Source organism: Enterobacter sp. RHBSTW-00175, assembly GCF_013927005.1.
Lineage (GTDB): Bacteria > Pseudomonadota > Gammaproteobacteria > Enterobacterales > Enterobacteriaceae > Enterobacter.
Window position 1 is genome coordinate 2,128,760 of sequence record NZ_CP055930.1, and the last position, 56,879, is coordinate 2,185,638.

Consider the following 56,879-nt stretch of genomic DNA (forward strand, 5'->3'; position numbering starts at 1 on the left):
GAAAAACAGCAGCGCAACGAAAACACGTTGCTGCCGGAAATGCTGGACTATCGTCAGGTGACAGGCCTTTCCAATGAAGTGATCGCCAAACTGAACGATCACAAGCCTGTGTCGATCGGCCAGGCATCACGTATCTCCGGCGTCACGCCTGCCGCGATTTCGATTCTGCTGGTGTGGTTGAAAAAACAAGGTATGTTGCGCCGCAGCGCGTAGTTCCTTGAACATTGCTTTTTGGCGGGTGGCGCTTCGCTTACCCGCCCTACTTATTCGTAGGCCCGGTAAGCGACAGCGCCACCGGGCGAAAAATCTCTAAACAGGTATTCACCGTGCTCAATAAACTCTCTCGTCTGCTGGATGAAGCAGGTATTTCGCTCACCGATCACCAGAAAAATCAGCTGGTGGCCTATGTCGATATGCTGAACAAATGGAACAAAGCGTACAACCTGACTTCCGTACGCGATCCCAACGAGATGCTCGTTCGCCATATCCTCGATAGCATCGTGGTTGCCCCGCATCTGCAAGGTGAGCGCTTTATCGACGTCGGGACGGGTCCGGGCCTGCCTGGCGTGCCGTTGTCGATTGTTCGTCCTGAGTGCCATTTCACGCTGCTGGACAGCCTGGGAAAACGCGTACGTTTCTTACGCCAGGTGCAGCATGAATTGCAGCTTGATAACATCACACCCGTACAGAGCAGGGTAGAGGAGTTCCCGGCGGAACCACCGTTTGACGGTGTTATCAGCCGTGCATTTGCATCACTCAACGACATGGTGAGCTGGTGCAAGCATTTGCCTGCACAAAATGGCCGTTTTTATGCGCTGAAAGGGCAGTTGCCTGGTGAGGAGATTGAACAACTTCCTGTTGGTTTTTCAGTCGAATCTATTGAGAAATTAAACATTCCTCAACTCGAAGGCGAACGCCATCTGGTGATAATTAAGCCAAACAATTTTTAAATAATTAATAAAAAATGTGGAATTTGTGCTGTTCTTATAGTGTTAAAAAACAGCACAACTAAAGAGATTTTGCTGAAGTTAATTTAACCTTGTTGTTACCATGGATTTTCTTTGGGTTAACGTTATTCGCATGGTTACCCTGGAGAATAGTCAACAACGAAAATATCAGCCTGCTAAAAGTGAAAAGTCGCAATAAGGTGGGAATGTTAAATATTTATTAAGAATGTCAATGAAAGGTTTTTGTTGTATACAGGGCTGTTTTGAAAATAGTTACGACAATTTATCTTTAATATCATAAAGATGAAATAAACCGATTTACGTCTTTGATAAATACAACCTTATCGTAAATGTGTATTTTGTGATCTCGTGCACGCTTTATCGTCAACGTTTTCGCGCGGTTTGCAGTTTTGTTGGAAGGCCTGCGGTTTCACGAAAAGTTAAAAAATAGCGGTGGGGAAAAATATTTAAACATTTATTCACCTTTTCGCTACTTAATGTTTGAAATCACGGGGGCGCACCGTATAATTTGTCCGCTTTTTGATGCTTGACTCTGAGCCTTAAAGGACGTTTTATACGACACGCGACATACCTCAAAGGGAGCAGGAGTAAAAACGTGATGTCTGTGTCGCTCTTGAGTAGAAACGTTGCTCGTAAGCTTCTGTTCATTCAGTTTCTGGCTGTGATAGCAAGTGGACTGCTGTTTAGCCTCAAAGACCCCTTCTGGGGCATCTCCGCCGTGTGCGGGGGTTTGGCGGTGGTTCTGCCAAACGTGTTGTTTATGATTTTTGCCTGGCGTCATCAGGCGCATACACCTGCCAAAGGCCGCGTGGCCTGGTCCTTCGCCCTCGGCGAAGTGTGTAAGGTGTTGCTAACCTTTGCTCTACTGGTGATGGCGCTGGCGGTTTTGAAAGTGGTATTCATGCCGCTGATAGCTACGTGGGTTTTGGTGCTGGTGGTACAAGTTCTGGCTCCAGCTGTAATCAACAACAAAGGGTAAAAGGCATCATGGCTTCAGAAAATATGACGCCGCAGGATTACATAGGTCACCATCTGAATAACCTTCAGTTGGACCTGCGTACATTCTCGCTGGTCGATCCGCATAACCCCCCGGCCACCTTCTGGACGATCAACATCGACTCCATGTTCTTCTCGGTGGTTTTGGGTCTTCTGTTCCTGGCCATGTTCCGCGGTGTTGCTAAAAAAGCGACCAGCGGTGTTCCAGGGAAATTCCAGACGTTCATCGAAATGATCATCGGCTTTGTCCATGGCAGCGTGAAAGACATGTACCATGGCAAGAGCAAGCTGATTGCTCCGCTGGCCCTGACTGTGTTCGTTTGGGTCTTCCTGATGAACCTGATGGACCTGCTGCCTATCGATTTTATTCCGTGGATCGGCGAGCACGTCCTCGGTCTGCCTGCACTGCGCGTGGTTCCGTCCGCAGACGTGAACATCACTCTGTCGATGGCGCTCGGTGTATTCATCCTGATTCTTTTCTACAGCATCAAAATGAAAGGCGTAAGCGGCTTTGTGAAAGAGCTTACCTTGCAGCCGTTCAACCACTGGGCGTTTATTCCGGTCAACCTGATCCTGGAAGGCGTTAGCCTGCTGTCCAAACCTGTTTCACTGGGTCTGCGACTGTTCGGCAACATGTATGCGGGTGAGCTGATTTTCATTCTGATCGCGGGTCTTCTGCCGTGGTGGTCACAGTGGATTCTTAATGTGCCATGGGCCATTTTCCACATCCTGATCATTACGCTGCAAGCCTTTATCTTCATGGTTCTGACGATTGTCTATCTGTCGATGGCATCTGAAGAGCACTGATTCTTTACCAACACTACTACGTTTTAATTGAAACAAACTGGAGACTGTCATGGAAAACCTGAATATGGATCTGCTGTACATGGCTGCCGCTGTGATGATGGGTCTGGCGGCTATCGGTGCTGCGATCGGTATCGGCATCCTCGGGGGCAAATTCCTGGAAGGCGCAGCGCGTCAACCGGATCTGATTCCTCTGCTGCGTACTCAGTTCTTTATCGTTATGGGTCTGGTGGATGCTATCCCAATGATCGCTGTAGGTCTGGGTCTGTACGTGATGTTTGCTGTCGCGTAGTAGTAGTTTTAAAACCCTAAGCCACAGAAATTAAAGAGGTATTGTGCTGTGAACATGAACGCAACAATCCTCGGCCAGGCCATCGCGTTTATTCTCTTTGTCTGGTTCTGCATGAAGTATGTATGGCCGCCATTAATGGCTGCCATCGAAAAACGTCAGAAAGAAATTGCTGACGGTCTGGCTTCCGCAGAACGCGCTAAGAAAGATTTGGACCTTGCACAGGCCAACGCGACAGACCAGCTGAAAAAAGCGAAAGCTGAAGCTCAGGTAATCATTGAACAGGCTAACAAACGCCGTTCTCAGATCCTGGACGAAGCAAAAGCTGAAGCAGAACAGGAACGTACTAAGATCGTGGCACAAGCTCAGGCTGAAATTGATGCTGAGCGTAAACGTGCTCGTGAAGAACTGCGTAAGCAGGTTGCGATTCTGGCTGTTGCTGGCGCCGAGAAGATCATCGAACGTTCCGTGGATGAAGCTGCTAACAGCGACATCGTGGACAAACTTGTCGCTGAACTGTAAGGAGGGAGGGGCTGATGTCTGAATTTGTTACGGTAGCTCGCCCCTACGCCAAAGCAGCTTTTGACTTTGCTGTCGAACACCAAAATGTCGATCGCTGGCAGAACATGCTGGCGTTTGCCGCTGAGGTGACGAAAAACGAACAAATGGCTGAGTTGCTTTCCGGTGCGTTAGCGCCAGAAACCCTCGCCGCGTCGTTTATCGCCGTGTGCGGGGAGCAACTGGATGCCAACGGCCAGAACCTGATTAAGGTTATGGCTGAGAACGGTCGTCTGCGTGTGCTCCCTGATGTTCTTGAGCAGTTCGAGCACTTACGTGCCCTTAGTGAAGCTACTGCTGAAGTCGAAGTGACTTCTGCAACTGAACTGAGTACCGAACAGCTTTCGAAGATCACTGCTGCGATGGAAAAACGTCTGTCACGCAAAGTTAAGCTGAATTGCAAAATCGATAAGTCTGTAATGGCAGGCGTAATCATCCGTTCGGGTGATATGGTCATTGATGGCAGCGTACGCGGCCGTCTTGAGCGCCTTGCAGACGTCTTGCAGTCTTAAGGGGACTGGAGCATGCAACTGAATTCCACCGAAATCAGCGAACTGATCAAGCAGCGCATTGCTCAGTTCAGTGTTGTGAGTGAAGCTCACAACGAAGGTACTATTGTTTCTGTAAGTGACGGTGTTATCCGCATTCACGGCCTGGCCGATTGTATGCAGGGTGAAATGATTTCCCTGCCGGGTAACCGTTACGCTATCGCACTGAACCTGGAGCGCGACTCCGTAGGTGCAGTTGTGATGGGTCCATACGCTGACCTCGCCGAAGGCATGAAGGTTAAGTGTACGGGTCGTATTCTGGAAGTTCCGGTTGGCCGTGGCCTGCTGGGTCGTGTTGTTAACACCCTGGGTGCGCCAATCGACGGTAAAGGTCCGGTTGAGCACGATGGCTTCTCTCCAATCGAAGTTATCGCACCAGGCGTTATCGACCGTCAGTCCGTTGATCAACCAGTACAGACTGGTTATAAATCCGTTGATGCCATGATCCCAATCGGTCGTGGTCAGCGTGAACTGATCATCGGTGACCGTCAGACCGGTAAAACCGCAATGGCTATCGATGCCATCATCAACCAGCGCGACTCTGGCATCAAATGTGTGTACGTGGCTATCGGCCAGAAAGCGTCCACCATTTCCAACGTTGTTCGCAAACTGGAAGAGCACGGTGCGCTGTCTAACACCATCGTTGTGGTTGCAACCGCTTCTGAATCTGCTGCACTGCAATACCTGGCACCATATGCTGGTTGCGCGATGGGCGAATACTTCCGTGACCGCGGTGAAGATGCACTGATCGTATACGATGACCTGTCTAAACAGGCTGTTGCTTATCGTCAGGTTTCTCTGCTGCTCCGTCGTCCACCTGGACGTGAAGCATTCCCTGGCGACGTATTCTACCTCCACTCTCGTCTGCTGGAGCGTGCTTCCCGCGTTAACGCGGAATACGTCGAGAACTTCACCAAAGGTGAAGTGAAAGGTAAAACTGGTTCACTGACCGCTCTGCCGATCATTGAAACCCAGGCGGGTGACGTTTCTGCGTTCGTTCCGACCAACGTAATTTCCATTACCGATGGTCAGATCTTCCTGGAAACCAACCTGTTTAACTCCGGTATTCGTCCGGCAGTTAACCCGGGTATCTCCGTATCTCGTGTTGGTGGTGCAGCTCAGACCAAGATCATCAAGAAACTGTCCGGTGGTATCCGTACCGCTCTGGCACAGTATCGTGAACTGGCAGCGTTCTCTCAGTTCGCGTCCGATCTGGATGAAGCTACCCGTAAACAGCTGAGCCACGGTCAGAAAGTGACCGAGCTGCTGAAACAGAAACAGTATGCCCCTATGTCTGTTGCACAACAGGGCCTGGTGCTGTTCGCGGCTGAACGCGGTTACCTCGAAGATGTGGAACTGGCGAAAATCGGTAGCTTCGAAGCCGCTCTGTTGGCTTACGTTGACCGTGATCACGCTCCGCTGATGCAAGAGATCAACCAGTCCGGTGGCTATAACGACGAAATCGAAGGCAAGCTGAAAGCTATCCTCGATTCCTTCAAAGCAACCCAGTCCTGGTAACGTCCGGCGGCTTGTCTTAGGACAGGCCGCAAGGCATTGAGGAGAAGCTCATGGCCGGCGCAAAAGAGATACGTAGTAAGATCGCAAGCGTCCAGAACACGCAGAAGATCACTAAAGCGATGGAGATGGTCGCCGCTTCCAAAATGCGTAAATCGCAGGATCGCATGGCGGCCAGCCGTCCTTATGCAGAAACCATGCGCAAAGTGATTGGTCACCTTGCAAACGGTAATCTGGAATATAAGCACCCTTACCTGGAAGAACGCGAAGTTAAACGCGTGGGCTACCTGGTGGTGTCGACCGACCGTGGTCTGTGTGGCGGCTTGAACATTAACCTGTTCAAAAAACTGCTGGCGGATATGAAAGCATGGTCCGAAAAAGGCGTTCAGAGCGATATCGCGATGATCGGCTCCAAGGGCGTGTCTTTCTTTAACTCCGTTGGTGGCAATATTGTCGCTCAGGTGACCGGTATGGGTGATAACCCATCCCTGTCCGAACTGATCGGCCCGGTTAAAGTGATGTTGCAGGCCTATGATGAAGGCCGTCTGGACAGACTGTACGTTGTCAGCAACAAATTTATTAACACCATGTCTCAGGTTCCTACTCTCACTCAGATGTTGCCTTTACCGGCATCAGAAGATGACGATATGAAGCGTAAAACCTGGGATTACCTGTATGAACCCGATCCGAAACCGCTGTTGGATACTCTGCTGCGTCGTTATGTCGAATCTCAGGTTTATCAGGGCGTTGTAGAAAACCTGGCCAGCGAGCAAGCCGCACGTATGGTGGCGATGAAAGCCGCGACCGATAATGGCGGCAGCCTGATTAAAGAGCTGCAGTTGGTTTACAACAAAGCTCGTCAGGCCAGCATTACTCAGGAACTCACCGAGATTGTCTCGGGGGCCGCCGCGGTTTAACCAGGTTTACGAATTACGTAGAGGATTCAAGATGGCTACTGGAAAGATTGTCCAGGTAATCGGCGCCGTGGTGGACGTCGAGTTCCCTCAGGACGCCGTACCGCGCGTGTACGATGCGCTTGAGGTACAGAATGGTAACGAGAGCCTGGTGCTGGAAGTTCAGCAGCAGCTCGGCGGCGGTATCGTGCGTACCATCGCCATGGGTTCTTCCGACGGTCTGCGTCGTGGTCTGGAAGTTAAAGACCTTGAGCACCCGATCGAAGTTCCTGTAGGTAAAGCAACACTGGGTCGTATCATGAACGTATTGGGTCACCCAATCGACATGAAAGGCGACATCGGTGAAGAAGAGCGTTGGGCTATCCACCGTGCAGCACCTTCCTACGAAGAGCTGTCCAGCTCTCAGGAACTGCTGGAAACCGGTATCAAAGTTATCGACCTGATGTGTCCGTTTGCGAAGGGCGGTAAAGTTGGTCTGTTCGGTGGTGCGGGTGTTGGTAAAACCGTAAACATGATGGAGCTGATCCGTAACATCGCGATCGAACACTCCGGTTACTCCGTGTTTGCAGGTGTTGGTGAGCGTACTCGTGAGGGTAACGACTTCTACCACGAAATGACTGACTCCAACGTTCTGGACAAAGTATCCCTGGTTTACGGTCAGATGAACGAGCCACCAGGAAACCGTCTGCGCGTTGCGCTGACTGGCCTGACTATGGCTGAGAAATTCCGTGACGAAGGCCGTGACGTTCTGCTGTTCGTTGATAACATCTACCGTTATACCCTGGCCGGTACTGAAGTATCAGCACTGCTGGGTCGTATGCCTTCAGCGGTAGGTTATCAGCCAACTCTGGCAGAAGAGATGGGTGTTCTTCAGGAACGTATCACCTCTACCAAAACCGGTTCTATCACCTCCGTTCAGGCGGTATACGTACCTGCGGATGACTTGACTGACCCATCTCCAGCAACCACCTTTGCGCACCTTGATGCAACTGTGGTACTGAGCCGTCAGATCGCGTCTCTGGGTATCTACCCAGCCGTTGACCCGCTGGACTCCACCAGCCGTCAGCTGGATCCACTGGTTGTTGGTCAGGAACACTACGACACCGCGCGTGGCGTACAGTCCCTGCTGCAACGTTACCAGGAACTGAAAGACATCATCGCCATCCTGGGTATGGATGAACTGTCTGAAGAAGACAAACTGGTGGTAGCACGCGCTCGTAAGATCCAGCGCTTCCTGTCCCAGCCGTTCTTCGTTGCGGAAGTATTCACCGGTTCTCCGGGTAAATACGTTTCCCTGAAAGACACCATCCGTGGCTTTAAAGGCATCATGGAAGGCGAATACGATCACCTGCCAGAGCAGGCGTTCTACATGGTTGGTTCCATCGACGAAGCCGTGGAAAAAGCCAAAAAACTTTAACGCCTTAATCGGAGGGTGATATGGCAATGACTTACCACCTGGACGTCGTCAGCGCAGAGGAACAAATGTTCTCTGGTCTGGTCGAGAAAATCCAGGTAACGGGTAGTGAAGGCGAACTGGGTATCTTCCCAGGTCACGCACCGCTGCTCACCGCCATTAAGCCTGGTATGATCCGCATCGTTAAACAGTTCGGTCATGAAGAGTTTATCTATCTGTCCGGCGGCATTATTGAAGTGCAGCCTGGCAGTGTGACCGTTCTGGCCGATACCGCTATCCGTGGCCAGGATCTCGACGAAGCGCGAGCCCTGGAATCGAAGCGTAAGGCTGAAGAGCACATTAGCAGCTCTCATGGTGACGTGGATTACGCTCAGGCGTCTGCGGAGCTGGCCAAAGCGATCGCGAAACTGCGCGTTATCGAGTTGACCAAAAAAGCGATGTAACACCGGCTTGAAAAGCACAAAAGCCAGTCTGGATACCAGGCTGGCTTTTTTTTATTCCGTATCTCTAGACACTAAATATTTTCTGATTTTTCCGCACTTGCCTATACCTTTCCATTTTTTAAGGTCATTGCGCGCTACGCTTCCAATGGCTCGATGAAGGCATTATTCAATGTTTAAACTGACTATACGGAGCAATTATGGCCAATCTAGTCTATCTGACACTTAATGGACATTGCAGGGGTTAATTTCTGCGGGATGTTCTTCGCAGAGGTCTATTGGTAATAAAGCGCAAACTGCGCATGCTGACCAGATAATTGTGCTGGGGTTAACCCATGGGAAGAATACATTTTACAAACAGGAGGAAAAACGCGATGAACAGATTCAATGATGAGCGCCCTGCATGGCATGATTACCTCGGTGATACGCTACGGGGCAATGTTCCTGTTAACCAACTTATTCCCCAACATCCTTATTTACTGAATACGCTGCAACTGGAAGAGGCATTGCACAAAAACACTGAACATATCATGCTGCTGACCACGGATGAAGCCTATGCGGTGATGAATGCCCTGTACAAAAAAGGAACGACCTACTCTGGAAATATCAAAGATGCGATGTCGGGCACGAAAAACATAACGAAACTGGTAAGCTATAGAGATGCCGGAAAGCTGGTGTTTAACTTAAAAGGTCTGGGTATCAAAGCTGTCCCCTACATGCACAAAGGAGTGACCTATATTAAAATTACTGGCTATCCTTCAGCCCGACGAATCCTTAATGGCACCCGTTATGCGATGAATAATCTAAAAATACTGGAACTGGGCATCGGCAAAGCCGGGATTAATGCCGAAATTTTAAGAGGCGCCCGTTTCTGTATTCGCTTTGCTGCGGCACAGCGGGCGGTGGAGTTTATTTTTTCATCTGATCATTATTTTGCTACGTTTATCGGTAATATCACGATGGATGTGGCGAAGGTGGTTGTGACGATGTTTGTGACGAAAGTTGCAATGGGCATGTTAACTGGGTTGGCTACTGTAGCTGGCGCCGTTATACCTGTAACTATAGGGATAGCGATTGCAGTTGCACTGGGTTTTTACATTACTTATAAACTGGCAGATCTGGATGAAAAGTATCATTTATCAGAGCGCTTAATCGCAATGATTAAAAACGGGTTGGAAGAACACCAGAAAATGGTGGGTTGGAATATTCAGCACAGTAATCCATGTCTTTTTCCAATGATGAATGGACATTATTAATATAATGAACCTGGTAAAGGCTAAAGGGTATATTTACGGGTTTGTTATAATTATATGCCTGACGGCTATAATTATAGATCTGTATTATAGTATCACTCCAACAATCATGGGGCTAGTTAAAGGGGATGATTATATTTACTATGATCCTAAACAAGTTACTCTATTCCTATTACTTCCCGCTATGATTGTTGCAGATTTATCCGTTGTTTTTCTATTATTACCGTTCAGAAAAAAAACGGATATAATAAGACAGAAATGTATGATACCAACGATGATTTACGCCATTGCTGCATTCATTATTGGTATTCTTCTGTCGATAGTGATTTCTATCTACCCGCTTGGTACAGACTACTATCAGTGTCGCTCTACAAGCATTGTTTCATCCGGTAGTTATTATGCCCGGAGCGAAGAGATGTGTAAGCAGAGAGCATATTTATCAACCAGTGAAGAAGAACAACCTCCCCAAACACCAGAATATAATGAACTGGAACCTCCGGCACGGTAACCCTCACCTGAGCCTACCGTGTAGTGTGGATATACTCCTGAGTGAGAGGATCTTTATTCATGACCCAAAAAAATAGCTAAGCTATTGTGTGCGTTAGCGACTTACCGCGAGAATGCTATTTTCAAGAGAAAAAGTGATTTACTCTGCCCTAAAAAGTATCCTCAAATAGCCCGTAAAGCCCTGGGTTGAGCGTTTTAACGGCATTCCATTTTATGGCGCAAAATATGTAGAATTTTCAACGTCAAAGGGTTTTACTTCTCACTCAAATTACAGTCAGGACGCGTATGTTGAACAATACGATGAGCGTGGTCATCCTTGCCGCAGGTAAAGGCACCCGCATGTATTCCGATCTTCCGAAGGTGCTGCACACCCTGGCAGGAAAGCCTATGGTGCAGCATGTCATTGATGCCGCTAATGATCTCGGTGCCCGCAAGGTACACCTGGTTTACGGCCACGGCGGCGATCTGCTAAAGCAAACGCTGCGTGATGACAAACTCAACTGGGTACTTCAGGCTGAACAACTGGGCACTGGTCATGCGATGCAGCAGGCTGCCCCGTTCTTCGCGGATGACGAAGACATTCTGATGCTTTACGGCGATGTTCCGCTGATTACCGTCGACACCCTGACTCGCCTGCGTGAAGCGAAACCGCAGGGCGGTATTGGTTTGTTAACCGTCGTACTGGACGATCCGAGCGGCTATGGCCGAATTACCCGTGAAAATGGCAACGTAACGGGTATTGTTGAGCATAAAGATGCCAGCGACGCCCAGCGTCAGATCCAGGAAATCAACACCGGCATCCTGATTGCCAACGGCGCAGATATGAAACGCTGGCTGTCGAAACTGACCAACAACAACGCGCAGGGTGAGTATTACATCACGGATATTATTGCCCTGGCGTACCATGAAGGCCGTGAGATTGCCGCTGTACACCCGGCTCGTATCAGCGAAACCGATGGTGTAAACAACCGCCTGCAACTTTCCCGCCTGGAGCGTATTTACCAGTCAGAACAGGCGGAAAAACTGCTGCTGGCAGGCGTTATGCTGAGCGATCCAGCGCGTTTTGATCTGCGCGGCACCCTGGCTCACGGGCGTGATGTTGAGATTGATACTAACGTTATCCTTGAAGGCAACGTGACCCTTGGCCATGGCGTCAAAATTGGCACGGGTTGCGTGATTAAAAACAGCGTCATTGGTGATAACTGCGAAATCAGCCCATACAGTGTGGTAGAAGATGCCCATCTGGAAGCGGCGTGCACCATTGGTCCGTTTACGCGCCTGCGCCCTGGCGCTGAGCTGCTGGAAGGCGCGCACGTGGGTAACTTCGTCGAAATGAAAAAAGCGCGGCTGGGTAAAGGCTCTAAAGCCGGTCATTTGACCTATCTGGGCGATGCGGAGATTGGCGATAACGTGAATATTGGTGCAGGAACGATCACCTGTAACTACGACGGTGCTAATAAGTTTAAAACCATCATTGGTGATGATGTGTTTGTCGGCTCTGATACGCAGCTGGTGGCGCCTGTTACCGTTGGTAATGGCGTAACTATTGCCGCAGGAACGACTGTCACGCGTGATGTGGCCGATAACGAGCTGGTGTTAAGCCGTGTGCCGCAGGTTCACAAGCAGGGCTGGAAACGCCCGGTGAAGAAGTAACAGATTTTCGGGACGAGGGGATAATATAATCCCCCTCCCATAAGCAGTACCCATAAATATAACCCCACTCTCTACAAGGCTCGGGGCGCCCGAAAAGGGCAACAACAGGTCAGCGACAACGCATGGCATAGCGCCATAATCAGGAAATCTAACTATGTGTGGAATTGTTGGAGCAGTTGCGCAGCGTGATATTGCTGAAATCCTTCTCGAAGGTTTACGTCGTCTGGAATACCGTGGCTATGACTCTGCTGGTCTGGCTGTGGTGGATGCGGAAGGTCAAATGACCCGTTTGCGTCGTCTGGGTAAAGTGCAGATCCTGGCGCAAGCGGCGGAAGAACACCCGCTGCACGGCGGAACCGGTATTGCGCATACTCGCTGGGCGACGCATGGCGAACCCTCCGAAGGTAACGCACACCCGCATGTGTCTGAACACATTGTGGTGGTGCATAACGGCATTATCGAAAACCACGAACCACTCCGTGAAATGCTGAAAACACGCGGTTATACCTTCGTGTCTGAAACCGACACCGAAGTTATTGCTCACCTGGTTCACTGGGAACTGGAACAGGGCGGCACGCTGCGTGATGCGGTGCTGCGTGCTATTCCTCAGCTGCGCGGTGCATACGGGACGGTTATCATGGATTCCCGTGACCCGAGCACACTGCTTGCTGCACGCTCCGGTAGCCCAATGGTTATCGGCCTTGGCATGGGTGAAAACTTCATCGCATCCGATCAGCTGGCACTGCTGCCAGTGACCCGTCGCTTTATCTTCCTGGAAGAGGGCGATATCGCTGAAGTGACGCGCCGTTCCGTGTCTATCTTTGATAAAGCCGGTACGCAGATCAATCGCCAGGAAATTGAATCCAACCTGCAATACGACGCAGGCGATAAAGGCGCTTACCGTCACTACATGCAGAAAGAGATTTACGAGCAGCCGAACGCCATCAAAAACACCCTGACCGGGCGTATTAGCCACGGCGTGGTGGATTTGAGCGAATTGGGCGACAAGGCGAACGAGCTGCTGTCGAAGGTTGAGCATATTCAGATCGTGGCCTGCGGCACCTCCTACAACTCCGGTATGGTCTCTCGCTACTGGTTTGAATCGCTGGCGGATGTGCCATGCGATGTGGAAATCGCGTCTGAATTCCGCTACCGCAAATCCGCAGTGCGCCGTAACAGCCTGATGATCACCCTTTCCCAGTCTGGCGAAACAGCCGATACCCTGGCGGCGCTGCGTCTGTCCAAAGAGCTGGGCTATCTTGGCTCTCTGGCGATTTGTAACGTGCCGGGATCTTCTCTGGTACGCGAATCCGATCTTGCGCTGATGACCAACGCGGGCACGGAAATTGGTGTCGCATCGACGAAAGCCTTCACTACGCAGCTGACAGTGCTGCTGATGCTGGTGGCGAAACTGGCGCGTTTGAAAGGGCTGGATGCCGCTGTTGAGCAGAACATTGTTCATGGTTTGCAGGCTTTGCCGAGCCGTATTGAGCAGATGCTGTCTCAGGACAAACGTATTGAGCAGCTTGCGGAAGATTTCTCTGACAAACATCACGCGCTGTTCCTGGGGCGTGGCGATCAGTATCCGATTGCGCTGGAAGGCGCGCTGAAGCTGAAAGAGATCTCGTACATCCACGCAGAAGCCTATGCGGCAGGTGAGCTGAAACACGGCCCTCTGGCGCTGATTGATGCGGATATGCCGGTTATCGTCGTTGCGCCAAACAACGAACTGCTGGAAAAACTGAAGTCCAACATTGAAGAAGTGCGCGCCCGTGGCGGTGTACTGTACGTCTTTGCTGATAAGGATGCCGGTTTCACCAGCAACGACAACATGCACATCATCGAGATGCCGCATGTGGAAGAGGTGATTGCACCTATCTTCTACACCGTTCCGCTGCAATTACTGGCTTATCACGTTGCGCTTATCAAAGGCACCGACGTTGACCAGCCACGTAACCTGGCGAAATCTGTGACGGTTGAATAATCATCTCAGGCTCCACCTTCGGGTGGAGCTTTTTTACCCTTCCTGGTTTGTTTTTAATCAACTCTTTCCCATTTTTATTTATGACAATCTGTCATCTTCAGCTACTTTTTTCAGTGTCACATAAAGAAAATATCACTGAAAACATACTGTCATGTTTGTGGCTATCTAATTGATACGTTTGATAATTTTTACTGACTTTTAAGTTAAACTTTCGTTGTCATAAAACTGTCATAATTCGTACATTTATCTGTCACCTGTTTGTCCTATTTTGCTCATCGTAGCCACTAAACAACGATTTACGAAAATCTTGCAGGAGACATTATGAAAGTTATGCGTACCACTGTCGCAACTGTTGTCGCCGCGACCTTATCTCTGAGCGCTTTCTCTGTATTCGCAGAGGCAAGCCTGACTGGTGCCGGTGCAACCTTCCCTGCGCCGGTGTATGCCAAATGGGCGGATACTTACCAGAAAGAAACGGGTAACAAGGTTAACTACCAGGGTATCGGCTCCTCCGGTGGCGTTAAACAAATTACCGCTAACACCGTTGATTTCGGCGCATCAGATGCTCCACTGACTGATGAAAAACTGGCTCAGGAAGGCCTGTTCCAGTTCCCTACCGTTATCGGTGGTGTGGTTCTGGCCATCAACCTGCCGGGCGTGAAGTCTGGTGAGCTGGTGCTGGACGGCAAAACACTGGGTGACATCTACCTGGGCAAAATCAAAAAATGGGATGACGAAGCCATTGCTAAACTCAACCCAGGCCTGAAACTGCCTTCTCAGAACATCGCTGTGGTTCGCCGCGCAGATGGTTCTGGTACCTCTTTCGTCTTCACCAGCTACCTGGCGAAAGTGAACGAAGAGTGGAAATCTAAAGTCGGTTCTGGCTCTACCGTTAACTGGCCAACCGGTTTGGGCGGTAAAGGTAACGACGGTATCGCGGCATTCGTACAGCGTCTGCCAGGCTCTATCGGTTACGTAGAATACGCTTACGCTAAGCAGAACAACCTGGCTTACACCAAGCTGCTGTCTGCTGACGGCAAGCCAGTAAGCCCGACTGAAGAGAACTTTGCTAACGCTGCTAAAGGCGCTGACTGGAGCAAATCCTTTGCACAGGATCTGACTAACCAGAAAGGCGAAGGCGCATGGCCAATCACCTCTACCACGTTCATTCTGGTTCACAAAGAGCAGAAGAAACCTGAGCAAGGTACTGAAGTGCTGAAGTTCTTCGACTGGGCATACAAAAACGGCAACAAACAGGCTAACGATCTGGATTACGCCAGCCTGCCGGATAGCGTGGTTGAGCAGATTCGTGCTGCATGGAAGACCAACGTAAAAGACAGCAGCGGTAAGGCATTGTATTAATTTAGCATTCTGACGAAAATGGCGGGTGGCGCTTGCGCTAACCCGCCCTACGGTTCCAACTGTAGGCCGGATAAGCGCAAGCGCCATCCGGCAATTTCGTAAACGCGTTTAACAGAAGAGTGATTTATGGCTGCAACCAAGCCTGCATTTAACCCTCCGGGTAAAAAAGGTGACATGATTTTCAGCGCGCTGGTAAAACTGGCTGCGCTGATTGTGCTATTGCTGCTGGGCGGCATTATCGTGTCCCTGATTTTCTCATCCTGGCCGAGCATCCAGAAATTTGGATTCTCTTTCCTGTGGACGAAAGAGTGGGATGCACCGAACGACATCTACGGTGCGCTGGTGCCGATTTACGGCACGCTGGTGACCTCGTTCATTGCTCTGCTGATTGCTGTTCCGGTCAGTTTTGGTATTGCCCTGTTCCTGACGGAACTGGCGCCTAACTGGCTGAAGCGTCCGCTTGGTATCGCCATCGAACTGCTGGCGGCTATCCCGAGTATCGTGTACGGCATGTGGGGCCTGTTTATCTTTGCTCCGCTGTTTGCGAAATACTTCCAGGAGCCGGTGGGCAATGTTCTGTCCTCTATCCCGTTTGTGGGGGCGCTGTTCTCTGGCCCGGCATTCGGTATCGGTATTCTGGCTGCGGGTGTGATCCTCGCCATCATGATTATTCCGTACATTGCGGCCGTTATGCGCGATGTCTTCGAACAAACCCCGGTGATGATGAAAGAGTCGGCTTACGGCATCGGCTGCACCACCTGGGAAGTTATCTGGCGCATTGTTCTTCCGTTCACCAAAAATGGGGTGATCGGTGGTGTTATGTTGGGATTAGGTCGTGCACTGGGTGAAACCATGGCGGTGACCTTTATCATCGGTAATACCTACCAGCTCGACAGCGCATCGCTCTACATGCCAGGTAACAGTATTACATCAGCCCTGGCTAACGAATTTGCTGAGGCGGAATCCGGGCTGCACGTTGCTGCTCTGATGGAACTGGGTCTGATTCTGTTTGTTATCACCTTCATTGTTCTGGCGATTTCCAAGCTGATGATTATGCGTTTGGCTAAGAACGAGGGGGCACGTTAATGGCGACTCTCGAAATGCAAAGCACCGCTGAGCTGGCGGAATCCCGCCGCAAAATGCAGGCCAAGCGCCGAGTGAAAAACCGTATTGCGCTGACGCTCTCTATGGCGACGATGGCATTCGGTCTGTTCTGGCTGGTCTGGATCCTCTTCTCTACCGTTGTGCGCGGTATTGACGGTATGTCACTGGCGCTGTTTACCGAAATGACGCCACCACCGAACACCGCGGGTGGCGGCCTGGCGAACGCCCTGGCGGGCAGCGGCCTGTTGATCCTGTGGGCTACGGTCGTTGGGACACCGCTTGGCATTATGGCGGGGATCTACCTGGCAGAATATGGTCGTAAATCCTGGCTTGCAGAAGTGATTCGCTTCATTAACGACATTCTGCTCTCTGCACCTTCTATCGTGGTCGGCCTGTTCGTTTACACCATTGTGGTGGCGCAGATGGAACACTTCTCCGGCTGGGCTGGCGTTATTGCGCTGGCGCTGTTGCAGGTGCCCATCGTCATCCGTACCACCGAAAACATGCTGAAACTGGTGCCTGATAGCCTGCGTGAAGCGGCCTATGCACTGGGAACACCAAAATGGAAAATGATCTCCGCGATTACGCTGAAAGCGTCAATCTCCGGGATCATGACTGGCGTCCTGCTGGCCGTTGCCCGTATTGCGGGTGAAACGGCTCCGCTGCTGTTTACTTCGCTCTCCAACCAGTTCTGGAGTACGGACATGATGCAGCCTATCGCTAACCTGCCGGTCACCATCTTTAAATTTGCGATGAGCCCGTTCGCGGAGTGGCAGCAGCTGGCCTGGGCCGGGGTGCTGATCATTACCCTTTGCGTTCTGTTGCTGAACATTCTGGCGCGCGTCATTTTCGCGAAGAAGAAACACGGTTAATTTTTTACGGCGCGGCACATCGCGGCGTCGAATGAGGAAATGAGTCAATGAGTATGGTTGATACTGCCCCGGGTAAGATTCAGGTTCGTGATTTGAACTTCTACTACGGCAAATTCCATGCCCTGAAGAATATCAACCTGGATATCGCGAAGAATCAGGTCACGGCATTCATCGGTCCATCTGGCTGTGGTAAATCCACCCTGCTGCGTACCTTTAACAAGATGTATTCGCTCTATCCGGAACAGCGCGCAGAAGGCGAGATCATTCTGGATGGCGAAAACATTCTGACCCAGGCCCAGGATATTGCCCTGCTGCGTGCGAAAGTGGGCATGGTGTTCCAGAAGCCTACGCCGTTCCCGATGTCGATTTACGACAACATCGCCTTTGGCGTGCGTCTGTTTGAAAAGCTCTCCCGTGCTGATATGGACGAGCGCGTGCAGTGGGCTTTGACCAAGGCCGCATTATGGAACGAAACCAAAGATAAGTTGCACCAGAGCGGTTACTCTCTCTCCGGTGGTCAGCAGCAGCGTCTGTGCATTGCGCGTGGTATCGCCATTCGCCCTGAAGTGTTGCTGCTGGATGAGCCGTGTTCAGCCCTGGACCCGATCTCAACCGGGCGTATTGAAGAGCTGATCACCGAGCTGAAACAGGATTACACCGTGGTAATCGTGACCCACAACATGCAGCAGGCTGCGCGTTGTTCCGATCACACGGCGTTTATGTACCTGGGCGAGTTGATTGAGTTCAGCGATACGGACGCGCTGTTCACCAGGCCCGCGAAGAAACAAACCGAAGATTATATTACTGGCCGCTACGGTTGATTTGCCTTAGTGCATGTGGAGAAACCATGGACAACCTCAATCTTAATAAACACATTTCCGGCCAGTTCAACGCAGAGCTGGAAAGCATCCGCACTCAGGTGATGACCATGGGTGGCATGGTCGAGCAGCAGCTTTCTGATGCGATCACGGCGATGCACAACCAGGACAGCGAACTGGCGAAGCGCGTTATCGAAGGCGACAAAAACGTCAACATGATGGAAGTGGCGATCGACGAAGCCTGCGTACGTATTATCGCCAAGCGTCAGCCGACGGCGAGCGACCTGCGTCTGGTGATGGCTATCATCAAAACCATCGCCGAGCTGGAACGTATTGGTGACGTTGCGGATAAAATCTGCCGCACTGCGCTGGAGAAGTTCTCTCAGCAGCACCAGCCGCTGCTGGTGAGCCTGGAGTCGCTGGGGCGCCACACCGTGCAGATGCTGCATGACGTACTGGATGCCTTCGCGCGTATGGATCTGGACGAAGCGGTACGTATTTACCGTGAAGACAAGAAAGTCGACCAGGAATACGAAGGCATTGTGCGTCAGCTGATGACCTACATGATGGAAGATTCACGTACGATCCCAAGCGTACTGACCGCGCTGTTCTGCGCGCGCTCTATCGAGCGTATTGGCGACCGCTGCCAGAACATTTGCGAATACATCTTCTACTTCGTGAAGGGGCAGGATTTCCGTCACGTGGGCGGCGACGAGCTGGACAAGCTGCTGGCAGGTAAAGATCCGAAAGAGTGATGTTTGTGGCGGGTAGCGCTAACGCTTACCCGCCCTACATTCACTTAACGCGTAATATCCCACCCGCGCGCCTTCCACAGCTCTGGCAGTTGCGCCAGTTCGGTAAAGGTCGTCACTTTTGGATGATCGATCGGTTTGTTATGTGGGTCAGCGCAGAAGTAAAACACTTCCATTCCCGCATCGATCCCTGACTGTGCGCCAGCAGACGAGTCATCCACCAGAATGCAGTTTTCTACGTTGACGTTCATCGCCTTCGCCGCGTGGAACATCAGCGCCGGGTCTGGCTTCCAGCGCTGGATATCGTAGCCGCTAAACAGTTTTTCCGGGAAATGGTGCAACATCTCAAGCTTACCCAGCGAGTGCTGCATTTTGCTGACCGGACCATTGGATACCACGCAGATTGGCACTGTCATCGCATCCAGAAGCGCATTTGCTCCGGCAATGACCTCCAGCTCCGAGTCGAACAGGCGTGCGACCTCGGCGCGGTAAACAGGCTCCAGAGCGGCTTTTGCCAGCGCCACGCTATGCTCTTCATTAATGATGTCGATGATCTCGTACAGTTTCACGCCCTTAAAGCGTTTGAACACCTCTTCGAGATCGAGCGTAATGCCAAATTCCTGAAACATGGAGACATACGCACGGGAACAAATGACCTCGCTGTCGACAAGCGTACCGTCGCAGTCGAAAAATACCGCCTCAATTCCGGACATGCCTTTCCCTTTTAACAAGTTTAACGTTTACGTGGTGCAGTTTTACGACACGCAATCGTTGCCGTATAAGCAAATTCAATGAAAAAAAGTACCCTATAACCGCCCTTATTGTCGCATTTTGGTATAGGATAGCGACGAATTTTCCCTCCTTGTTCGGAAATTTATGATGAGTCAACAACACACTACCCAGACATCTGGTCAGGGTCTGCTTGAGCGCGTGTTTAAACTGCGCGAGCACGGCACAACGGCACGCACCGAAGTGATCGCCGGTTTCACCACCTTCCTGACGATGGTTTATATCGTTTTTGTTAACCCACAAATTCTGGGCGTTGCTGGCATGGATACCAGTGCCGTCTTCGTAACCACCTGTCTTATCGCGGCCCTCGGCAGTATTCTGATGGGGGTATTCGCGAACCTGCCAGTTGCGCTGGCACCGGCAATGGGGCTGAATGCCTTCTTCGCGTTTGTTGTGGTTCAGGCGATGGGCCTGCCGTGGCAAGTGGGGATGGGTGCTATTTTCTGGGGCGCGATTGGCCTGCTGCTCCTGACCATTTTCCGCGTACGTTACTGGATGATTGCCAATATTCCTGTGAGCCTGCGTGTGGGTATCACCAGCGGTATTGGTCTGTTTATCGGGATGATGGGCCTGAAAAACGCAGGGGTTATCGTGGCCAACCCGGATACGCTGGTCAGCATCGGTCATCTGACATCGCACAACGTTCTGCTGGGCGTGCTGGGCTTCTTTATCATCGCGATTCTGGCGTCCCGTAACATTCATGCGGCGGTGCTGGTTTCCATCGTGGTGACAACGCTGCTGGGCTGGATGCTGGGTGATGTTCACTACACCGGCATCGTCTCTGCGCCACCGAGTGTTTCCACCGTGATTGGTCACGTTGATCTGGCGGGCTCCCTGAATCTGGGTCTGGCGGGCGTGATTTTCTCCTTCATGCTGGTAAACCTGTTCGACTCCTCCGGTACGCTGATCGGTGTGACCGACAAAGCAGGCCTGGCAGATGAGAAGGGCAAATTCCCGCGCATGAAGCAGGCGCTGTTCGTTGACAGTATTTCTTCCGTTGCGGGCTCCTTTATCGGCACCTCTTCTGTTACCGCTTACATTGAATCCTCTTCCGGGGTTTCTGTTGGTGGCCGTACTGGTCTGACAGCCGTAGTTGTCGGTATTCTGTTCCTGCTGGTGATTTTCCTTTCTCCGCTGGCGGGGATGGTGCCACCGTATGCGGCTGCAGGTGCGCTGATTTATGTGGGCGTGCTGATGACATCCAGCCTGTCACGCGTGAAGTGGGATGATTTAACCGAAGCGGTTCCCGCGTTTATTACTGCAGTAATGATGCCGTTCAGCTTCTCGATTACCGAAGGTATCGCGCTGGGCTTTATCTCTTACTGTGTGATGAAGCTCGGTACCGGTCGTTTCCGCGACCTCAGCCCATGCGTCATCGTTGTGGCGCTGCTGTTTGTGCTGAAGATTGTGTTCATCGACGCCAAATAAGCAGCAAGCCCTTTTCGAAGAAAAGGGCTTTAGTGTTTGCACCCTCTCCCGTGGGAGAGGGCTGGGGTGAGGGCATCAGGCCTCTCCAGTCTACGCTTTCACCCGCTTAATATAATCACCAAACGCCGTCAGCTGACCTGCCAGATGATCCCGCGTGCTTTGATCAACCACTTCACCCGTCTGCGCGTCGACCTTGTTCTGAATCACACCGCCCATAAATTCCGGCTTGTTCATCACCATTGCATCCAGGAATACCAGAATCTGGCGCAGATGATACTGGCAGCGCGCGCCGCCAATGGCACCCATAGAGCTGGTCTGAATCAACACGGGCTTACCTGACAGCGGCTGCTGGGGTAAACGGGATAACCAGTCAATCGCGTTCTTCAGGCCGCCTGGCACAGAATAGTTATACTCTGGCGTAACGATAACGACGCCGTCAGCCTGGCGAATCTGCTCTGCCAGCGCTTCGACGCTCTGTGGAAAACCGTCTTCCTGCTGAACATCGGCATCGTACAGTGGGATATCACCAATAGACGGCAGCGCTGAAACGTCCATTCCTGCCGGAGCCAGCTGTGGAAGAGAACGGGCAACCATCCCGTTAAATGAACCTTTGCGCAGGCTTCCCAGTAACGTAACAACTTTCAACGTATCAGACATGATTACTCCTTTTTCATCATGATGGCCCTGGATGGGTCAGTTAAGGGTAAGAGCTTTTTCTGCCGGTAAACTGGTTAATCTCATTAAACGTGCGGCAGGCTCATTAGCGCGCGCCGGGACATCAGGAAGACTATGCCACCCGCGTCCACTGTCAAATTCCCAAATTTTGAGGCGTTCAATGGCCGGTGTAACGGCAATTGACCAAATCAGAACATCTTCCGCATCACTGAGCGCTTCAACCAGTGCCGCTTTTGAGGCTCGCAGCCGGCCTGAGCCGGGTAACAACTGAAGCAGCCGGGCATCATCAGAGGCGCAGCCTGATAATTTACGAATACTCTGGCGCAGCGTGATGAGCTGAGCCTTTGCTTCACTGGGATCGTTCTGGTTACGGATCCACAGTTTTTCGTTGCTTGAGAGCGGATACTCATCAAGCGTATTCACCCCCAGGAAGCTGTTGGTTGCTCGCTGGAGTTCCATATCCAGCCCGCAGTCGCCTTCGGTTGTGAGGGCAACGCCAATAATGTTGCCCGTGTAAGAGATAGAAAAGCGGGGAAGTTCCGGGTCAGCAAAGACCGGGCGACCTTCTGGCTGGGTGATGATATCTGGCAGCTCGCTGGTGCCGTACAGCATAAACATCAGTTCAGCGAGCAAGGCTCTTGAGGCTAAAAAGCGCGTCCGTCGATGTTCGGGGAGTTTGAGTGCCTCAGTGTGACATGCTGAAGAAATTCTGGCCGATACGAGGCGTCCTTCTGTGAGTGTCCCTCTTGCAAAGTGCGTTGCCATTTTTCGCTCCTTGATAATGGTCGTATTCGGTTAAACGGTTACATCATTATCGCTTAACTTCTCTTCTGTTTTAATCAGTAAATGGGAGTAAGAGAAGCCTGAGGACTGAACTTTACATTTTCTTAGGCAAAAATTGGATCGCTAGCTCAGTGGGGAGCCATACAGTGCCTTGATCGTCTCTCTGAGCCAGAGGATTTTCGGGTTGTGGCTGTTACGTTTATGCCAGATAAGCGTGAAGGGCACGGTCAGCTTTTCTGCCAGTGCGTCATCGACGGGAATGGGGAGTGTAATCAGCTTACGCTGGTGGAGTTGATTGTAGTGATGGCAGTAGTACGGAGCGGTGGCAATATAGTTATGCCCCGGCTGCGCTGCCATAAACATCGACTGCTCGAACCCGGGCAGGCTCATGGCGATATTCCGCTCGCGGCCCATCTCTCTTAGCACTTCATCGAGTGCCCAGGTATCGCTACGTTCCCAGTAAACACTGATATGCGGGTAGCGCAGGAAGGTGTCGAGATCCCACTTTTCCTGAAGCGCCGGGTGATCTTCGCGCAGATAAACACAAGGACGGTCGCTGAACAGGATTTCATAGTCGATAAACCACGGCATCAGCTTAAGCAGTTCGCGGGAGCGTGGGTGCGTTTCGCGCCCGGTAAAACCGAGATCAACCTCTCCGCGCGTAATCGCGTCCAGCGAATCGTAATCCCACTGCCGCATCTTTACCGTGGCCTGTGGATAGCGTTGATTCACCTGCTCCAGCAGGGTATTGAAGCGGATCAGCATCAGCGGCGTTTCCGCCGCCATTTCGAATTTCAGGCCGCCAGGAGAGTCATGGTGGAATTTATCGAGGATCTGATTGCCAATCTGCATCCAGTCGGCTAGATCTTGCTCAAGACTCACAGTCAGCGGCGTAGGCAGCAGCCCCAGCGGGGTTTTCACAAACAGCGGGTCCTCAAACCAGTCACGCAATTTCGCCAGCGATTTACTCACTGCCGACGGCGTAACGTTCATCCGCTTTGCGGCTTTGGTTACGCTGCGTTCCTGCAACAGAAGTTGCAGGGTTAACAACAGGTTAAGATCCAGGCTGCTGATGGGCTTCTTCATAATATGCGGCGGTCTGTATCACCATAAGTAAAAGAATGCACAGTATGCTACAGCCAATCAGTATCCCGATCAGCATATTCAGCGCGTTAAGACCAAGAACGGCCGCCAGCCAAATCCACAATGAAGAACCGCAGACCTGGGCAATACCCAGTACCGAGCTTGCTACGCCTGCGCGCAGTGAGAATGGGCCAAGTGCCTGGCTCATTGCCACACCAAAACCAACGGAGAATCCGGCGCAGATTAGGGTAATGCCTGCCAGCATAAAGGCGTGTGCGTTTGTCGTGGCCAGAATCACGCCCGCCGCCAGGAACAGCACCTGAGAGGTGAGCATCAGCGTGCGCTGACGGAAAACATTCAGGGCGAAAGGTGTTGAGAACGAAACGGCCATGCTGACCAACGCCGTTGCTGCCATCACTGTAGAATATTCCCCGCGATCAAATCCCATCGTCTCCATCAGCAGTACCGGGGAAACGTTTACATAGGTCAGGATCACCGCCACGCTCAGGGTCGTGATGAGCAAACGGCTGATGAAAAAGCGATTCAGGAGCTTTTCCGCCGGGTTAATCGTCGCGTTATGCCCTGCATTCTGCGCGCCTGGATGCGTTTCTTTAAGCACCACAGCAGACAGAATAAAGACCAGCCCGCCCATCGCCGCCATTGTCCAGAACAGGCTCTGCCACGGGAACTTGAGCATAATCAGATAACCCACAACGGGTGCCAGCACGGGAATAATGCAGGTGATGCCGTTCAGCATTGAAAGCACTTTGGCGCGTCGCTGGGCATTTAAGGTATCGCGCAGAATGGCAAAGGCCACCACGTAGCAGCCGCCAGCGCCAATACCCTGAATAAAGCGCCCGGCCAGGAACAGGCTACTGTCCTGAGCCATTGAACACAGAACAGAAGCCAGCGCAAAAATCACTGCACCGGTAATGGCTACAGGCTGCCGGCCCGCTTTGTCCGCAATTTTTCCGGCAAATACCATCGATGACGCCATCCCTGCGAGATAGGCCGAAAACGCAATATGCAGCTGTGCTTCGCTGGCGCCCAGATCGCGGGCGATGTGCGGTAAACCCACCAGATACATATCAATACCTGACGGATAAAGCAGAACCAGCGCAAAACTACAAAACAGAAAACGAGCCATAGATCCCCCATAGATGCAGGCAAGAAGAATAGGGGGAGAAAGGGGAAGAAGCGAGTTGCCATTTGGACAATGGTGATTTCCTGGGAGGAAATCACCCTGTATTTACGAACGTTACTTACCAATACAGAAACTGGAGAAAATCCGTCCCAGCAAATCATCCGAGGTGAACTCCCCGGTGATCTCGCTCAGATTCTGCTGCGCCAGACGCAGCTCTTCCGCCAGCAGTTCACCTGCCCAGGCACCGATCAGCTGTGCTTTACCCTGAACAAGATGGTTTGCCGCCTCTTCCAGCGCCTGCAGATGACGACGGCGCGCCAGGAAGCCGCCTTCCATGCTGGTGTCGAAGCCCATACTCTGTTTGAGATGGTTACGCAGGTCGTCCACGCCTTCACCAGTACGGGCCGACAGGCGGATCAGTGAGTGACCATTCACATCGCTGATGCCCAGCGTTTCGCCAGTTACATCCGCTTTGTTACGCACCACGGTGATGGGCAGTTTGGCTGGCAGACGGGCGATAAAGTCCGGCCAGATGTCCGCCGGGTCAACGGCAGCAGTGGTGGTGCCATCCACCATAAACAGGACGCGATCGGCTTGCTCGATTTCCTGCCAGGCGCGTTCAATACCGATACGTTCCACTTCATCACTCGCATCGCGTAACCCGGCGGTATCGATGATGTGCAGTGGCATCCCGTCGATATGAATATGCTCGCGCAGTACGTCACGCGTTGTCCCGGCAATATCGGTCACGATCGCCGCTTCACGGCCCGCCAGGGCATTCAACAGGCTCGATTTCCCGGCGTTAGGGCGACCAGCGATAACAACCTTCATCCCTTCACGCAGCAGGCTGCCCTGGCGTGCTTCGGCGCGTACTGCGTCGAGGTCGGCCATCACGCTGTTAAGCTGCGCTTCGATTTTGCCATCAGAAAGGAAATCGATCTCTTCGTCAGGGAAGTCGATAGCTGCTTCGACGTAGATCCTGAGGTGAGTAAGTGCTTCCACAAGGTGGTTCACGCGTGCGGAAAATGCGCCCTGAAGCGAGTTAAGAGCAGAGCGAGCAGCTTGTTCGGAGCTGGCGTCGATCAGGTCGGCAATCGCCTCGGCTTGTGCCAGATCGAGTTTGTCGTTCAGGAACGCACGTTCGGAAAACTCACCCGGTTTTGCGATACGCAGGCCAGGCAGGGTCAGAATACGTTTTAACAGCAAATCGAGGATAACCGGGCCACCGTGACCCTGTAGTTCCAGCACGTCTTCACCGGTAAAGGAGTTCGGGCCGGGGAACCACAGCGCAATACCCTGGTCCAGCGCAGTACCGTCGGCATCTTTAAATGGCAGATAGTCGGCATAGCGTGGTTTTGGCAGTTTGCCCAGCACGGCTTCGGCAACCTCGCGTGCCTTGAGGCCGGAGATGCGCAAAATACCTACACCACCGCGTCCCGGTGGGGTTGCCTGGGCGACGATAGTGTCGTTATGGCTCATGGTTTGTCTCTACTGTGTTGCAATAAAAAAAGGCGGTCAATCGACCGCCCTTATTTTAGCGTTAAGTTACCTGATCAGGACTTTTTCTTTTCGCGGCTATGCAGGCCACGTTTTTCCAGACCACGGTAAATCAGCTGCTGCTGAATAATGGTTACCAGGTTGCTGACGATATAGTACAGCACCAGACCTGACGGGAACCACAGGAAGAACACGGTGAAGATGACCGGCATAAAGGTCATGATCTTCTGCTGCATCGGGTCGGTCACAGTGGTAGGCGACATCTTCTGAATGAAGAACATCGTGATACCCATCAGGATCGGCAGGATGTAGTACGGGTCCTGTGCAGACAAGTCATGGATCCACAGTGCGAACGGCGCGTGGCGCAGTTCAACGGAGCCCATCAGCATGTAGTACAGTGCAAGGAAGATTGGCATCTGTATCACAAGCGGGAAGCAACCACCCAGTGGGTTCACTTTCTCTGCTTTGTACAGGGCCATCATTTCCTGGCTTTGACGCTGTTTATCATCGCCCAGACGCTCACGCATCGCCGCAATCTTCGGCTGCAACATGCGCATCTTCGCCATGGAGGTGTACTGCGCTTTAGTCAGCGGGTACATGATGCCACGAACGATAAAGGTGATAACGATGATGGAGAAGCCCCAGTTACCCAGGAAGCTGTGGATGAACTTCAGCAGCTTAAACAGCGGCTGAGAGATGAACCACAACCAACCGTAATCTACGGTCAGATCCAGGTGCGGCGCGACAGCGGCCATTTTGTCCTGGATTTCCGGGCCGACCCACAGGGTGCTACCCAGGTTAGCCGTTTGACCCGGCTGAACCAGAACTGGCTCGGATTTGTAGCCGATAGCAGCAATGCCATTGCCCAGGTTTGCGGTGTAGAAGTTGTTCGTACCTTCGTTGCGCGGAACCCATGCAGTCGCAAAATACTGTTGCAGCATCGCAACCCAACCGCCTTTAGCGCTAACGTTCAGGTTTTCGTTATCGGCGATGGTGTCGAATTTGTATTTCTCGTACTTCGCATCAGGCGTGGAGTATGCCGCGCCACGGAAGGTATGCAGCGCAAAGTTGCTGCTTCCAGTATCGCGATGCGTAGGCAGATTGATGGACTGCTTCAGCTGGCCAAAGGTTGCGAGTTCCAGTGGTTTTGCACCGGTGTTCTGCACGCTATAGCCCACGTTCACTGAATATTCACCGCGTTTCAGGGTGAAAGATTTGGTGAAGGTGTTGCCCGCAGCATCAGTGTAAGTCAACGGGATCACGAGTTCGTTTTGGCCATCAGCCAGAACAAACGCATCTTTATCGACGTTATACAGCGGACGCGGACCGTTCGCCGGGTTATCTGGGCCGTCACGACCGGTCAGGCCGCTCTGAGCCTGGTAGATAAACTGAGGCGTGGTTTCAAGTAACTGGAACGGTTCGTTAGATTTCAGTTCTTTTGGGTAGGTTAACAGCAGCGCCTGCTCAACATCACCACCACGGGTGTTGATAGTCAGCTCAAGCACATCGGTCTTAACCGTGATCTGTTTCCCCTGGCCACTGGCCGGCACGCCCTGGTCGGCGGCGCTACCCGCTGCTGTGGTCGTTGTCTGCGTGACCTGCTGTTGTGGTTGAGGATTTTTATCCTGCTCCCACGCCTGCCAGATCATGAAAGACACGAACAACAAAGCGATGATAAGAAGATTGCGTTGCGAATCCATCGTTAGTGTTCTCTGGTATCAAATGGCCCTGGGGGGACGGGATCGTCTCCACCTGGGTGTAAAGGGTGGCATTTTAATACGCGTTTCACCGTCAACCAACTGCCTTTTATCACACCAAACCTGCGCAATGCCTCAATTCCGTAGCTTGAGCATGTTGGTGTGAAACGACAGTGCGGCCCGAGTAGCGGACTAATCAGGCGCTGATAGACCCTAATGAGGGCTATCAGGACCCGTGAGCCAGGCGACAGTGGCGGCGCCATAATTTTTCCAACGCTTCCGAGAGAGCACGGTTATCGAGGTCGGCAACCCCTTTTTTTGCCACCACCACGAAATCCATAGACGGGAGTTCATGTTGACGTAAACGGAAGCTCTCACGCGTCAGACGTTTAATCCGATTGCGTTCGTGCGCACGCTTAACGTTTTTCTTGGCGACAGTTAGACCGATGCGGGGATGCCCCAGCGAATTTTGGCGGCCGAGGATGGTGATTTGCGGCGTGCCAGCCCGTTGTGGCTGCTGGAAGACGAAAGTGAATTGAGTGGGAGTTAACAAACGTAACTCCCTGGGAAATGCTAGCTTAACCACTCAGGGGTTAGCTTTATTACTTGGAAACGGTCAGACGAGCGCGGCCTTTAGCACGACGACGTGCCAGAACCTGACGACCATTTTTAGTAGCCATACGAGCACGGAAGCCGTGAGAACGGTTGCGCTTCAGTACAGACGGTTGAAAAGTGCGTTTCATGGCGATTTCTACCTAAACTTGAATAAATTCACTGACTTTTGCGTTTACCCGAACGAGTTTCGAACGACTAACGCCTCAGCGTGGGTGATTAAAGAGGCCGGATTGTAATAATTGTACACTCCGGAGTCAATTCTCTTTCCTTAATTCCCGCGTATTTTCGCACGTTTTCGCGTGGAAAATGAACAGCGTTCAACGCGGGGAAGCCGAGCTTTACGCGACGGGTGGGGGATTATACGACCTCCCCGGTAAAGCGCAAGGATCGTCCAGGATCTTCGTTAGATCATTTAAGCAAAAAATTGTCTGTACTCATTAATTTTTCCAATATGCGGGCTAAATCGTGGGGCACTCCCGTCAGGATCGATTACACTTACCCGGTTTCGGATCTTCCTGTGGATAAATCGGGAAGAATCTGTGAGAAACAGAAGATCTCTGGCTCAGTTTAGGCTATGATCCGCGGTCCTGATCGCGATCCCAGGATCCTGGTCAGGATAAAATTGCAGATAGCAATTCGCACATCACCCTTTTTTGCACAGGGTCTTGTCGATGTGTGCCAACAATCATGAATATTCAATAGTTTTCTTTATATTGTTCGAGTGGAGTCCGCCGTGTCACTTTCGCTTTGGCAGCAGTGTCTTGCCCGATTGCAGGATGAGTTACCAGCCACAGAATTCAGTATGTGGATCCGCCCATTGCAGGCGGAACTGAGCGATAACACGCTGGCTTTGTATGCGCCAAACCGTTTTGTGCTCGATTGGGTAAGGGACAAATACCTCAATAACATCAATGGACTGTTAAATGATTTCTGCGGATCAGATGCTCCGCAGCTGCGCTTTGAAGTGGGAACTAAGCCAGTCACGCAAACCGTTCGTGAAACCGTGAATGTGGCGGTACCAGCCCAGGCTGTACCTGCACCGGCTCCTCGTGTCGCGCCTGCTCGTCAGGGTTGGGATAACGTTCCTGCTCCGGCAGAGCCAACCTACCGTTCCAACGTCAATGTTAAGCATACGTTCGATAACTTCGTTGAAGGTAAATCGAACCAGCTGGCGCGTGCAGCGGCTCGCCAGGTTGCTGATAACCCAGGCGGCGCGTATAACCCGTTGTTCCTTTATGGTGGCACTGGCCTGGGTAAAACCCACCTTTTGCACGCTGTCGGCAACGGCATCATGGCGCGCAAACCGAATGCGAAAGTAGTGTATATGCACTCCGAACGCTTCGTTCAGGACATGGTTAAGGCCCTCCAGAACAATGCGATCGAAGAGTTTAAACGCTACTATCGTTCCGTCGACGCACTGCTTATCGATGACATTCAGTTCTTCGCTAATAAAGAACGTTCACAGGAAGAGTTTTTCCACACCTTTAATGCACTGCTGGAAGGTAATCAGCAGATCATTTTGACCTCGGATCGCTATCCAAAAGAGATCAACGGTGTTGAAGATCGCCTGAAATCCCGTTTCGGCTGGGGCCTTACCGTGGCGATCGAGCCACCGGAGCTGGAAACCCGCGTTGCGATCCTGATGAAAAAAGCCGATGAGAACGATATTCGTCTGCCGGGTGAAGTGGCGTTCTTCATTGCCAAGCGTCTGCGTTCCAACGTACGTGAGCTGGAAGGGGCACTGAACCGCGTTATCGCCAATGCCAACTTTACTGGCCGCGCGATCACTATCGATTTCGTGCGTGAAGCGCTGCGCGATTTGCTGGCATTGCAGGAAAAATTAGTCACCATCGACAATATTCAAAAGACGGTGGCTGAGTACTACAAAATTAAAGTGGCAGATTTGCTGTCTAAACGTCGTTCCCGCTCGGTGGCGCGTCCGCGTCAGATGGCGATGGCTCTGGCAAAAGAGTTAACCAACCACAGTCTGCCGGAGATCGGCGATGCGTTTGGTGGCCGTGACCATACGACCGTGCTGCACGCTTGTCGTAAGATTGAGCAGTTACGCGAAGAAAGCCACGACATAAAAGAAGATTTTTCCAATTTAATCAGAACATTATCATCGTGACGCTATGAAATTTACCGTTGAACGTGAACATTTATTAAAACCGCTGCAACAGGTGAGTGGCCCATTAGGTGGCCGCCCTACGCTGCCTATTCTTGGAAACCTGCTGCTTCAGGTTGCAGATGGTACGCTGTCGCTGACCGGCACAGACCTGGAAATGGAAATGATCGCGCGTGTTACGCTGTCTCAGCCGCATGAAGCGGGCGCGACCACTGTTCCGGCACGTAAATTCTTTGATATCTGCCGTGGGTTGCCGGAAGGCGCAGAAATCGCTGTACAGCTGGAAGGCGACCGTATGCTGGTGCGCTCTGGCCGCAGCCGTTTTTCGCTCTCTACGCTGCCTGCCGCGGACTTCCCGAACCTGGACGACTGGCAAAGTGAAGTTGAATTCACCCTGCCGCAGGCGACGATGAAGCGTCTGATTGAAGCGACCCAGTTTTCGATGGCGCATCAGGATGTGCGTTACTACTTAAACGGCATGTTGTTCGAAACCGAAGGTGAAGAACTGCGTACCGTGGCAACCGACGGTCACCGCCTGGCGGTGTGCTCGATGCCGATTGGCGATTCCTTGCCAAACCATTCGGTGATCGTGCCGCGTAAAGGCGTGATTGAGCTGATGCGTATGCTCGACGGCGGCGAAACCCCGCTGCGCGTGCAGATTGGCAGCAACAATATTCGTGCCCATGTCGGCGATTTCGTCTTCACATCCAAACTGGTTGACGGTCGTTTCCCTGATTATCGCCGCGTATTGCCGAAAAACCCGGACAAAACGCTGGAAGCGGGATGCGATATCCTCAAGCAGGCCTTTGCCCGTGCGGCCATTCTCTCTAACGAGAAATTCCGTGGCGTGCGCCTGTATGTGAGCGAAAACCAGATCAAAATCACCGCGAACAACCCGGAACAGGAAGAAGCAGAAGAGATTCTGGATGTCACCTACGCCGGGACCGAGATGGAAATCGGCTTTAACGTTAGCTATGTGCTGGATGTACTGAATGCACTGAAATGCGAGAATGTGCGCATTCTGCTGACCGACTCCGTTTCGAGCGTACAGATTGAAGATGCCGCATCACAGTCGGCTGCTTATGTTGTCATGCCAATGAGACTGTAATGTCGCTCACCCGTCTGTTGATCCGCGACTTTCGCAATATTGAAAGCGCGGATCTCGCTTTATCCCCTGGCTTTAACTTCCTGGTCGGTGCGAACGGCAGCGGCAAAACCAGCGTGCTGGAAGCCATCTATACGCTCGGCCACGGTCGGGCGTTTCGCAGTTTGCAAATCGGTCGCGTTATTCGCCATGAACAAGAATCCTTTGTTCTGCACGGGCGTCTGCAGGGTGCAGAGCGGGAAACCGCTATCGGCCTGACCAAAGACAAGCAGGGCGACAGCAAGGTTCGCATCGACGGGACCGACGGCCATAAAGTGGCCGAGCTGGCGCTGCTGATGCCTATGCAGCTGATTACGCCGGAGGGGTTTACTTTACTCAACGGCGGCCCCAAATACAGAAGAGCGTTCCTTGACTGGGGATGCTTTCACAACGAAGCCGGTTTCTTTAATGCCTGGAGCAACCTGAAGCGTCTGCTCAAGCAGCGTAACGCCGCGCTGCGCCAGGTCACACGTTATGCGCAGCTGCGCCCGTGGGATATGGAATTGATCCCGCTGGCGGAACAAATTAGCCGCTGGCGTGCCGAATACAGCGCAGGTATCGCCGAAGATATGGCGGACACCTGCAAACAGTTTTTACCTGAGTTTTCTCTCACCTTCTCTTTCCAGCGCGGCTGGGAGAAAGAGACGGACTATGCAGAAGTACTAGAGAGAAATTTCGAGCGCGACCGCATGTTGACCTACACCGCACATGGCCCGCACAAGGCGGATTTCCGCATTCGTGCAGACGGTGCACCGGTCGAAGATACCTTGTCGCGCGGGCAGCTCAAGCTCCTGATGTGCGCGCTACGTCTGGCGCAGGGGGAGTTTTTAACCCGTGAAAGCGGGCGGCGCTGCCTGTATCTGATAGATGATTTTGCCTCGGAACTTGATGACGCGCGGCGCGGGCTGCTTGCCAGCCGCTTAAAAGCCACGCAGTCTCAGGTTTTCGTCAGCGCTATTAGTGCTGAACACGTTATGGACATGTCGGACGAAAATTCGAAGATGTTTACCGTGGAAAAGGGTAAAATAACGGATTAACCCAAGATTAAATGAGCGAGAAACGTTGATGTCGAATTCTTATGACTCCTCCAGTATCAAAGTCCTGAAAGGGCTGGATGCGGTGCGTAAGCGCCCGGGTATGTATATCGGCGATACGGATGACGGCACCGGTCTGCACCACATGGTATTCGAGGTTGTGGATAACGCTATCGACGAAGCGCTCGCGGGTCACTGTAAAGACATCGTGGTGACGATCCATGCGGACAACTCCGTATCCGTCACCGATGATGGTCGTGGCATTCCTACCGGTATTCACCCGGAAGAGGGCGTATCTGCCGCGGAAGTTATCATGACCGTCCTGCACGCAGGCGGTAAGTTTGATGATAACTCCTATAAAGTTTCCGGCGGTCTGCACGGCGTAGGTGTTTCAGTGGTTAACGCCCTGTCGCAGAAACTGGAGCTGGTTATCCAGCGTGAAGGCAAAATTCACCGCCAGATTTATACGCACGGCGTGCCACAGGCGCCGCTGGCAGTCACTGGCGACACGGATAAAACCGGTACGATGGTGCGTTTCTGGCCAAGCCACGAAACCTTCAGCAATGTGACTGAATTTGAATATGACATTCTGGCGAAACGCCTGCGTGAACTGTCGTTCCTGAACTCCGGTGTGTCTATTCGTCTGAAAGACAAGCGTGACGGTAAAGAAGACCACTTCCACTACGAAGGCGGTATCAAGGCGTTCGTTGAGTATCTGAACAAGAACAAAACGCCAATTCACCCGAACATCTTCTACTTCTCCACCGAAAAAGACGGTATTGGCGTAGAAGTGGCGCTGCAGTGGAACGACGGTTTCCAGGAAAATATCTACTGCTTCACCAACAACATTCCACAGCGTGACGGTGGTACCCACCTTGTTGGCTTCCGTACGGCGATGACCCGTACCCTGAACGCCTACATGGATAAAGAAGGCTACAGCAAAAAAGCGAAAGTCAGCGCCACCGGTGACGATGCCCGTGAAGGTCTGATTGCTGTTGTCTCTGTGAAGGTTCCGGATCCGAAGTTCTCCTCTCAGACCAAAGACAAGCTGGTTTCTTCTGAGGTGAAATCGGCGGTAGAACAGCAGATGAACGAACTGCTGAGCGAATACCTGCTGGAAAACCCGTCGGACGCGAAAATCGTGGTCGGCAAAATTATCGATGCGGCACGTGCCCGTGAAGCGGCGCGTAAAGCCCGTGAAATGACCCGTCGTAAAGGCGCGCTGGACTTAGCAGGCCTGCCGGGCAAACTGGCTGACTGCCAGGAACGCGACCCGGCACTGTCTGAACTGTACCTTGTGGAAGGGGACTCCGCGGGCGGTTCTGCGAAGCAGGGTCGTAACCGTAAGAACCAGGCGATTCTGCCGTTGAAGGGTAAGATCCTTAACGTAGAAAAAGCGCGTTTCGACAAAATGCTCTCTTCTCAGGAAGTGGCGACGCTGATTACCGCGCTGGGCTGCGGCATCGGTCGTGACGAGTACAACCCGGACAAACTGCGCTATCACAGCATCATCATCATGACCGATGCGGACGTCGACGGCTCGCACATCCGTACGCTGCTGTTGACCTTCTTCTATCGTCAGATGCCGGAAATCGTTGAACGTGGCCACGTCTACATTGCACAGCCACCGCTGTACAAAGTGAAGAAAGGCAAACAGGAACAGTACATCAAAGACGACGAAGCGATGGATCAGTACCAAATCGCGATCGCCCTTGATGGCGCAACGCTACACGCGAACTCCAGCGCACCAGCACTGGCGGGTGAGCCGCTGGAACGTCTGGTTTCTGAGTTCAACGCCGCGCAGAAAATGATTACGCGTATGGAACGTCGTTACCCGAAAACGCTGCTGAAAGAGCTGGTGTATCAGCCAACCCTGACCGAAGCGGATCTGAGCAACGAACAGACCGTCACCCGCTGGGTGAACACCCTGGTGAGCGAGCTGAACGAGAAAGAGCAGCACGGTAGCCAGTGGAAATGCGATGTTCAGCAGAATGCCGATCAGCAGTTCGAGCCGGTGATTCGCGTGCGTACCCACGGCGTTGATACTGACTACCCGCTGGAGCACGAGTTTATTACCGGTCCGGAATACCGCCGCATCTGTACGCTTGGCGAGAAGCTGCGTGGTCTGATCGAAGACGATGCGTTCATCGAACGTGGCGAACGCCGTCAGCCGGTTGCCAGCTTCGAGCAGGCGCTGGACTGGCTGGTGAAAGAGTCCCGTCGTGGCCTCGCAATCCAGCGTTATAAAGGTCTGGGCGAAATGAACCCTGATCAGCTGTGGGAAACCACCATGGATCCTGAAAGCCGCCGCATGTTGCGAGTGACAGTGAAGGACGCCATTGCTGCTGACCAGCTGTTCACCACCCTGATGGGCGATGCGGTTGAACCACGCCGTGCCTTTATCGAAGAGAACGCCCTGAAAGCGGCGAATATCGATATTTAATCGTCGTCAGATCGCAAAACGCAGGCCGCGCTTTTAGCGCGGCTTTTTTATGGCCTCAGGAAGGTCCAGTGACATTACTGCTGGCAAACGGCTCACTAGCGTGTCGATGGCAATGCGTACCCTCAGCGGCAAATGCGGTGTCTGCTGCCAAACTGCATGAACGTCGAAGCGTACATCTGGCGCCTGCTTCAGGAGCGGGACGAGTTTGCCTTGATGAATCTCTTTGATGGCCATCCAGCAGGGTAACCACGCAATGCCGTGTCCCGCCAGCGCCGCGTCGCAGATCGCCTGTAAGTCATCCATATTGAGTGATGAACGGGGAGTAAAGGTGTGCGAGTGACCTACGTTATCCATCAGTTGCCAGGGTAGCACTCTGCCTGCCCGCAGATAGTTGATGGCCACATGATGGGGTAAATCAGCCACAGTTTCTGGCTGACCGCTTTTCTGCAGATAATCCGGCGCGGCACACAGCACCATGCGGTGCTCCCCTAGCCTTCTGGCGACCAGAACACTGCTGTCCTGCAGCGTGCCGTTACGCACCGCCATATCAAACCCTTCTTCGACGAGATCCACCACGCGGTCGCTGAATGACATTTCAAGCTCAAGGCCGGGGTGTTCCTGCGCCAGTTCTATCAGTAGCGGAGCGACACACTGGCGACCAAACAGCACCGGCATGGCAACGCGCAGGCGGCCGCTGACCTGCTGTTTTCCTGTTTCCAGCAGGGATTCTGCGCCCCGAATCTCCTCCAGCGCGCGCAAGCAGCGTTCGTAAAAAAGAGCGCCGTTATCGGTCAGGCTCTGGCTGCGGGTGGTGCGTTGAAAAAGACGGACCCCCAGCCGGGCTTCAAGGCGGGCGATGCTTTTTCCTACCGCCGAGCGTGATAAATGCAGACGAATAGCGGCCTGAGCAAAGCTTCCCGCCTCAACGGCGGCGACAAAAACGGGGATGTCTTTCAGCGTATCGGACATGGATTGTATCCACTATGGCGTCAATAAAAGGAAAACTTATCGCCACTGGAGACTATTATTCAACGTTAGACTGTCAGTACAGAAGCTCATTTTGATGACAGGAGTAATACGATGAAAGAGACAATGCAACGCTGGTCAATGAACGCTCTCGGGCGCGAGAGCCTCAAACTCATTCAGGAACCTGTTCCACAGCCCGGCCCGGGCGAAGTGCGCGTACGGGTGAATGCCGTTGCGCTCAACTATCGCGACAAAATGGTCATTGAAGGCACGATGCCGATTCCGCTTTCCTTCCCGTTTACGCCGGCGTCTGACATGGCGGGCGTGGTGGATAGCGTGGGTGAAGGCGTCACGCGTTTCAAAGCCGGTGCTCGCGTCATCTCCACCTTCTTCCCTGAGTGGATTGACGGTAAGCCAAAAGCCGATGCACGCACCTTGCCCTATAAAACGCTTGGGGGTTACTTTCAGGGGATGCTGGCCGAATACGTGATTATGAATGAAAACTGGCTGGTGGCGGCCCCGCAAACCCTGGATGATGCACAAGCCAGCACGTTGCCCTGTGCAGGGCTGACCGCATGGTTCGCGCTGGTGGAGCGCGGGAATTTACGCGCCGGGCAATCGGTGCTGGTGCAGGGCACGGGCGGCGTGGCGATATTCGCTTTGCAGATTGCAAAAGTGCTGGGTGCGGAGGTTTTTGTCACCTCGGGAAGCGATGAAAAACTGGCCCAGGCGAAAAAGCTGGGAGCCGATCACGGGTTAAACCGGCTCAAAGGTGATTGGGTTGAAGGGATTTACGTACAGTCTGGCGATCGCGGAATCGACCATATTATTGAAACCGTTGGCGGGGAGAATCTAAAACATTCTCTGCGAGCCGTTGCGGTCCACGGCCGAATTTCGGTGATTGGCGTTCTGGCTGGCACGGAAATCTCATTGCCTGCCAGCGAACTGCTGCTGAAATCACCGGTGATTCAGGGGATTGGCGTCGGACACCGCCGCGCGCTGGAAGATTTCGTCCGCGCCGTGGATGTGACCGGCCTGAAACCTGTGATCGAACACCGCTACCGCTTCGACCAGCTTGAACAGGCGCTCGAACATCTGGATCGCGGCGCGTTCGGTAAAATCGTCCTCACCCGCGAGTGAGTCTGCGATCCCCGGGATTTGCGTAAAAGGGGGGGGGTTGGTTGCGCAATGTAGCCCTATTTTTGTGGGCTTAATCGAGTTAGCATGAGTCAAGACTCATTCAAACCGGGGATCTCATGGCCATCAAACTCATTGCAATCGATATGGACGGCACCCTGCTGCTGCCAGACCACACTATCTCTCCAGCCGTTAAAAACGCAATCGCCGCAGCGCGTGCAAAGGGCGTTAATGTGGTACTGACCACTGGCCGTCCGTATGCCGGTGTTCACAGCTACCTGAAAGAGCTGCATATGAATCAACCGGGTGATTATTGCATCACGTACAATGGTGCTCTGGTGCAAAAAGCCGCTGACGGCAGCGCGGTGGCGCAAACCGCGCTGAACTATGACGATTACCTGTTCCTGGAAAAGCTCTCCCGTGATGTGGGTTCCCATTTCCACGCGCTCGATCGCAATACGCTCTATACCGCAAACCGCGATATCAGTTACTACACTGTGCATGAATCCTTTGTCGCTACCATTCCGCTGGTGTTCTGCGAAGCAGAGAAGATGGATCCGAACACCCAGTTCCTGAAAGTGATGATGATTGACGAACCCGAGATCCTGGACAAAGCCATTGCGCGTATTCCGGCAGATGTAAAAGAGAAGTACACCGTGCTTAAAAGTGCGCCGTACTTCCTCGAAATCCTCGATAAACGCGTCAATAAAGGCACGGGCGTGAAATCACTCGCCGACGCCCTGGGTATTAAACCTGAAGAGATCATGGCGCTGGGCGATCAGGAAAATGACATCGCAATGATTGAGTACGCCGGTATGGGGGTCGCGATGGATAACGCGATCCCGTCGGTGAAAGAAGTGGCCAACTTTGTTACTAAATCCAACCTGGAAGACGGCGTTGCCTGGGCAATCGAGAAATTTGTCCTCAATTAAGATGTGATGCGTAATTTCTCTGTGATGCCTTAACGGTGTCACAGGGCTTGTGATGGAAATGAACAGGAGGCGGTGATGTTAAATAAAGACACACAACTATGCATTTCTCTATCAGGAAGACCCAGTAACATTGGCACGCGTTTTCATAACTATCTGTATCAAAAACTCGACCTCGATTTTATCTACAAAGCTTTCAGCACAACGGATATCGAACACGCGGTAAAAGGCGTGAAAGCGCTGGGCATTCGCGGTTGTTCTGTCTCGATGCCATTCAAAGAAACCTGCATTCCGTTTATTGATACCCTGTCCGATTCCGTACTGGCGATTGATTCAGTGAATACCATCGTCAACGATAAGGGGCATCTGACAGCCTACAACACGGACTACATTGCGGTTAAAAACCTCATTCAGGATAATTTTAACGATACGCAAATGTCGGTCTTCGTGAAGGGCAGCGGCGGGATGGCGAAAGCGGTTGTTGCTGCATTTCGCGATAGCGGGTTTACCCGTGTCACCATTGTGGCGCGCAATCAGCAGCAGGGGCAGGCGCTCGCCGAAAAATATGGCTATCAGTGGCGTCAGGATGCGACGGGGCGGCAGGCTGATATCCTCGTTAATGTCACCCCGATCGGCATGAGCGGCGGTGTGGAAGAAAATAGCCTGGCCTTTGAAAAAGAGGCGGTGAATGCGGCACGCTGGGTGTTTGATGTGGTCGCTTTTCCTTCCGAGACACCGCTTATCCGGCTGGCGAAACAGCTTGGAAAACCGGTCGTGACCGGGGCTGAAGTGATTGCCTTACAGGCGCTCGAGCAGTTTGCGCTCTATACCGGCGTCCGCCCGGATGAGCAGCTTATGCGTGAGGCGTCGGCTTTCTCTCGCCTGTGATGGTCTTCGCGCTGAGTTAAGCGGTACTATGTCGCCTGGTCCTTTGCCCGGATAACGACATGAAACAAATCACCTTCGCTTCGCGCCATCATCAACTGACAAATACCCACACCTGGACGCCTGACAGCAGCTGGCTTGCCTACGATGTGCGTTCTTCTGGTGCCTCTTTTACCGGTGAAACCATTGAGCGAGTGAACGTTAACTCGGGTGATGTTGATGTTATTTATCGTGCCACCCACGGCGCGCATGTCGGAGTGGTGACCGTTCATCCCGCTGAAGATAAGTATGTTTTTATCCACGGCCCGGAAAACCCGGATGCCGGTTGGCACTATGATTTCCACCATCGTCAGGGCGTGATTGCCTACCGCGGGCAGGTAAGTCACCTCGACGCAATGGACATTACTGCGCCCTATACCGCAGGGGCACTGCGTGGCGGCAGCCATGTCCACGTCTTTAGCCCGGACGGGCAGTGCGTGAGCTTTACCTACAACGACCATGTCCTGCACGAGCGCGATCCAAAACTCGATTTACGCAATGTGGGAGTGGCCGTACCCTATGGCCCGGTATCGCCGCCGGGTGCTCACCCGCGTGAATATGCCGGTACGTTCTGGAGCGTGCTGGTGAGTCGCACCACGCACACGCCGGAGCCGGGAAGCGATGAAATCAATCGTGCCTATGAAGAGGGCTGGGTCGGTAACGACAGGCTGGCGTTTATTGGCGATACCGTGTCGGTTCACGGCGATAAAGTTCCGGAACTGTTTATCGTCGATTTACCGAAGAACGAGCAGGGCTGGAAACGTGCGGGAGATACACCATTACAGGGAACACCGGAGACCATGCCAGCGCCGCCTGCGGGCGTGGCGCAGCGCCGTTTAACCTTTACCCATCAAAAGGCGTTCCCGGGGCTGGTGAATGTTCCTCGTCACTGGGTGCGCAGCAATCCGCAAGCAACGCAAATCGCGTTCCTGATGCGCGACAATAACGGCATTGTGCAACTCTGGCTTATCGCACCTGAAGGCGGTGAGCCGCGACAGTTAACCCATAACGAGAGCGATATTCAGTCGGCGTTTAACTGGCACCCATCCGGGAACATGCTTGGATTTGTACTCGAAAACCGGATAGCCCGGTGTGATGCGGCCACAGGAGAGGTGACGTTTTTGACGTCCGATCACGGCAACCCGCCGTCCGGGGACGCCATCGTGTTTTCACCGGATGGGGAGCTGGTTGCCTGGATGGAAGAGACAGCCGGTTTCCGTCAGATTTGGGTCACGGAAACCGCGTAATGTCAGTGTGAGGGCATCGCCGCAGGCGGGATAACGGAGTTTGTCGCCAGGTTTTCCTGCTCGCTTTTCTCGACGCGCGAACGCACTGAGTTGTCGGTACGCAACATATCCCACGGCAGCAGGAGCGTATCGGCGACTGCCGTCAGCGGCATATCCAGTATCACCAGGGATTTGGTGCCCCAGTTAGTGTCGTCATCCGTGATCATCGCGGCGCTCGCACGAGTGCCCGGGTATGTTCCTTCTTTACCGCCAGTGTGAGACATCACGCTCGAACACCCGCAAAGTAATACCACTCCGCTGAACGTTGTCAGCTTAATCAGAACATTTTTCATCATCTGTAATCATCGTTAATGGCACGGCTCAAACCTGCAATGGGGTTTATAACGGGCCATGTTCGAAATGAATAGTCGAAAAGCGCCGCTCTGTGGCGGCCATCGCAATTTAACCCTTTGTGCTGTAGTCCCAGTCTATGCAAGTACCAGCAAAGTGCAAAAAAATCTCACGGTCTGTGGCTTGAAATCCCCTTTTACAGACCCATTTTAAGTATGTACCCCGATAACACATACGCCTGATGGGTATTTGGGGGGTACAGCAGCCTGTCCATGGTGGAAGGCTAAAAATTCTCGCTGATTTCAGGAGCTTTTATTTATGCGTAACTTCGATCTTTCCCCGTTATACCGTTCTGCCATTGGTTTTGACCGCCTGTTTAATCATTTAGAAAATAATCAAAGCCAGAGCAACGGCTACCCTCCTTACAATGTTGAGCTGGTGGATGAAAACCACTACCGCATCGCCATTGCCGTCGCCGGTTTTGCAGAGAACGAACTGGAGATCACCGCCCAGGATAACCTGCTGCTGGTGAAAGGTTCACATGCGGCGGAGCAGAAAGAACGTACCTACCTTTACCAGGGCATCGCCGAGCGCAACTTTGAACGCAAGTTCCAGTTAGCCGAGAACATTCATGTTAAAGGCGCGAACCTGGTCAACGGCCTGCTGTTTGTCGAACTGGAACGCATCATTCCAGAAGAGAAAAAACCGCGCCGTATCGAAATTAACTAATTTAGCGGGTCGCGTTCGCGGCCCAAACCGAATTGCTTGCCGTACCGGGAGCATATGCGAATCCATAAGGATTTGCAGGAACAACTGCGCACAAAATTAAACTGTGCCGAACTCGCTTCTCAGAAGGAGATTTAGTATGCGTAATTACGATTTATCCCCCCTGCTGCGTCAGTGGATTGGTTTTGACAAACTGGCTAACGCCCTGCAAAGCACCACCGAGCAACAGACATTTCCGCCGTACAACATCGAAAAGAGCGATGATAACCACTATCGCATCACGCTGGCGCTGGCTGGCTTCCGTCAGGAAGACCTGGATATCCAGCTTGAAGGCACTCGCCTTAGCGTAAAAGGGACGCCGGAAAAACAAGACACCGAAACCAAGTGGTTGCATCAGGGGCTGGTGACTCAGCCGTTCAGTCTGAGCTTTACCCTGGCCGATCATATGGAAGTTTCTGGCGCCACGTTCACTAACGGGTTGCTGCATATCGACCTGACCCGCAACGTGCCGGACGCCATTGCACCGCAGCGTATCGCCATTAGCGAGCGCCCGGCGTTAAATAGCTGATTTTGTGCGGGCTGGTGCCCTCACTCCGACCCTCTCCTACTGGGTTGAGGGTTCCCCAGAAAAAATACGGGCACGTACGACCCCCTCTCCTTTTTGGGGAGAGGGGGAACATACAGCTCAGGTGGTCATTCCGTTCACTTTATGGTCCTTGCTACTCTGTCACCACAATACCGGTGAACGTGCCAGGGTAGCTCACCGCCGCTACCCTGGCGACCCGGGCTCCCGGCAAGAAAATCGTCGCTTCGCGATGCCCTCAGCGTTTGCTCCAGGCTAATCGGGGACGGGCGGATGAAACGTCCCTGTAAAGCCGCCCTCGCCGCGCATCCATGCGCGGCGCCCCGGCCTTCCGTAAACACTTCGGCGATTTTCAGCCGGACCATGGAGCTGCGGTAAGTCTTTTATTTCAATGGCGTAATATCATCGCTGAAGAAAGACAAAAATTACTGGGGAACCCTCTCCCACCGGGAGAGGGCGCAAACACAAAAAACGGTCACCTTTGGGTGACCGTTCTACTTTTACCTTCGGCTTTTTTGTGCGCCATCGCCCATACAACCGCGTCCGGCTCTGAGAGAATCCTTCTTATAACTAAGGTTATGCACAGGAAGTGGATCATGAGTGATATCGCGTTAACTGTTAGCGTGTTGGCCCTGGTCGCGGTGGTTGGCCTGTGGATTGGCAATATTAAAATCCGTGGCGTCGGGTTTGGTATTGGCGGGGTGTTGTTCGGCGGGATTTTTGTCGGACATTTTGCTGACCAGCTTGGGCTTGTGCTCAGCACTGAGATGCTGCACTTCATCCAGGAATTCGGTCTGATCCTCTTCGTGTATACCATTGGTATCCAGGTTGGGCCGGGGTTTTTCGCTTCTCTTCGTGTTTCTGGCTTACGGCTTAATCTGTTTGCGCTCGGCATTGTCGTGATGGGTGGGCTAGTCACCGCTCTTCTGCATAAACTCTTTGCTATTCCGCTCCCCGTGGTGCTGGGTATTTTCTCTGGCGCGGTCACCAACACGCCTGCGCTGGGTGCCGGGCAGCAAATCCTGCGCGATCTGGGTATCTCGCCAGGCATTGTTGACCAGATGGGGATGAGCTATGCCATGGCTTACCCGTTCGGTATTTGCGGCATCCTGCTCTCGATGTGGCTGATGCGTGTGCTGTTTCGCATCAATGTTGAGAAAGAGGCGCAGGATCATGAATCCACGCTGACGAATGGCCATGCGCTGATCAAAACCATCAATATCCGGGTTGATAACCCCAACCTCGACAAAATGGCCATTCAGGACGTGCCGATCCTGAACAGCGTCAACATCATCTGCTCGCGGCTTAAACGTGACGACATGCTGATGGTGCCATCGCCCGGCACCATTATTCAGTTGGGGGATTTACTGCACCTGGTCGGGCAACCGGGGGATCTGCATAACGCGCGGCTGGTGATTGGTCAGGAGGTGGATACCTCGCTCTCCACACGCGGAACCGACATGCGCGTTGAGCGTGTTGTGGTCACCAACGAGCAGGTTCTTGGCAAGAAAATCCGCGATTTACAGGTAAAAGAGCGTTATGACGTGGTGATCTCGCGTCTTAACCGTGCGGGCATCGAACTGGTCGCTAGCCCGGATGCCAGCCTGCAATTTGGCGACATCCTCAATCTGGTTGGCCGGCCCTCGTCGATAGATGCCGTGGCGGATATGGTCGGCAACGCGCAGCAAAAATTACAGCAGGTGCAGATGCTGCCGGTATTTATCGGTATCGGTCTGGGCGTGCTGCTCGGCTCCATTCCGCTGTATGTACCGGGCTTCCCGGTGGCGCTCAAGCTGGGGCTGGCGGGCGGCCCGCTGATTATGGCGCTGATCCTCGGGCGTATCGGCTGCATCGGTAAGCTGTACTGGTTTATGCCGCCGAGCGCTAACCTGGCGCTACGCGAGCTGGGGATTGTGCTGTTTCTGGCGGTTGTCGGCCTGAAATCCGGCGGCGATTTTGTTGATACTCTGGTCAGAGGCGAAGGGATGAGCTGGGTAGGCTACGGGATATTTATTACCGCAATCCCGCTGCTGACGATGGGCATTCTGGCGCGGATGTTCGCCAAAATGAACTACCTGACACTCTGCGGGATGCTCGCGGGCTCCATGACTGACCCGCCAGCACTCGCCTTTGCCAATAACCTGCACGCCACCAGCGGTGCGGCGGCACTCTCTTATGCCACGGTTTATCCGCTGGTGATGTTCCTTCGTATTATTACGCCACAGCTACTGGCGGTGATTTTCTGGGGGATGAGTTAGTAACTCTTCCGGGTGGATGCGCCGTAAATGGTAGTCCACCTGGTAATCACTGGTATTACGGAACATCACGGAATAATTGAGGAACTCGCCGCTGTCGCTGTAAGAGAGAGAAGTGATTCGCAACAGCGGCGTTTGTTCCGGCAGGTTCAGGTACTGCGCCAGCTGTTTGTCTGCCAGAACGGGCGTCAGGCTTTCGTAGTTCCCGCTGATGGTTATCCCACACTCCTTTTCGATGTAATCAAACTTCGACCCTTCAAGATGCGCCAGCGACAGGTTGCGAAACAGCTTCACTGGCATAAAGCTGTCCTCCAGCATCAGCGGCTTGCCTTCTACATAACGCACCCGGCGCGAAAAGTAGATCCGCTCATCAATCTGAATGCGTAACTGGCTGGCAATGGCAGGCGGCGCGGGCATCACCTCAAACTGTAACACCTTGCTTTGCACCTCTTTTCCCTGCTGGCGTAGCACTTCCACCAGCCCGGTCAGGTTCGTGGTTTCATGGTGGACGTCTTTACGTGCCACAAAGGTGCCGCTGCCGTGACGACGTTCAACCAGCCCCCAGCTCACCAGTAAATCGAGCGCCTTACGGATGGTCATTCGCGCCACGCCAAACTCCTGCGCCAGCGCTTTCTCACCCGGTAACGGGCTACCGACATTGTAATCCGATGAATTCAGCCGTAACCGCAGCCTGTCGGCAATGGATTTGTAGATCACCTGTAGACCTCTCTGTGCATATCAGGGGGGAGAGCTGAGTGTGAAGATGTCCATATTTACAACCAAAAGTAGACCTGATTGGCCAAATTAAAACCATGAATGCGATCACGGAACGCAGCGGTACGTCATGTTTGCTCACCAGTAAATTCTTATGCTCATTTCAGGCCAGCAAAAAACCATAAAGGCCTCTACCCCTTACAGGTTGTTACATGAGGATTTAAAAATGCTCAGTCAAATACAACGTTTTGGCGGTGCCATGTTTACCCCGGTGTTGTTGTTTCCGTTTGCCGGGATCGTGGTTGGGATCGCCATCATGCTGCGCAACCCGCTTTTCGTGGGTGAAGCGCTCACTGCACCGGATAATTTATTCGCGCAAATCGTTCACATTATTGAAGAAGGTGGCTGGGCGGTGTTTCGCAACATGCCGCTGATTTTCGCCGTGGGTTTACCCATTGGCCTGGCAAAACAGGCGCAGGGTCGGGCCTGCCTTGCGGTACTGATTAGCTTCCTGACATGGAACTACTTCATCAATGCGATGGGGATGACCTGGGGCCATTTCTTTGGCGTCGATTTCTCCGCTGAACCCACTGCTGGCAGCGGGCTGGCAATGATTGCCGGGATCAAAACGCTGGATACCAGCATTATCGGGGCGATAGTTATTTCGGGTCTCGTCACCGCCATCCATAACCGCTATTTCGACAAACCCCTGCCGGTGTTTCTGGGGATTTTCCAGGGCACGTCGTTTGTCGTCATCCTCGCGTTTTTCGTGATGATCCCCTGCGCCTGGCTGACGCTACTGGGCTGGCCAAAAGTGCAGATGGGCATTGAGTCCTTACAAGCGTTCTTACGTTCTGCCGGTGCGCTGGGCGTTTGGGTTTATACCTTCCTGGAACGCATTCTGATCCCAACCGGACTGCACCACTTTGTCTACGGACCGTTTATTTTCGGCCCCGCAGCGGTGGAAGGCGGCATTCAGGTGTACTGGGCGCAGCATTTACAGGAATTCAGCCAGAGCACGTTGCCGCTGAAAACCCTGTTCCCGGAAGGCGGATTCGCGCTGCACGGCAACTCAAAAGTGTTCGGCTCCGTCGGGATTGCGCTGGCGCTCTGGTACACCGCCTCACCTGAAAACCGCGTCAAAGTGGCGGGCTTGCTGATCCCGGCAACCCTCACCGCCATGCTGGTGGGCATTACTGAGCCGCTTGAATTCACCTTCCTGTTTATTTCGCCGCTGCTGTTTGCCGTCCATGCCGTGCTGGCGGCAACGATGGCGACGGTAATGTATGTCTTCGGTGTGGTGGGCAACATGGGGGGCGGGCTGCTTGACCAGTTCCTGCCGCAAAACTGGATCCCAATGTTCCACAACCACGCTTCCATGATGTTCACCCAGATAGGCATTGGTCTCTGCTTCACCGGTATCTATTTCGTGGTCTTTAAAACGCTGATTGAGCGGCTGAACCTCAAAACGCCGGGACGTGAAGAGAGCGAAATCAAACTCTACAGCAAAGCCGATTACCAGGCCGCTCGCGGGCAAACCACTGCGCCGGCAGCGGCAAGCCAGCAGGTCGGCCAGGCCGCCGGTTTCTTACAGGCGCTCGGCGGCGCCGCCAATATCGAAAGCGTGAATAACTGCGCCACCCGCTTACGTATCACGCTGGTGGATATGGCACAGACCCAAAGCGACGACGTCTTTAAAGCCCTGGGCGCACACGGTGTGGTGCGACGCGGCAACGGCATTCAGGTGATTGTCGGTCTGCACGTTCCCCTGGTGCGCGACCAGCTTGAATCGCTGATGAAAACCCCTTTAACGAACGAACAAACCACCCTGACGGAGGCTGTATCATGAAAAAATTCTCAGTTGTCATTGCAGGCGGCGGCAGTACCTTTACCCCGGGTATCGTCCTGATGTTGTTAGCCAACCGTGACCGTTTCCCGCTGCGCGCCCTGAAGTTCTATGACAACGATGGCGCACGCCAGGAAACCATCGCCGAGGCGTGCAAAATTATCCTCAGGGAGCAGGCCCCGGAAATCGAATTTAGCTACACCACTGACCCAAAAGTGGCCTTTACCGATGTGGATTTCGTGATGGCGCATATTCGCGTGGGTAAATACCCGATGCGCGAAAAAGACGAGAAAATCCCGCTGCGCCATGGCGTGCTGGGCCAGGAAACCTGCGGCCCGGGCGGGATCTCTTACGGGATGCGCTCTATCGGTGGCGTGCTGGAGCTGGTGGATTATATGGAGCAGTACTCGCCGAACGCGTGGATGCTGAACTACTCCAACCCGGCGGCAATTGTGGCGGAAGCGACCCGTCGCCTGCGTCCGAACGCCAAAATCCTTAACATCTGCGATATGCCGATCGGCATTGAAGGGCGCATGGCGCAGATTGTTGGTCTGAAAGACCGCAAAGAGATGCGCGTGCGCTACTACGGCCTGAACCACTTCGGCTGGTGGACATCGATTGAAGACTTGAACGGCAACGATCTGATGCCAAAACTGCGCGAATATGTGGCGAAAAACGGTTATGTTCCGCCTTCTGAGGACGCGCATACCGAAGCAAGCTGGAACGATACCTTTGCCAAAGCGAAAGATGTGCAGGCGCTGGATCCAGACACCATGCCGAACACCTATCTGAAATATTACTTCTTCCCGGATTACGTGGTGGCGCACTCTAACCCGGAACGCACCCGCGCTAACGAAGTGATGGATCACCGCGAGAAGCATGTGTTCAGCTCCTGCCGGGCGATTATCGAAGCCGGTAAATCCTCCGCCGGGGAGCTGGAAATCGACGAACATGCTTCCTACATCGTCGATCTGGCCACTGCGATTGCCTTTAACACCCAGGAGCGCATGTTGTTAATCGTGCCAAATAACGGCGCAATCCATAACTTTGATGCCGATGCGATGGTGGAAATTCCGTGCCTGGTGGGGCATAACGGCCCTGAACCGCTCACCGTGGGCGATATTCCGCACTTCCAGAAAGGGTTAATGAGCCAGCAGGTGGCGGTGGAAAAACTGGTGGTGGATGCCTGGGAGCAGCGCTCGTATCAGAAACTCTGGCAGGCGATCACCTTGTCGAAAACCGTGCCGAGCGCGTCGGTTGCCAAAGCGATCCTCGATGACCTGATTGAAGCCAACAAGGATTACTGGCCAGAGCTGCATTAATCTTCCTGACCGGCATCGTCCGATGCCGGTTTTCTTGTCCTTGTCGATTTACGCTATGCTGAAGCCTGCCTGGAGCACGACAAGGAACCTTCATGAAAATTTCTCGCCTCGGCGAAGCCCCGGACTACCGCTTCTCGCTGGCCAATGAACGTACATTTTTAGCGTGGATACGCACTGCACTGGGCTTTCTCGCTGCAGGTGTTGGCCTTGACCAGCTGGCCCCGGATTTCGCGACCCCGCTGATCCGCGAAGTACTGGCCCTGCTGCTGTGTCTGTTTGCGGGCGTACTGGCGATTTACGGCTACCTGCGCTGGTTACGTAACGAAAAGGCGATGCGTCTGAAGCAGGATCTACCCTACACGCGCGGGTTACTGATTATCAGCGCGATACTGTTGACGGTGGCAGGTGTGGTGATGGTGCTGGTGTTCTATGGCGGATAGCCGCAAAGCGCGCCGCGAAGCCGATCCCGGCTTACAGCCGGAACGAACCTCACTGGCCTGGCTTCGTACGCTACTGGGATACGGTGCGCTGATCGCGCTGGCGATTAAACACAACTGGCATCGCACAGGCGTGCCGTTCTGGGTTTCTCTTGTTGTGCTGGCGCTGGTGGCGATCATTTTGTGGCGTTATACCCGCAGCCGTAACCTGATGGATGTCGCCCAGGACGACGTTGTCCAGCCAAAAGCGGTGCGGGATAAGTTTCTGATCGCGCTGGCCGTGCTGTCACTGGCGCTACTGTTTGCCGTCACCCATATTCAGCAGATCCTGAATATGTAAAAAAAATCGATCCCTCTCCCACAGGAGAGGGATACACAAAAAACCTTAACGGCCCTTCGCCAGATATTTCGCCATCTCGTCTTCCGGCACCATACCGCCGCCGGTCGCCCACACCAGGTGAGTGGCATCGGCTTTAACGCGCACCGGCCCGGCCATACCCGCCAGCGCCGATGGCTCCAGGCGAATACCCTCTTCCTGCGCCAGCCAGCCGAGCATGTCATACATGCTCTGATCGCTTAAGGTGTAGAAGCCATCGAGCAAACGCTCCATCGCACGCCCCACGAAACCAGATGCACGACCTACCGCCAGCCCATCGGCTGCCGTCACGTTGTCGATCCCCAGATCCTGCACCGCAATCTCGTCGTGCAGGCCGGTATAAACGCCCAGCAGCATACAAGGGGAGTGAGTTGGCTCGGCAAAGAAGCAGTGAACGTTGTCGCCGAAGGCCAGCTTCAGACCAAACGCCACGCCGCCAGGGCCACCGCCCACACCACACGGCAGGTAGACGTACAGCGGATGTTGCGCATCCACCACGCGGCCCTGTGCGGCAAACTGTGCCTTCAGGCGCTCGCCTGCAACGGCGTAGCCCAGGAACAGGGTGCGGGAGTTTTCATCGTCGATAAAGAAACAGTTGGGGTCGCTTTCTGCGGCTTTGCGCCCCTGTTCAACCGCCACGCCGTAGTCCTGCTCGTATTCGACCACAATCACGCCGTGGCTGCGCAGTTTGGCTTTCTTCCATTCGCGGGCATCGGCAGACATATGCACCGTGACCTTAAAGCCGATCCGCGCACTCATGATCCCGATGGACATCCCCAGGTTGCCGGTCGACCCTACCGCAATGCTGTACTGGCTGAAAAAGTCCTTAAAGCGTGGCTCCAGCAGGATGCTGTAATCGTCGTCGACGCTGAGCAGGCCCGCTGCCAGCGCCAGCTTTTCCGCGTGAGTGAGCACCTCATAGATACCGCCGCGCGCTTTTATGGAACCCGAAATCGGCAGGTGGCTGTCTTTTTTCAGCAGCAGCGTGCCGGGGATCGTCGTGCCGAACTCTTTCTCCAGCCGCTTATGCATTGCCGGAATGGCCACCAGTTCAGATTCAATAATCCCGTTGGTGGCTGCCGTTTCCGGAAACGCTTTCGCCAGATACGGTGCGAAGCGGTTCAGCCGCGCATGGGCGTCGTCCACGTCGGCTTTGGTCAGCCCGACATACGGCAACCCTTCTTCAAGCGAGGTGGTTCGCGGGTTAAACCAGGTGGTTTCTTTCAGGGCAATCAGATCCTCAACCAGAGGGAACTGTGCGGTTAGCGTGGTGATAGTTGCGTTTTCCATAATAAATCTCTTCGCGCTCAGATAATGAAAGAAAGCAGGAATGTGCCGCCAAGTGCAAGCACCGAGGCGATAAAGGTCGCCGTCGTATAGTATTTGAACGTCTCATTCAGGGTCGCGCCGCAGTATTGCTTCACAAGCCAGAAGAGGGAATCAGTCACGATCGTGCAGCCAATGGCACCAGAACCGATGGCAATGGTAATGATTTCCGGGCTGACGTTCGGGTACAGCGGCAGCATCGGGGCCACGATGGCGGTGGCACCCATCATCGCAACGGTGGCTGAGCCTACCGCTGCGTGTAGAACTAACGCCACCAGCCAGGCGAGCAGGATCGGATGCATATGCAGGTTCGACAGGATCTGCGCCAGCGTATCGGCCAGTCCGCTGGTTTTGAGGATAGCGTTAAACGCCCCGCCCGCACCGATAATCAACAGAATGTTAGCAATAGAGCCAAAGCCGTGTTCGGTATGGGTGAGCATGGTGCTCATCCCCATATGCTGACGCAGTCCAAGCAGGTAGTAGGCAACAAACACGGCGATAAACATCGCGGTGATCGGGTTGCCGATAAATTCCAGTACCGTGTACAGGGTGCCCGTTTTCGCCATGTTCAGCTCGGCGATGGTTTTCACCAGCATCAGGCCGATGGGCAGCAGCACCGTGAACAGCGTTGCCCCAAGTGACGGCAGCGTGTGTTCTTCCCGGACTTTCAGGTCAGAAAATTCTGCCGGAACCGGTTTGAACGGCAGACGATTGCCGAGCAGTTTCAGGAACAGTGGGCCGCCCACCAGTGAGGCCGTCAGGCCAACCAGTAAGCCGTAGACAATAACTGTCCCCACATCGGCGCCCAGTTTGTTGGTGACGAACAGCGCTGCCGGGTGCGGAGGCACTACACAGTGCACGGCCATCAGCGCAGTACAGAGCGGAATAGCCAGCTTCAGTAGTGAGGTCTGGGTTTTTTTGGCAATCGAGAAGGCAAGCGGGATCAGCAATACCACGCCCACTTCCACAAACAGCGTGATGCCGCAAATCATCCCCACCAGCACCATAATCACATCGGCGGATAGCCAGCGGCAGCGTTGAAGCGTGATGCCGATACGCTCCGCCGCGCCGGACACTTCCATCATCTTGCCGAGGATCGTCCCCAGACCAATCACCGCGGCGAGGAAGCCCAGCGTGCCGCCAATACCGCTCTCAATGGCGTTCACCATATCCAGCGGGCCCATCCCCATCATGGTGCCGACGAAAAAGCTCGCCAGCAGCAGTGCAAGGAACGGATGAAACTTCAGTTTTACGATGGTTAATACAATTAACACGATGCTGATGAGCAGCGTCGCCACAACCCAGACCTGAGATCCCATATCTCACCTCACCCTTAAGTAATCTGCGGGTATTGGACGAAAAAACGGCATGGGCTGACAAACGATATAAATTGCCGTTCAGGTGAGCCAGATAGAATCAAGTGAGTGACTAAACTCTAAAAAACACACTTATTTCGTGTTTGGTTCACATAAATTCATCTCTGAAAGGTATTCTGGGCAGGTAAAAAGAGAGTGAGAATGGCGATGAATGATGCAAATGAGGCCAGAAACCGCCTGTTAAATGGCTGGCAGTTGTCAAAAATGTACACCTTTGAAGTGGCGGCGCGTCACGAATCCTTTGCGCTGGCGGCGGAAGAGCTATCGTTAAGCCCCAGCGCGGTCAGTCACCGCATCAACCTGCTGGAAGAGGAGCTGGGCATTCAGCTGTTTGTGCGCTCACACCGGAAAGTGGAGCTGACCCAGGAAGGAAAGCGTGTGTACTGGACGTTAAAATCGTCGCTGGACACCCTGAATCAGGAGATCCTGGATATCAAAAACCAGGCGCTGTCCGGCACGCTGACGGTTTACTCCCGTCCATCGATTGCCCAGTGCTGGCTGGTACCAATGCTGGGGGACTTCACCCGCCGGTATCCGTCGATTTCGCTGACCATTTTGACCGGCAATGATTATGTAAATATGCAGCGAACGGGGGTCGATCTGGCGCTCTATTTCGACGATACGCCGCCAAATCATCTGTCTCACCATTTTCTGATGGATGAGGCTATCCTGCCGGTGTGTTCCCCGGAATATGCACAACAACATGCGCTGCTTCAGAACCCGGATAACCTGCGCCACTGCACCTTGCTGCATGACCGCCAGGCCTGGAGCAACGACTCCGGCACCGACGAGTGGTTTAGCTGGGCGCAGCATTTTGCAGTAAATATGCCGCCATCATCGGGTATTGGTTTCGATCGTTCTGATTTAGCGATTATTGCTGCAATGAACCACGTGGGGGTGGCGATGGGGCGTAAACGTCTGGTGCAAAAGCGCCTTGAGACTGGGGAACTGATAGCGCCCTTTGGCGAGAAAACGCTGAAATGCCATCAACACTATTACATCTCCACCCCGTCCGGGCGACAGTGGCCAAAAATCGATGCCTTTATCAATTGGTTGAAGGCGATGGCGCAGTGAAGATTTATTACGCTTTGGCTCTACACGAAATGTGAAAAAGCGTGCTAAATACAGGTTATTGCTTTTGATTTCTCGCAAGGTACATTGTGTTTAAGCCTCTCATTGCCACTGCGTTACTGCTAACTACCGGCTGGGCCACCGCCGCTGAGCCGCCGCTGACGGCTGCCCTTTATGCGCAGCAGCTTGGCGTGGGTATTGATGTCGACTGGGCGCGCACCGAACGTGGCATCCGGGAATTCGATCCGCTGGTCGTTCGTGATTTTCGCGCCAAAGGGTTAACGCATGTGCGTATTCGCGTGGCGGATGAACCTACCGAAGCGCGGCTCATTCATCTGCGTAAACTGGTAGAGGCGTGCGAGCAATACGGGGTGATCCCCATCATCGCTTATCAGGCTGACGAATATAAAAACGACCCCAAAGCGGACAATGAAAAAGAGGTGATCAACTGGTGGATTGCGGTGGCGCACTATTTTGGCCAAAGCTCGCCGCTGCTTGGGTTTGATCTGATCTATGAGCCGGCGGATAAGCTCAACCACAACCAGGCTTCGCTGAACCGGGTATACGAGAAAACAATAAAAGTCATTCACAGCATTGATGCTAATCGCATGATTTTTATCGCGCCACGCCTGCGTGCCGCGCCGGAAGATTTATCCAGCATGAAGCTGCCTGCGCACAGCCAAAATTACCTGCTGGCCGAGTGGCATATTTTCCCATGGGGGCCGCTGAAAAATAACGGCAAATATCCGTGGACGTCCGGTACGGCGGCCGAAAAAGCCGCCATTCACAACCGGATTAACACCGCGTTGCACTGGCAGCAAAAAACCGGACATGTCAGTTGGGTTGGCGGCTGGGGAGTGGGTGAATCAAGCCGATTTACGCCAACTGCGTCGCAGCTGGCGTTTGCCACGTTTATGGCCTGTGAACTGCAAAAGTCGAAAATCCCGTATGCCATTAACGCCGATTTCCAGTTTTATGACGGGGAAGAAGGGGCCTGGCGGCCTGCGCCAGAGCCTTTATTGCAGACCATGATTACACCTGAGTGTGAAAAGCCCGCCGAGAAGCCGGGCCATCATGCAGTTAAACCGGCTGCTCATGATGCGGGACACGGGACGCCAGCGGCAGCCAGCACAGTAAAATCAGCAGCCCCATCAGCGTCATCAGTAAACCCAAACTAGCCTGACCGGTTTGCGGTAACAGCGCAGAAAGCCAGGCCAGCGCGCCGGAACCGATATTCTGCAAACCGCCCACCAGCGCGCCCGCCGTGCCTGCGAGGAACGGGAACGGCTCCATTGCGCCGCTGGTGGCGAGCGGGAACAACATCCCTGCACCGAAAAAGAACAGCGCCGCCGGGATAAGCAGCGTCCAGACTGTCATCACGCCGAACAACCCTGGGATCCACATCATCACGCCTGCCAGCAGGCAGCTAATCACTGACTGCCACATCAGCGTGGAGAAACGTTTGTTCGGGCGTCCGGCAAACCATGCGCCGAAAAACGCTGCCGGAATAGGCAGGATAAACAGGATACTCACCACCATACTGCTGAGGCCAAGCCCTGCGCCTAACAGTACGCCGGAGCAGGCTTCAAACACGGCAATCCCCGCCAGGCCGCCGATCAACATCAGCAGGTAGCAGGTGAACGCCCCGTTGCCGAACAGCGTTTTATAGCTGGTGATAAGTTTGGTGCGCGGTGCGTCGGTGGGGCGCGTTTCCGGCATCCAGCGCGCCATGCTGAAGGTCACAATCACACACAGCACCAGCAGGAAGACGTAGCAGGCACGCCACGACCACATTGTATCCAGCAGGCCGCCAATCAACGGGGCCAGCAGCGGACTCACCAGAATGCCCATATTGAGCAGACTATTGGCATGGCGAAGCTGGGTGCCCTGGTACAGATCACGCGGCAAGGTGCGCGCCATCACCCCGCCAACGCCGGTCCCGACGCCTTGCAGAGCGCTGGCGGCAATCAGTACCGTCAGGCTATGGGTAGTGATGGCAATCACCGTGGCGACCATAAATATGCACATGCCCACCAGAATCACCGGGCGACGCCCGACGCGATCGGACAGCGGGCCGTAAAACAGCTGAGAGACGCCATAGGTCAGCAGATAAGCGGCCATGACGCTCTGCACTGCGCCCTCGCGGACGTTCAGTTCCTTTGCCATGTCGGCGATTGCCGGAATGTAGATGGTTTGCGCCATCTGACCGACGGCCACCAGTAACACCAGCATCAACAATAAGTTAACGTTCCTTTGTTTTTTCATGTCGCTGAATACTTTTGCCAAAAGAGAGAAATAAAGAATAAGTGACTGCTCATTCCCATAAATGCGCGAGGAATCTACCACAGTGCGATGGCAATTTAAGCATTGTTGTAGCGAATGGAAAAACCGGGAAAGGCAGGATTTGTAAACAAGATCGGCAACTAATGTTGCCAGTGATTTACGCCAGGCGCAGCAGAATCGCTCCGCCAGCAATACCCAGCGCCGCAGCAATACGCAGACCCGCAACTTTCTCTTTTAAAAGGACAAACGCGATCAGTGCCCCAAAAAGAATGGAGGTTTCGCGCAGCGCTGCGACCACTGCCAGCGGGGCCTGCGTCATTGCCCATAGCGCCAGGCCGTAAGAGCCCATAGTACCTATCCCGCCGAGCAGCCCCTTTTTCCAGTGCAGCCGCAGGTAGCTGGACGCTTCACGCCGCCGCGCGACCATCGCCCAGCTCAGCAGGCAGAAGCCGTTCATAAAGAAGGTCCACAGCGTGTAGCCCAGCGCGGTGTCAGAGAGCCGCACGCCGGTGCCATCCACCAGCGTATAGCCCGCGATAAAACAGGCATTCAGCAGCGCCAGCCAGATCCCTTTTCGGGACTGCATGCGTCCGTTCATCGCCATCGCCAGTATCGACAGGCAGATCACCCCAATGCCGGACCACGCGAGCCATGAGAGGCTATCGCCGAGCGCCAGCACGCTGATCAGCGCCACCAGCAGCGGCGCAGTGCCGCGCATCAGGGGATAGGTCTGACTCATATCAGAGACCTGATAGGTCTTCGCCACCAGCACCGTGTACACCACCTGTAACGCGCAGGAGACGATTAAAAACGGCCAGCTTGCGGCAGAAGGCTGTGGCGAAAAGGGGAGCAGCACCAGGGCAATCAGCGTGGCGGAGCCGCTGACGCTGATTGCAGAATAGAGCTTATCCGTTCCGGCTTTGACGATGGCGTTCCAGCTGGCATGCAGCAGCGCGGCGAAGAGTAAAATGCAGAAAACGGTGATGGTCATGGCGTATCGGGTGATTAATTGTCACTCAACTGTAACATTCACACTCTGATGCTGCCAGCCGGTTAGACCGCACAAAAAAGGCGGTGCGTCACCCGCGGTTCGTCAGACACCAGCGTAAAACCCGCCTGGCGATAGAAACCATACGCAGTGTCCGGCGCATGGGTATTGAGAAAATCAAACCAGATGCTCGCATCGGCCATTACCACGGTCAAAAGCTGTTTTCCAATGCCCAGTCCGCGGCACTTCTCGCTGACGTAGAGATGGCGAATGCGTCCGGCGCGTGGTTGCTGGCTAAACGGATCGCGGTTCAGGCCGCATACGCCCACTAGTTTGCCGTTCAGAAACGCCCCCAGCAGTTTTTCACCCGGTGCGTTAAAGCGGTTTTCACCGCGCTGCCAGTTCTCTTCCAGCCTGCGTAGCATGTTGAAATTCAGCGTGATGCTTTCGGTTTTCAGGGCAATATACCCGGGTTCTTCGGGTGTAATGGGTTCAATTAACAGACGCGACATAGCATTCCCTCGTTATTAAAGAGGGGCGGTTGCCCGCCCCTCTCAGGTGCGACTTGAACCTGAATCACCGCAGGTATTTCAGGACGGCATCAAGCAGTTGCAGTACAGCAACAATGAGTTTGAGGATAAGAACCACCATATCCACTACGCTCATACGCGTCTCCTTTTGGTCAAAAGGAGCACGATGCTGGCGTACCTTTCCGCCGCCTGTTGCCAGCACCTGGATTGACGTAACACAGTGTGCTCACTTCAGGGGTTAAGGCACTGACGGTACCACCCGTTTCAGCCAGGACTTTGTTGCGCCGGTAAAACAGCGGCCCCCT

The 56,879-nt window shown here is 53.4% G+C and carries 57 protein-coding genes, 1 pseudogene and 1 other annotated feature (1 of these 59 cut by a window edge); of the genes and pseudogenes, 39 read left to right on the forward strand and 19 right to left on the reverse strand.

The window, feature by feature from the left end:
• The 21 genes and pseudogenes from mnmG to phoU form a co-directional block, all read left to right on the forward strand.
• Positions 1-213: the final stretch of a tRNA uridine-5-carboxymethylaminomethyl(34) synthesis enzyme MnmG gene (gene mnmG / locus HV107_RS10020; protein ID WP_182063061.1), read on the forward strand. Its footprint begins 1,677 nt before the window's first position; 213 of the gene's 1,890 nt are visible here — the last part of the coding sequence; its start codon lies off the left edge, out of view; the stop codon is at positions 211-213.
• A 113-nt stretch (positions 214-326) separates the two neighbouring features.
• A complete protein-coding gene (gene rsmG, locus HV107_RS10025; protein WP_182063062.1) occupies positions 327-950 on the forward strand; it encodes a 16S rRNA (guanine(527)-N(7))-methyltransferase RsmG in 624 nt (207 codons plus the stop codon).
• 616 nt (positions 951-1,566) lie between these two features.
• Positions 1,567-1,947, forward strand: a complete 381-nt coding sequence (gene atpI, locus HV107_RS10030; RefSeq protein WP_008500194.1) for a F0F1 ATP synthase subunit I — start codon at positions 1,567-1,569, stop codon at positions 1,945-1,947.
• 8 nt (positions 1,948-1,955) lie between these two features.
• The gene (gene atpB / locus HV107_RS10035; RefSeq protein WP_182063063.1) at positions 1,956-2,771 is read left to right on the forward strand and encodes a F0F1 ATP synthase subunit A; all 816 of its coding nucleotides are present in this window, start codon (positions 1,956-1,958) and stop codon (positions 2,769-2,771) included.
• 49 nt (positions 2,772-2,820) lie between these two features.
• On the forward strand, positions 2,821-3,060 hold the full coding sequence (atpE, locus tag HV107_RS10040) for a F0F1 ATP synthase subunit C (protein ID WP_000429386.1): 240 nt from the start codon (positions 2,821-2,823) through the stop codon (positions 3,058-3,060).
• 48 nt (positions 3,061-3,108) lie between these two features.
• Complete coding sequence (gene atpF, locus HV107_RS10045) at positions 3,109-3,579, forward strand: F0F1 ATP synthase subunit B (RefSeq protein ID WP_015961084.1); 471 nt, start codon at positions 3,109-3,111, stop codon at positions 3,577-3,579.
• Positions 3,580-3,593: 14 nt separating this feature from the next.
• Positions 3,594-4,127 carry a F0F1 ATP synthase subunit delta gene (atpH, locus tag HV107_RS10050; protein WP_182063064.1) on the forward strand — a complete coding sequence of 178 codons (534 nt, stop codon included), beginning with the start codon at positions 3,594-3,596 and terminating at the stop codon, positions 4,125-4,127.
• Positions 4,128-4,139: 12 nt separating this feature from the next.
• Positions 4,140-5,681 (forward strand): F0F1 ATP synthase subunit alpha, encoded by a 1,542-nt coding sequence (gene atpA / locus HV107_RS10055; RefSeq protein ID WP_014172283.1) that lies wholly within the window; start codon positions 4,140-4,142, stop codon positions 5,679-5,681.
• 50 nt (positions 5,682-5,731) lie between these two features.
• Positions 5,732-6,595 (forward strand): F0F1 ATP synthase subunit gamma, encoded by an 864-nt coding sequence (gene atpG, locus HV107_RS10060; protein WP_182063065.1) that lies wholly within the window; start codon positions 5,732-5,734, stop codon positions 6,593-6,595.
• Between the two features lie 31 nt (positions 6,596-6,626).
• Positions 6,627-8,009 carry a F0F1 ATP synthase subunit beta gene (gene atpD, locus HV107_RS10065; protein ID WP_014072438.1) on the forward strand — a complete coding sequence of 461 codons (1,383 nt, stop codon included), beginning with the start codon at positions 6,627-6,629 and terminating at the stop codon, positions 8,007-8,009.
• Between the two features lie 20 nt (positions 8,010-8,029).
• Positions 8,030-8,449: a F0F1 ATP synthase subunit epsilon gene (locus HV107_RS10070; protein ID WP_182063066.1), complete on the forward strand. Its 420-nt coding sequence runs from the start codon at positions 8,030-8,032 to the stop codon at positions 8,447-8,449.
• 197 nt (positions 8,450-8,646) lie between these two features.
• Positions 8,647-8,786 (forward strand): annotated as a pseudogene (locus tag HV107_RS10075) (type VI secretion system tube protein Hcp); the annotation flags it as partial.
• A gap of 34 nt (positions 8,787-8,820) precedes the next feature.
• Complete coding sequence (locus HV107_RS10080; RefSeq protein ID WP_182063067.1) at positions 8,821-9,702, forward strand: hypothetical protein; 882 nt, start codon at positions 8,821-8,823, stop codon at positions 9,700-9,702.
• A gap of 4 nt (positions 9,703-9,706) precedes the next feature.
• On the forward strand, positions 9,707-10,207 hold the full coding sequence (locus HV107_RS10085; protein WP_182063068.1) for a hypothetical protein: 501 nt from the start codon (positions 9,707-9,709) through the stop codon (positions 10,205-10,207).
• A gap of 284 nt (positions 10,208-10,491) precedes the next feature.
• Positions 10,492-11,859, forward strand: coding sequence for a bifunctional UDP-N-acetylglucosamine diphosphorylase/glucosamine-1-phosphate N-acetyltransferase GlmU (gene glmU / locus HV107_RS10090; protein WP_182063069.1), 1,368 nt, complete (start codon positions 10,492-10,494; stop codon positions 11,857-11,859).
• Positions 11,860-12,013: 154 nt separating this feature from the next.
• Positions 12,014-13,843, forward strand: a complete 1,830-nt coding sequence (gene glmS, locus HV107_RS10095; RefSeq protein WP_182063070.1) for a glutamine--fructose-6-phosphate transaminase (isomerizing) — start codon at positions 12,014-12,016, stop codon at positions 13,841-13,843.
• Between the two features lie 321 nt (positions 13,844-14,164).
• Positions 14,165-15,205, forward strand: a complete 1,041-nt coding sequence (gene pstS, locus HV107_RS10100; protein WP_014072442.1) for a phosphate ABC transporter substrate-binding protein PstS — start codon at positions 14,165-14,167, stop codon at positions 15,203-15,205.
• Between the two features lie 126 nt (positions 15,206-15,331).
• Entirely contained in the window at positions 15,332-16,291 is a 960-nt protein-coding gene (gene pstC / locus HV107_RS10105; RefSeq protein ID WP_182063071.1) for a phosphate ABC transporter permease PstC, read from the forward strand.
• Positions 16,291-17,181 (forward strand): phosphate ABC transporter permease PstA, encoded by an 891-nt coding sequence (gene pstA / locus HV107_RS10110; protein WP_182063072.1) that lies wholly within the window; start codon positions 16,291-16,293, stop codon positions 17,179-17,181. The genes pstC and pstA overlap by 1 nt, the downstream gene beginning before the upstream one ends.
• A gap of 47 nt (positions 17,182-17,228) precedes the next feature.
• A complete protein-coding gene (pstB, locus tag HV107_RS10115; RefSeq protein WP_010426574.1) occupies positions 17,229-18,002 on the forward strand; it encodes a phosphate ABC transporter ATP-binding protein PstB in 774 nt (257 codons plus the stop codon).
• Between the two features lie 26 nt (positions 18,003-18,028).
• Entirely contained in the window at positions 18,029-18,754 is a 726-nt protein-coding gene (gene phoU / locus HV107_RS10120; protein WP_008500182.1) for a phosphate signaling complex protein PhoU, read from the forward strand.
• 44 nt (positions 18,755-18,798) lie between these two features.
• Here the strand turns inward: phoU and yieH are convergent, their stop codons facing one another.
• Positions 18,799-19,464, reverse strand: coding sequence for a 6-phosphogluconate phosphatase (gene yieH / locus HV107_RS10125; RefSeq protein ID WP_182063073.1), 666 nt, complete (start codon positions 19,462-19,464; stop codon positions 18,799-18,801).
• A 166-nt stretch (positions 19,465-19,630) separates the two neighbouring features.
• On the opposite strand from yieH, the gene adeP reads away from it, so the two are divergent.
• Positions 19,631-20,968 (forward strand): adenine permease AdeP, encoded by a 1,338-nt coding sequence (adeP, locus tag HV107_RS10130; protein WP_182063074.1) that lies wholly within the window; start codon positions 19,631-19,633, stop codon positions 20,966-20,968.
• Positions 20,969-21,058: 90 nt separating this feature from the next.
• Here adeP and HV107_RS10135 read toward each other — a convergent pair whose 3' ends face one another.
• From HV107_RS10135 to rpmH, 9 genes are all read right to left on the reverse strand, one after another.
• Positions 21,059-21,625, reverse strand: a complete 567-nt coding sequence (locus HV107_RS10135) for an NADPH-dependent FMN reductase (RefSeq protein ID WP_182063075.1) — start codon at positions 21,623-21,625, stop codon at positions 21,059-21,061.
• Positions 21,626-21,661: 36 nt separating this feature from the next.
• Complete coding sequence (locus tag HV107_RS10140; RefSeq protein WP_182063076.1) at positions 21,662-22,408, reverse strand: 4'-phosphopantetheinyl transferase superfamily protein; 747 nt, start codon at positions 22,406-22,408, stop codon at positions 21,662-21,664.
• Between the two features lie 141 nt (positions 22,409-22,549).
• Entirely contained in the window at positions 22,550-23,512 is a 963-nt protein-coding gene (gene yidZ / locus HV107_RS10145) for an HTH-type transcriptional regulator YidZ (protein WP_182063077.1), read from the reverse strand.
• A complete protein-coding gene (locus tag HV107_RS10150) occupies positions 23,481-24,656 on the reverse strand; it encodes an MFS transporter (protein WP_182063078.1) in 1,176 nt (391 codons plus the stop codon). The genes yidZ and HV107_RS10150 overlap by 32 nt, the downstream gene beginning before the upstream one ends.
• Before the next feature lie 111 nt (positions 24,657-24,767).
• The gene (mnmE, locus tag HV107_RS10155; protein WP_182063079.1) at positions 24,768-26,132 is read right to left on the reverse strand and encodes a tRNA uridine-5-carboxymethylaminomethyl(34) synthesis GTPase MnmE; all 1,365 of its coding nucleotides are present in this window, start codon (positions 26,130-26,132) and stop codon (positions 24,768-24,770) included.
• Positions 26,133-26,206: 74 nt separating this feature from the next.
• Entirely contained in the window at positions 26,207-27,850 is a 1,644-nt protein-coding gene (gene yidC, locus HV107_RS10160) for a membrane protein insertase YidC (RefSeq protein ID WP_182063080.1), read from the reverse strand.
• A 2-nt stretch (positions 27,851-27,852) separates the two neighbouring features.
• Positions 27,853-28,110, reverse strand: a complete 258-nt coding sequence (yidD, locus tag HV107_RS10165) for a membrane protein insertion efficiency factor YidD (RefSeq protein ID WP_001307474.1) — start codon at positions 28,108-28,110, stop codon at positions 27,853-27,855.
• Entirely contained in the window at positions 28,074-28,433 is a 360-nt protein-coding gene (gene rnpA, locus HV107_RS10170) for a ribonuclease P protein component (RefSeq protein ID WP_182063081.1), read from the reverse strand. Before rnpA ends, yidD begins: the two co-directional genes overlap by 37 nt.
• 16 nt (positions 28,434-28,449) lie before the next feature.
• Positions 28,450-28,590, reverse strand: a complete 141-nt coding sequence (gene rpmH / locus HV107_RS10175; protein WP_000831330.1) for a 50S ribosomal protein L34 — start codon at positions 28,588-28,590, stop codon at positions 28,450-28,452.
• A 605-nt stretch (positions 28,591-29,195) separates the two neighbouring features.
• Between rpmH and dnaA the strand changes: the two genes are divergently transcribed.
• From dnaA to gyrB, 4 genes are read left to right on the forward strand one after another with little or no spacing between them, the layout of a single operon-like run.
• The gene (dnaA, locus tag HV107_RS10180; RefSeq protein WP_182063082.1) at positions 29,196-30,590 is read left to right on the forward strand and encodes a chromosomal replication initiator protein DnaA; all 1,395 of its coding nucleotides are present in this window, start codon (positions 29,196-29,198) and stop codon (positions 30,588-30,590) included.
• A 4-nt stretch (positions 30,591-30,594) separates the two neighbouring features.
• Entirely contained in the window at positions 30,595-31,695 is a 1,101-nt protein-coding gene (gene dnaN, locus HV107_RS10185; RefSeq protein WP_182063083.1) for a DNA polymerase III subunit beta, read from the forward strand.
• On the forward strand, positions 31,695-32,768 hold the full coding sequence (gene recF, locus HV107_RS10190) for a DNA replication/repair protein RecF (RefSeq protein WP_063431029.1): 1,074 nt from the start codon (positions 31,695-31,697) through the stop codon (positions 32,766-32,768). The genes dnaN and recF overlap by 1 nt, the downstream gene beginning before the upstream one ends.
• Before the next feature lie 28 nt (positions 32,769-32,796).
• Positions 32,797-35,208, forward strand: coding sequence for a DNA topoisomerase (ATP-hydrolyzing) subunit B (gene gyrB / locus HV107_RS10195; RefSeq protein WP_182063084.1), 2,412 nt, complete (start codon positions 32,797-32,799; stop codon positions 35,206-35,208).
• A 33-nt stretch (positions 35,209-35,241) separates the two neighbouring features.
• Here the strand turns inward: gyrB and HV107_RS10200 are convergent, their stop codons facing one another.
• On the reverse strand, positions 35,242-36,177 hold the full coding sequence (locus HV107_RS10200) for a LysR family transcriptional regulator (protein ID WP_182063085.1): 936 nt from the start codon (positions 36,175-36,177) through the stop codon (positions 35,242-35,244).
• A 111-nt stretch (positions 36,178-36,288) separates the two neighbouring features.
• Here HV107_RS10200 and HV107_RS10205 point away from each other — a divergent pair, with 111 nt between their 5' ends.
• The 4 genes from HV107_RS10205 (at position 36,289) to HV107_RS10220 (ending at position 40,411) form a co-directional block, all read left to right on the forward strand.
• Positions 36,289-37,314, forward strand: a complete 1,026-nt coding sequence (locus HV107_RS10205; protein ID WP_182063086.1) for an NAD(P)-dependent alcohol dehydrogenase — start codon at positions 36,289-36,291, stop codon at positions 37,312-37,314.
• A gap of 116 nt (positions 37,315-37,430) precedes the next feature.
• Positions 37,431-38,243 carry a sugar-phosphatase gene (gene yidA / locus HV107_RS10210; protein ID WP_182063087.1) on the forward strand — a complete coding sequence of 271 codons (813 nt, stop codon included), beginning with the start codon at positions 37,431-37,433 and terminating at the stop codon, positions 38,241-38,243.
• A gap of 75 nt (positions 38,244-38,318) precedes the next feature.
• Positions 38,319-39,128, forward strand: a complete 810-nt coding sequence (locus tag HV107_RS10215) for a shikimate 5-dehydrogenase (protein ID WP_182063088.1) — start codon at positions 38,319-38,321, stop codon at positions 39,126-39,128.
• Positions 39,129-39,187: 59 nt separating this feature from the next.
• Positions 39,188-40,411 (forward strand): DUF3748 domain-containing protein, encoded by a 1,224-nt coding sequence (locus tag HV107_RS10220; protein WP_182063089.1) that lies wholly within the window; start codon positions 39,188-39,190, stop codon positions 40,409-40,411.
• A gap of 2 nt (positions 40,412-40,413) precedes the next feature.
• Here the strand turns inward: HV107_RS10220 and HV107_RS10225 are convergent, their stop codons facing one another.
• Positions 40,414-40,746, reverse strand: coding sequence for a YceK/YidQ family lipoprotein (locus HV107_RS10225; protein WP_182063090.1), 333 nt, complete (start codon positions 40,744-40,746; stop codon positions 40,414-40,416).
• Between the two features lie 246 nt (positions 40,747-40,992).
• Positions 40,993-41,066: a sequence feature (ROSE (Repression Of Heat Shock gene Expression) occurs in the 5'-region of heat shock genes and acts as an RNA thermometer to modulate expression.), on the forward strand.
• Here HV107_RS10225 and ibpA point away from each other — a divergent pair.
• The 3 genes from ibpA to HV107_RS10245 all read left to right on the forward strand — a co-directional run bounded on the left by ibpA (position 41,060) and on the right by HV107_RS10245 (position 44,308).
• The gene (ibpA, locus tag HV107_RS10230) at positions 41,060-41,470 is read left to right on the forward strand and encodes a small heat shock chaperone IbpA (RefSeq protein ID WP_182063091.1); all 411 of its coding nucleotides are present in this window, start codon (positions 41,060-41,062) and stop codon (positions 41,468-41,470) included. It overlaps the preceding feature by 7 nt.
• Before the next feature lie 136 nt (positions 41,471-41,606).
• Positions 41,607-42,035, forward strand: coding sequence for a small heat shock chaperone IbpB (gene ibpB, locus HV107_RS10235; RefSeq protein WP_182063092.1), 429 nt, complete (start codon positions 41,607-41,609; stop codon positions 42,033-42,035).
• Positions 42,036-42,646: 611 nt separating this feature from the next.
• Positions 42,647-44,308, forward strand: a complete 1,662-nt coding sequence (locus HV107_RS10245; RefSeq protein WP_182063094.1) for a putative transporter — start codon at positions 42,647-42,649, stop codon at positions 44,306-44,308.
• On the opposite strand, the gene HV107_RS10250 is transcribed toward HV107_RS10245, so the two are convergent.
• Positions 44,276-45,022, reverse strand: coding sequence for a GntR family transcriptional regulator (locus HV107_RS10250; RefSeq protein ID WP_182063095.1), 747 nt, complete (start codon positions 45,020-45,022; stop codon positions 44,276-44,278). The two genes, HV107_RS10245 and HV107_RS10250, sit on opposite strands and share 33 nt — an antisense overlap.
• Before the next feature lie 223 nt (positions 45,023-45,245).
• Between HV107_RS10250 and HV107_RS10255 the strand changes: the two genes are divergently transcribed.
• The 4 genes from HV107_RS10255 (at position 45,246) to HV107_RS10270 (ending at position 48,964) form a co-directional block, all read left to right on the forward strand.
• Positions 45,246-46,868 (forward strand): alpha-glucoside-specific PTS transporter subunit IIBC, encoded by a 1,623-nt coding sequence (locus HV107_RS10255; RefSeq protein ID WP_182063096.1) that lies wholly within the window; start codon positions 45,246-45,248, stop codon positions 46,866-46,868.
• Entirely contained in the window at positions 46,865-48,187 is a 1,323-nt protein-coding gene (locus HV107_RS10260; protein WP_182063097.1) for a 6-phospho-alpha-glucosidase, read from the forward strand. The genes HV107_RS10255 and HV107_RS10260 overlap by 4 nt, the downstream gene beginning before the upstream one ends.
• Positions 48,188-48,279: 92 nt before the next feature.
• On the forward strand, positions 48,280-48,627 hold the full coding sequence (locus tag HV107_RS10265) for a YidH family protein (RefSeq protein ID WP_014068263.1): 348 nt from the start codon (positions 48,280-48,282) through the stop codon (positions 48,625-48,627).
• Positions 48,617-48,964, forward strand: a complete 348-nt coding sequence (locus HV107_RS10270; RefSeq protein ID WP_182063098.1) for a DUF202 domain-containing protein — start codon at positions 48,617-48,619, stop codon at positions 48,962-48,964. The genes HV107_RS10265 and HV107_RS10270 overlap by 11 nt, the downstream gene beginning before the upstream one ends.
• 45 nt (positions 48,965-49,009) lie before the next feature.
• Here the strand turns inward: HV107_RS10270 and dsdA are convergent, their stop codons facing one another.
• Entirely contained in the window at positions 49,010-50,290 is a 1,281-nt protein-coding gene (gene dsdA, locus HV107_RS10275; RefSeq protein WP_182063099.1) for a D-serine ammonia-lyase, read from the reverse strand.
• Between the two features lie 17 nt (positions 50,291-50,307).
• Positions 50,308-51,645, reverse strand: coding sequence for a D-serine transporter DsdX (dsdX, locus tag HV107_RS10280; RefSeq protein ID WP_182063100.1), 1,338 nt, complete (start codon positions 51,643-51,645; stop codon positions 50,308-50,310).
• A gap of 204 nt (positions 51,646-51,849) precedes the next feature.
• Between dsdX and dsdC the strand changes: the two genes are divergently transcribed.
• On the forward strand, positions 51,850-52,776 hold the full coding sequence (gene dsdC, locus HV107_RS10285; protein ID WP_182063497.1) for a DNA-binding transcriptional regulator DsdC: 927 nt from the start codon (positions 51,850-51,852) through the stop codon (positions 52,774-52,776).
• 86 nt (positions 52,777-52,862) lie between these two features.
• Positions 52,863-53,951, forward strand: a complete 1,089-nt coding sequence (locus tag HV107_RS10290) for a cellulase family glycosylhydrolase (RefSeq protein ID WP_182063101.1) — start codon at positions 52,863-52,865, stop codon at positions 53,949-53,951.
• On the opposite strand, the gene emrD is transcribed toward HV107_RS10290, so the two are convergent.
• The 4 genes from emrD to tisB all read right to left on the reverse strand — a co-directional run bounded on the left by emrD (position 53,854) and on the right by tisB (position 56,710).
• Positions 53,854-55,038: a multidrug efflux MFS transporter EmrD gene (emrD, locus tag HV107_RS10295; RefSeq protein ID WP_182063102.1), complete on the reverse strand. Its 1,185-nt coding sequence runs from the start codon at positions 55,036-55,038 to the stop codon at positions 53,854-53,856. The genes HV107_RS10290 and emrD overlap by 98 nt on opposite strands.
• Before the next feature lie 175 nt (positions 55,039-55,213).
• On the reverse strand, positions 55,214-56,047 hold the full coding sequence (locus tag HV107_RS10300; RefSeq protein ID WP_182063103.1) for an EamA family transporter: 834 nt from the start codon (positions 56,045-56,047) through the stop codon (positions 55,214-55,216).
• Positions 56,048-56,109: 62 nt separating this feature from the next.
• Complete coding sequence (locus tag HV107_RS10305) at positions 56,110-56,556, reverse strand: GNAT family N-acetyltransferase (protein WP_182063104.1); 447 nt, start codon at positions 56,554-56,556, stop codon at positions 56,110-56,112.
• A gap of 64 nt (positions 56,557-56,620) precedes the next feature.
• Positions 56,621-56,710, reverse strand: a complete 90-nt coding sequence (gene tisB, locus HV107_RS10310) for a type I toxin-antitoxin system toxin TisB (RefSeq protein WP_071599731.1) — start codon at positions 56,708-56,710, stop codon at positions 56,621-56,623.
• Positions 56,711-56,879: the final 169 nt, after the last annotated feature.

Excerpts from the sequence above, each read along its gene's own strand:
- ibpB (WP_182063092.1), top strand. The coding sequence starts at position 41,607 with ATGCGTAATTACGATTTATCCCCCCTGCTGCGTCAGTGGATTGGTTTT.
- HV107_RS10270 (WP_182063098.1), top strand. The coding sequence starts at position 48,617 with ATGGCGGATAGCCGCAAAGCGCGCCGCGAAGCCGATCCCGGCTTACAG.
- dsdC (WP_182063497.1), top strand. The coding sequence starts at position 51,850 with ATGAATGATGCAAATGAGGCCAGAAACCGCCTGTTAAATGGCTGGCAG.
- HV107_RS10080 (WP_182063067.1), top strand. The coding sequence starts at position 8,821 with ATGAACAGATTCAATGATGAGCGCCCTGCATGGCATGATTACCTCGGT.
- recF (WP_063431029.1), top strand. The coding sequence starts at position 31,695 with ATGTCGCTCACCCGTCTGTTGATCCGCGACTTTCGCAATATTGAAAGC.
- dsdA (WP_182063099.1), bottom strand. The coding sequence starts at position 50,290 with ATGGAAAACGCAACTATCACCACGCTAACCGCACAGTTCCCTCTGGTT.
- atpB (WP_182063063.1), top strand. The coding sequence starts at position 1,956 with ATGGCTTCAGAAAATATGACGCCGCAGGATTACATAGGTCACCATCTG.
- atpH (WP_182063064.1), top strand. The coding sequence starts at position 3,594 with ATGTCTGAATTTGTTACGGTAGCTCGCCCCTACGCCAAAGCAGCTTTT.
- HV107_RS10300 (WP_182063103.1), bottom strand. The coding sequence starts at position 56,047 with ATGACCATCACCGTTTTCTGCATTTTACTCTTCGCCGCGCTGCTGCAT.
- HV107_RS10085 (WP_182063068.1), top strand. The coding sequence starts at position 9,707 with ATGAACCTGGTAAAGGCTAAAGGGTATATTTACGGGTTTGTTATAATT.
- HV107_RS10205 (WP_182063086.1), top strand. The coding sequence starts at position 36,289 with ATGAAAGAGACAATGCAACGCTGGTCAATGAACGCTCTCGGGCGCGAG.
- tisB (WP_071599731.1), bottom strand. The coding sequence starts at position 56,710 with ATGAGCGTAGTGGATATGGTGGTTCTTATCCTCAAACTCATTGTTGCT.
- atpA (WP_014172283.1), top strand. The coding sequence starts at position 4,140 with ATGCAACTGAATTCCACCGAAATCAGCGAACTGATCAAGCAGCGCATT.
- HV107_RS10225 (WP_182063090.1), bottom strand. The coding sequence starts at position 40,746 with ATGATGAAAAATGTTCTGATTAAGCTGACAACGTTCAGCGGAGTGGTA.
- dnaN (WP_182063083.1), top strand. The coding sequence starts at position 30,595 with ATGAAATTTACCGTTGAACGTGAACATTTATTAAAACCGCTGCAACAG.
- HV107_RS10135 (WP_182063075.1), bottom strand. The coding sequence starts at position 21,625 with ATGTCTGATACGTTGAAAGTTGTTACGTTACTGGGAAGCCTGCGCAAA.
- HV107_RS10265 (WP_014068263.1), top strand. The coding sequence starts at position 48,280 with ATGAAAATTTCTCGCCTCGGCGAAGCCCCGGACTACCGCTTCTCGCTG.
- pstB (WP_010426574.1), top strand. The coding sequence starts at position 17,229 with ATGAGTATGGTTGATACTGCCCCGGGTAAGATTCAGGTTCGTGATTTG.
- HV107_RS10070 (WP_182063066.1), top strand. The coding sequence starts at position 8,030 with ATGGCAATGACTTACCACCTGGACGTCGTCAGCGCAGAGGAACAAATG.
- HV107_RS10200 (WP_182063085.1), bottom strand. The coding sequence starts at position 36,177 with ATGTCCGATACGCTGAAAGACATCCCCGTTTTTGTCGCCGCCGTTGAG.
- phoU (WP_008500182.1), top strand. The coding sequence starts at position 18,029 with ATGGACAACCTCAATCTTAATAAACACATTTCCGGCCAGTTCAACGCA.
- HV107_RS10215 (WP_182063088.1), top strand. The coding sequence starts at position 38,319 with ATGTTAAATAAAGACACACAACTATGCATTTCTCTATCAGGAAGACCC.
- ibpA (WP_182063091.1), top strand. The coding sequence starts at position 41,060 with ATGCGTAACTTCGATCTTTCCCCGTTATACCGTTCTGCCATTGGTTTT.
- HV107_RS10140 (WP_182063076.1), bottom strand. The coding sequence starts at position 22,408 with ATGGCAACGCACTTTGCAAGAGGGACACTCACAGAAGGACGCCTCGTA.
- atpG (WP_182063065.1), top strand. The coding sequence starts at position 5,732 with ATGGCCGGCGCAAAAGAGATACGTAGTAAGATCGCAAGCGTCCAGAAC.
- mnmE (WP_182063079.1), bottom strand. The coding sequence starts at position 26,132 with ATGAGCCATAACGACACTATCGTCGCCCAGGCAACCCCACCGGGACGC.
- yidD (WP_001307474.1), bottom strand. The coding sequence starts at position 28,110 with ATGGCGCCGCCACTGTCGCCTGGCTCACGGGTCCTGATAGCCCTCATT.
- atpE (WP_000429386.1), top strand. The coding sequence starts at position 2,821 with ATGGAAAACCTGAATATGGATCTGCTGTACATGGCTGCCGCTGTGATG.
- yidZ (WP_182063077.1), bottom strand. The coding sequence starts at position 23,512 with ATGAAGAAGCCCATCAGCAGCCTGGATCTTAACCTGTTGTTAACCCTG.
- pstC (WP_182063071.1), top strand. The coding sequence starts at position 15,332 with ATGGCTGCAACCAAGCCTGCATTTAACCCTCCGGGTAAAAAAGGTGAC.
- yieH (WP_182063073.1), bottom strand. The coding sequence starts at position 19,464 with ATGTCCGGAATTGAGGCGGTATTTTTCGACTGCGACGGTACGCTTGTC.
- emrD (WP_182063102.1), bottom strand. The coding sequence starts at position 55,038 with ATGAAAAAACAAAGGAACGTTAACTTATTGTTGATGCTGGTGTTACTG.
- glmU (WP_182063069.1), top strand. The coding sequence starts at position 10,492 with ATGTTGAACAATACGATGAGCGTGGTCATCCTTGCCGCAGGTAAAGGC.
- gyrB (WP_182063084.1), top strand. The coding sequence starts at position 32,797 with ATGTCGAATTCTTATGACTCCTCCAGTATCAAAGTCCTGAAAGGGCTG.
- HV107_RS10245 (WP_182063094.1), top strand. The coding sequence starts at position 42,647 with ATGAGTGATATCGCGTTAACTGTTAGCGTGTTGGCCCTGGTCGCGGTG.
- rpmH (WP_000831330.1), bottom strand. The coding sequence starts at position 28,590 with ATGAAACGCACTTTTCAACCGTCTGTACTGAAGCGCAACCGTTCTCAC.
- yidA (WP_182063087.1), top strand. The coding sequence starts at position 37,431 with ATGGCCATCAAACTCATTGCAATCGATATGGACGGCACCCTGCTGCTG.
- atpD (WP_014072438.1), top strand. The coding sequence starts at position 6,627 with ATGGCTACTGGAAAGATTGTCCAGGTAATCGGCGCCGTGGTGGACGTC.
- glmS (WP_182063070.1), top strand. The coding sequence starts at position 12,014 with ATGTGTGGAATTGTTGGAGCAGTTGCGCAGCGTGATATTGCTGAAATC.
- HV107_RS10150 (WP_182063078.1), bottom strand. The coding sequence starts at position 24,656 with ATGGCTCGTTTTCTGTTTTGTAGTTTTGCGCTGGTTCTGCTTTATCCG.
- HV107_RS10305 (WP_182063104.1), bottom strand. The coding sequence starts at position 56,556 with ATGTCGCGTCTGTTAATTGAACCCATTACACCCGAAGAACCCGGGTAT.
- pstS (WP_014072442.1), top strand. The coding sequence starts at position 14,165 with ATGAAAGTTATGCGTACCACTGTCGCAACTGTTGTCGCCGCGACCTTA.
- dsdX (WP_182063100.1), bottom strand. The coding sequence starts at position 51,645 with ATGGGATCTCAGGTCTGGGTTGTGGCGACGCTGCTCATCAGCATCGTG.
- yidC (WP_182063080.1), bottom strand. The coding sequence starts at position 27,850 with ATGGATTCGCAACGCAATCTTCTTATCATCGCTTTGTTGTTCGTGTCT.
- HV107_RS10260 (WP_182063097.1), top strand. The coding sequence starts at position 46,865 with ATGAAAAAATTCTCAGTTGTCATTGCAGGCGGCGGCAGTACCTTTACC.
- pstA (WP_182063072.1), top strand. The coding sequence starts at position 16,291 with ATGGCGACTCTCGAAATGCAAAGCACCGCTGAGCTGGCGGAATCCCGC.
- HV107_RS10220 (WP_182063089.1), top strand. The coding sequence starts at position 39,188 with ATGAAACAAATCACCTTCGCTTCGCGCCATCATCAACTGACAAATACC.
- adeP (WP_182063074.1), top strand. The coding sequence starts at position 19,631 with ATGAGTCAACAACACACTACCCAGACATCTGGTCAGGGTCTGCTTGAG.
- HV107_RS10255 (WP_182063096.1), top strand. The coding sequence starts at position 45,246 with ATGCTCAGTCAAATACAACGTTTTGGCGGTGCCATGTTTACCCCGGTG.
- atpI (WP_008500194.1), top strand. The coding sequence starts at position 1,567 with ATGTCTGTGTCGCTCTTGAGTAGAAACGTTGCTCGTAAGCTTCTGTTC.